The 45,015-nt window shown below is 72.6% G+C and carries 47 protein-coding genes; 17 read left to right on the forward strand and 30 right to left on the reverse strand.

Going from position 1 to position 45,015, the window contains the following annotated elements; genetic code table 11:
* Positions 1-8 precede the first annotated feature (8 nt).
* The 3 genes from OC439_RS28750 to OC439_RS28760 all read right to left on the reverse strand — a co-directional run bounded on the left by OC439_RS28750 (position 9) and on the right by OC439_RS28760 (position 2,501).
* A complete protein-coding gene (locus tag OC439_RS28750) occupies positions 9-935 on the reverse strand; it encodes a diacylglycerol kinase family protein (RefSeq protein WP_262016161.1) in 927 nt (308 codons plus the stop codon).
* 107 nt (positions 936-1,042) lie between these two features.
* Positions 1,043-1,693, reverse strand: coding sequence for a fasciclin domain-containing protein (locus OC439_RS28755; protein ID WP_410054970.1), 651 nt, complete (start codon positions 1,691-1,693; stop codon positions 1,043-1,045).
* 109 nt (positions 1,694-1,802) lie between these two features.
* Positions 1,803-2,501 carry a hypothetical protein gene (locus OC439_RS28760; protein ID WP_064446096.1) on the reverse strand — a complete coding sequence of 233 codons (699 nt, stop codon included), beginning with the start codon at positions 2,499-2,501 and terminating at the stop codon, positions 1,803-1,805.
* A 187-nt stretch (positions 2,502-2,688) separates the two neighbouring features.
* Between OC439_RS28760 and OC439_RS28765 the strand changes: the two genes are divergently transcribed.
* Complete coding sequence (locus tag OC439_RS28765) at positions 2,689-3,573, forward strand: ABC transporter substrate-binding protein (protein ID WP_262016163.1); 885 nt, start codon at positions 2,689-2,691, stop codon at positions 3,571-3,573.
* A gap of 230 nt (positions 3,574-3,803) precedes the next feature.
* Here OC439_RS28765 and tatC read toward each other — a convergent pair whose 3' ends face one another.
* From tatC to OC439_RS28790, 5 genes are all read right to left on the reverse strand, one after another.
* Positions 3,804-4,757, reverse strand: a complete 954-nt coding sequence (gene tatC, locus OC439_RS28770; protein WP_262016164.1) for a twin-arginine translocase subunit TatC — start codon at positions 4,755-4,757, stop codon at positions 3,804-3,806.
* A 21-nt stretch (positions 4,758-4,778) separates the two neighbouring features.
* Positions 4,779-5,105, reverse strand: coding sequence for a Sec-independent protein translocase subunit TatA (gene tatA, locus OC439_RS28775; RefSeq protein WP_194801580.1), 327 nt, complete (start codon positions 5,103-5,105; stop codon positions 4,779-4,781).
* A gap of 217 nt (positions 5,106-5,322) precedes the next feature.
* Complete coding sequence (locus OC439_RS28780) at positions 5,323-5,571, reverse strand: hypothetical protein (RefSeq protein ID WP_135239965.1); 249 nt, start codon at positions 5,569-5,571, stop codon at positions 5,323-5,325.
* A gap of 10 nt (positions 5,572-5,581) precedes the next feature.
* The gene (locus OC439_RS28785; RefSeq protein ID WP_135239964.1) at positions 5,582-6,589 is read right to left on the reverse strand and encodes a helix-turn-helix transcriptional regulator; all 1,008 of its coding nucleotides are present in this window, start codon (positions 6,587-6,589) and stop codon (positions 5,582-5,584) included.
* On the reverse strand, positions 6,586-7,584 hold the full coding sequence (locus OC439_RS28790; protein WP_013286115.1) for a helix-turn-helix transcriptional regulator: 999 nt from the start codon (positions 7,582-7,584) through the stop codon (positions 6,586-6,588). Before OC439_RS28790 ends, OC439_RS28785 begins: the two co-directional genes overlap by 4 nt.
* A gap of 105 nt (positions 7,585-7,689) precedes the next feature.
* On the opposite strand from OC439_RS28790, the gene OC439_RS28795 reads away from it, so the two are divergent.
* Together OC439_RS28795 and OC439_RS28800 are read left to right on the forward strand one after the other, a co-directional pair.
* Positions 7,690-8,682: a cation diffusion facilitator family transporter gene (locus tag OC439_RS28795; RefSeq protein ID WP_262016165.1), complete on the forward strand. Its 993-nt coding sequence runs from the start codon at positions 7,690-7,692 to the stop codon at positions 8,680-8,682.
* 44 nt (positions 8,683-8,726) lie between these two features.
* On the forward strand, positions 8,727-9,812 hold the full coding sequence (locus tag OC439_RS28800; protein WP_262016166.1) for a DUF3866 family protein: 1,086 nt from the start codon (positions 8,727-8,729) through the stop codon (positions 9,810-9,812).
* An 87-nt stretch (positions 9,813-9,899) separates the two neighbouring features.
* Here the strand turns inward: OC439_RS28800 and OC439_RS28805 are convergent, their stop codons facing one another.
* The 8 genes from OC439_RS28805 to arc form a co-directional block, all read right to left on the reverse strand.
* Positions 9,900-10,118, reverse strand: coding sequence for a hypothetical protein (locus OC439_RS28805; protein ID WP_262016167.1), 219 nt, complete (start codon positions 10,116-10,118; stop codon positions 9,900-9,902).
* 59 nt (positions 10,119-10,177) lie between these two features.
* Positions 10,178-11,536, reverse strand: a complete 1,359-nt coding sequence (gene pafA / locus OC439_RS28810) for a Pup--protein ligase (RefSeq protein WP_013286109.1) — start codon at positions 11,534-11,536, stop codon at positions 10,178-10,180.
* Positions 11,537-11,684: 148 nt separating this feature from the next.
* Positions 11,685-12,518, reverse strand: a complete 834-nt coding sequence (prcA, locus tag OC439_RS28815; protein WP_262016168.1) for a proteasome subunit alpha — start codon at positions 12,516-12,518, stop codon at positions 11,685-11,687.
* A gap of 55 nt (positions 12,519-12,573) precedes the next feature.
* Positions 12,574-13,413, reverse strand: a complete 840-nt coding sequence (gene prcB, locus OC439_RS28820; protein WP_315985957.1) for a proteasome subunit beta — start codon at positions 13,411-13,413, stop codon at positions 12,574-12,576.
* A complete protein-coding gene (locus OC439_RS30410; RefSeq protein ID WP_357208756.1) occupies positions 13,332-13,514 on the reverse strand; it encodes an endonuclease domain-containing protein in 183 nt (60 codons plus the stop codon). The genes prcB and OC439_RS30410 overlap by 82 nt, the downstream gene beginning before the upstream one ends.
* 75 nt (positions 13,515-13,589) lie before the next feature.
* Complete coding sequence (locus tag OC439_RS28825) at positions 13,590-13,796, reverse strand: ubiquitin-like protein Pup (protein ID WP_013286106.1); 207 nt, start codon at positions 13,794-13,796, stop codon at positions 13,590-13,592.
* Between the two features lie 107 nt (positions 13,797-13,903).
* On the reverse strand, positions 13,904-15,421 hold the full coding sequence (gene dop / locus OC439_RS28830; protein ID WP_355512578.1) for a depupylase/deamidase Dop: 1,518 nt from the start codon (positions 15,419-15,421) through the stop codon (positions 13,904-13,906).
* Between the two features lie 167 nt (positions 15,422-15,588).
* On the reverse strand, positions 15,589-17,370 hold the full coding sequence (gene arc / locus OC439_RS28835; RefSeq protein ID WP_018784497.1) for a proteasome ATPase: 1,782 nt from the start codon (positions 17,368-17,370) through the stop codon (positions 15,589-15,591).
* Between the two features lie 177 nt (positions 17,371-17,547).
* On the opposite strand from arc, the gene OC439_RS28840 reads away from it, so the two are divergent.
* A complete protein-coding gene (locus OC439_RS28840; RefSeq protein ID WP_043324386.1) occupies positions 17,548-17,841 on the forward strand; it encodes a ferredoxin in 294 nt (97 codons plus the stop codon).
* A 57-nt stretch (positions 17,842-17,898) separates the two neighbouring features.
* On the opposite strand, the gene OC439_RS28845 is transcribed toward OC439_RS28840, so the two are convergent.
* The 3 genes from OC439_RS28845 to OC439_RS28855 all read right to left on the reverse strand — a co-directional run bounded on the left by OC439_RS28845 (position 17,899) and on the right by OC439_RS28855 (position 20,679).
* Positions 17,899-18,471: a hypothetical protein gene (locus OC439_RS28845; protein ID WP_013476950.1), complete on the reverse strand. Its 573-nt coding sequence runs from the start codon at positions 18,469-18,471 to the stop codon at positions 17,899-17,901.
* A 175-nt stretch (positions 18,472-18,646) separates the two neighbouring features.
* The gene (locus tag OC439_RS28850; RefSeq protein WP_135239956.1) at positions 18,647-19,591 is read right to left on the reverse strand and encodes a tRNA (adenine-N1)-methyltransferase; all 945 of its coding nucleotides are present in this window, start codon (positions 19,589-19,591) and stop codon (positions 18,647-18,649) included.
* Positions 19,588-20,679 carry a M50 family metallopeptidase gene (locus tag OC439_RS28855; protein WP_410054971.1) on the reverse strand — a complete coding sequence of 364 codons (1,092 nt, stop codon included), beginning with the start codon at positions 20,677-20,679 and terminating at the stop codon, positions 19,588-19,590. The genes OC439_RS28850 and OC439_RS28855 overlap by 4 nt, the downstream gene beginning before the upstream one ends.
* A gap of 181 nt (positions 20,680-20,860) precedes the next feature.
* On the opposite strand from OC439_RS28855, the gene OC439_RS28860 reads away from it, so the two are divergent.
* The 4 genes from OC439_RS28860 (at position 20,861) to OC439_RS28875 (ending at position 26,707) form a co-directional block, all read left to right on the forward strand.
* A complete protein-coding gene (locus OC439_RS28860; RefSeq protein WP_135239954.1) occupies positions 20,861-21,778 on the forward strand; it encodes a RecB family exonuclease in 918 nt (305 codons plus the stop codon).
* 670 nt (positions 21,779-22,448) lie between these two features.
* A complete protein-coding gene (locus OC439_RS28865) occupies positions 22,449-23,132 on the forward strand; it encodes a response regulator (protein WP_135239953.1) in 684 nt (227 codons plus the stop codon).
* Positions 23,133-23,393: 261 nt separating this feature from the next.
* Positions 23,394-24,158 carry an ABC transporter ATP-binding protein gene (locus OC439_RS28870; RefSeq protein WP_135239952.1) on the forward strand — a complete coding sequence of 255 codons (765 nt, stop codon included), beginning with the start codon at positions 23,394-23,396 and terminating at the stop codon, positions 24,156-24,158.
* Positions 24,158-26,707, forward strand: a complete 2,550-nt coding sequence (locus tag OC439_RS28875; protein WP_262016169.1) for an ABC transporter permease — start codon at positions 24,158-24,160, stop codon at positions 26,705-26,707. Before OC439_RS28870 ends, OC439_RS28875 begins: the two co-directional genes overlap by 1 nt.
* A gap of 52 nt (positions 26,708-26,759) precedes the next feature.
* Here OC439_RS28875 and OC439_RS28880 read toward each other — a convergent pair whose 3' ends face one another.
* Entirely contained in the window at positions 26,760-27,398 is a 639-nt protein-coding gene (locus tag OC439_RS28880; protein ID WP_262016170.1) for an HAD family hydrolase, read from the reverse strand.
* 115 nt (positions 27,399-27,513) lie between these two features.
* The gene (locus OC439_RS28885; RefSeq protein WP_262016189.1) at positions 27,514-28,254 is read right to left on the reverse strand and encodes a neutral zinc metallopeptidase; all 741 of its coding nucleotides are present in this window, start codon (positions 28,252-28,254) and stop codon (positions 27,514-27,516) included.
* 104 nt (positions 28,255-28,358) lie between these two features.
* Between OC439_RS28885 and OC439_RS28890 the strand changes: the two genes are divergently transcribed.
* Positions 28,359-28,745, forward strand: a complete 387-nt coding sequence (locus OC439_RS28890) for a hypothetical protein (protein WP_262016171.1) — start codon at positions 28,359-28,361, stop codon at positions 28,743-28,745.
* An 11-nt stretch (positions 28,746-28,756) separates the two neighbouring features.
* Here the strand turns inward: OC439_RS28890 and OC439_RS28895 are convergent, their stop codons facing one another.
* Positions 28,757-28,936, reverse strand: a complete 180-nt coding sequence (locus OC439_RS28895) for a hypothetical protein (RefSeq protein WP_262016172.1) — start codon at positions 28,934-28,936, stop codon at positions 28,757-28,759.
* 179 nt (positions 28,937-29,115) lie between these two features.
* Complete coding sequence (locus tag OC439_RS28900) at positions 29,116-29,781, reverse strand: cation transporter (RefSeq protein ID WP_262016173.1); 666 nt, start codon at positions 29,779-29,781, stop codon at positions 29,116-29,118.
* 101 nt (positions 29,782-29,882) lie between these two features.
* On the opposite strand from OC439_RS28900, the gene OC439_RS28905 reads away from it, so the two are divergent.
* The 6 genes from OC439_RS28905 to OC439_RS28930 all read left to right on the forward strand — a co-directional run bounded on the left by OC439_RS28905 (position 29,883) and on the right by OC439_RS28930 (position 33,627).
* A complete protein-coding gene (locus OC439_RS28905; RefSeq protein WP_262016174.1) occupies positions 29,883-30,212 on the forward strand; it encodes a hypothetical protein in 330 nt (109 codons plus the stop codon).
* Positions 30,212-30,469, forward strand: a complete 258-nt coding sequence (locus OC439_RS28910) for a MerR family DNA-binding transcriptional regulator (protein WP_262016175.1) — start codon at positions 30,212-30,214, stop codon at positions 30,467-30,469. Before OC439_RS28905 ends, OC439_RS28910 begins: the two co-directional genes overlap by 1 nt.
* A 3-nt stretch (positions 30,470-30,472) precedes the next feature.
* Positions 30,473-30,808 (forward strand): YnfA family protein, encoded by a 336-nt coding sequence (locus OC439_RS28915; protein WP_116510707.1) that lies wholly within the window; start codon positions 30,473-30,475, stop codon positions 30,806-30,808.
* 86 nt (positions 30,809-30,894) lie between these two features.
* On the forward strand, positions 30,895-31,893 hold the full coding sequence (locus tag OC439_RS28920; RefSeq protein ID WP_262016176.1) for an RNA polymerase subunit sigma-70: 999 nt from the start codon (positions 30,895-30,897) through the stop codon (positions 31,891-31,893).
* Positions 31,893-32,585 (forward strand): DUF6069 family protein, encoded by a 693-nt coding sequence (locus tag OC439_RS28925; protein ID WP_262016177.1) that lies wholly within the window; start codon positions 31,893-31,895, stop codon positions 32,583-32,585. The genes OC439_RS28920 and OC439_RS28925 overlap by 1 nt, the downstream gene beginning before the upstream one ends.
* A 640-nt stretch (positions 32,586-33,225) precedes the next feature.
* Positions 33,226-33,627, forward strand: a complete 402-nt coding sequence (locus OC439_RS28930; RefSeq protein WP_262016178.1) for a hypothetical protein — start codon at positions 33,226-33,228, stop codon at positions 33,625-33,627.
* Positions 33,628-33,731: 104 nt separating this feature from the next.
* Here the strand turns inward: OC439_RS28930 and OC439_RS28935 are convergent, their stop codons facing one another.
* From OC439_RS28935 to metH, 3 genes are all read right to left on the reverse strand, one after another.
* The gene (locus OC439_RS28935) at positions 33,732-33,899 is read right to left on the reverse strand and encodes a hypothetical protein (protein ID WP_262016179.1); all 168 of its coding nucleotides are present in this window, start codon (positions 33,897-33,899) and stop codon (positions 33,732-33,734) included.
* Positions 33,896-34,636, reverse strand: coding sequence for a hypothetical protein (locus tag OC439_RS28940; RefSeq protein WP_262016180.1), 741 nt, complete (start codon positions 34,634-34,636; stop codon positions 33,896-33,898). Before OC439_RS28940 ends, OC439_RS28935 begins: the two co-directional genes overlap by 4 nt.
* A 62-nt stretch (positions 34,637-34,698) precedes the next feature.
* On the reverse strand, positions 34,699-38,214 hold the full coding sequence (gene metH, locus OC439_RS28945; protein ID WP_262016181.1) for a methionine synthase: 3,516 nt from the start codon (positions 38,212-38,214) through the stop codon (positions 34,699-34,701).
* 241 nt (positions 38,215-38,455) lie between these two features.
* Here metH and OC439_RS28950 point away from each other — a divergent pair, with 241 nt between their 5' ends.
* Positions 38,456-39,325: a PAC2 family protein gene (locus OC439_RS28950; RefSeq protein WP_013286081.1), complete on the forward strand. Its 870-nt coding sequence runs from the start codon at positions 38,456-38,458 to the stop codon at positions 39,323-39,325.
* A 117-nt stretch (positions 39,326-39,442) separates the two neighbouring features.
* A complete protein-coding gene (locus OC439_RS28955; protein WP_262016182.1) occupies positions 39,443-40,234 on the forward strand; it encodes a GntR family transcriptional regulator in 792 nt (263 codons plus the stop codon).
* Positions 40,235-40,642: 408 nt separating this feature from the next.
* Here the strand turns inward: OC439_RS28955 and mshC are convergent, their stop codons facing one another.
* The 4 genes from mshC to OC439_RS28975 all read right to left on the reverse strand — a co-directional run bounded on the left by mshC (position 40,643) and on the right by OC439_RS28975 (position 44,146).
* A complete protein-coding gene (gene mshC / locus OC439_RS28960; protein WP_262016183.1) occupies positions 40,643-41,881 on the reverse strand; it encodes a cysteine--1-D-myo-inosityl 2-amino-2-deoxy-alpha-D-glucopyranoside ligase in 1,239 nt (412 codons plus the stop codon).
* Positions 41,882-41,948: 67 nt separating this feature from the next.
* On the reverse strand, positions 41,949-42,767 hold the full coding sequence (locus OC439_RS28965; RefSeq protein ID WP_262016184.1) for an SCO1664 family protein: 819 nt from the start codon (positions 42,765-42,767) through the stop codon (positions 41,949-41,951).
* Positions 42,764-43,345, reverse strand: a complete 582-nt coding sequence (locus OC439_RS28970; RefSeq protein ID WP_013286077.1) for a DUF3090 domain-containing protein — start codon at positions 43,343-43,345, stop codon at positions 42,764-42,766. Before OC439_RS28970 ends, OC439_RS28965 begins: the two co-directional genes overlap by 4 nt.
* A gap of 87 nt (positions 43,346-43,432) precedes the next feature.
* Positions 43,433-44,146: a histidine phosphatase family protein gene (locus tag OC439_RS28975; RefSeq protein WP_262016185.1), complete on the reverse strand. Its 714-nt coding sequence runs from the start codon at positions 44,144-44,146 to the stop codon at positions 43,433-43,435.
* Positions 44,147-45,015 lie beyond the last annotated feature (869 nt).

Here is a 45,015-nt window from a genome sequence, read left to right on the forward strand (position 1 = left end):
GGCGGGGGTCAGCGCAGCAGCCGCAGCGCCGCCGGCGCGGCGGTGACGGTCACCGGCAGGTCGAGGGAGCGTTCCCCGTCGGCGTACGTGGTGATGCCCTCGGCGGCCAGCTCCACCGTCCGCGCCCGGTAGACGCGCGCCAGCGGGTGCGTGACGTGGGTGCCCTGGTAGATCTGCGGCTTGACCCGCATCAGCGTGCGCCTGTCGAACCGGCCGCCCACCACCACGTCCAGCAGGCCGTCGTGCGGGTCCGCGTCCGGGCAGATCCGCATGCCCCCGCCGTAGCTGGCCGTGTTCCCCACCGCGACGAGCACCGCGTCGACCTCCTGCGCCACCCCGTCGAGGACCAGCCGGTAGCGGCGCGGCCGCAGCCGGGCCAGCTCCACCACGATCGCCAGGTCGTACCGGCGCGGGCCGCGCGGCCAGCGCATCCGGTTCGCGCGTTCGTTGACGATCGCGTCGAAGCCGGCCGCGAGCACCGCGCCGAACCAGCGGCCGGCCTCACCGGGCCGGGACAGCCGCGCCAGATCCACCGGCCGGGAGCGGCCGGCGGCGAGCGCCGCGGTGATCACCTCGACCGCGGCCGCCGGGTCGGCCGGGAAGCCGGTCTCCACCGCGAAGTCGTTGCCGGTGCCCGCCGGGACCGGCCCGAACGGCACATCGGTGCCGGCGACCGCCTGCATCGCCCGGTGCACGGTGCCGTCGCCGCCCACTGCGACGAGCGCCCCGGCGCCGCCGGCGACCGCGGCGTGGCACGCCGCCTCCGCCTCCTCGGGGGTACGCGCGCGCAGCAGCTCGACCGGGCGGCCCGCTCCGGCGAGGCGCTCCAGGATCCCGGGCAGCAGACCGCGGTGCCGCCCCCGGCCCGCGGTCGGGTTGGCGAGCACGGCGACGGGGCCGGGCAGGACATGATCGTGCGCGGTCACGGCGAGCACCGTACGGCACAGCTCGCGCCGCCCACCAGACCCAGGTCACACGGCGGGTGGGCGGCACACGCCGACGGCGCCCGGCAGGGGGTGCCGGGCGCCGTGGCGGGGGTGGTTCAGGGGAGGTCGATCGGGCGCAGCACCCGGTCCACCGCGTGCGCGATCTGCTTGTTGCCCTTGTTGATGTCGTACCGCACCACCTTCGCGTTGCGGTCGCTGGTGTCGGCGTCGACCAGGCGCACCTCGCGGCCGTACCAGCAGCGCTTCACGTCCACCTCGACGGTGGCGCCGAGCGCGGTGGTCAGGTCCGCGCCGTCGGCCTTCAGCGCCGCCTTCCGGTCGATCGTCGCGCCGGGCACGACGTGGTAGAGCAGGACGTCCTCCACGGTGTCCACGCCCAGGCCGGCGACCGCGTCGAACGCGGCCTTCTCGCCGGGCAGCTTCTTCGCGGCGGTGATGTCCCGCACCAGCTCGCGGAACGCGTAGTCGTTCGGCACGAACGCGGTCAGCGCGACGGTGCCGTCGGTGAGCACCTTCACCGGCGAGTCCGGCTTGGCCTGCAGCACCGTCAGGACCGCCTTGGTGAGGACGTCGAAGTCCCGCGAGTTGCGGTCGAAGCCACTCTTGTCGGCGGTGAGCACGGCGGCCAGCGACCGCGTACCCGGCTGCTTGGTGCCGGCCTGGGCGGGCACGGCGACGGCGGTGGTGGCCACCGCCGCCGCGGTGGCGCCCACGGCCAGCCGGGCGGCGAGACGAGCGATGTTCATCGGGGAGCCTTTCGTCGAAGCGACCAGGTCCGTGACTGTCGTCACGACCATTGCTTCGCCCCGACCCTCCCCGGTGGATGCACCCGGATCGACGGTTTTCGCGGCCGCCTCAGCGCACCACCAGCCGCTTGCTCACCGACGGCACGCCGTCGCCCTTGACCTTCAGCGACCAGTCCCCCGCCGCACCAAGCGTCACCACCGTCTCGGCGGTGCCGTTGGCCTCGGCCTTCATCTCGGCGACCCGCTTGCCGTCGGGGTTGAGCACGTACAGCGTCCGGGCCCCGGCGGTCTTGTTCGTCACCTTGAACGCGAGCTTCTCGCCCGGCTCCGCGATCAGGGCGTCCACACCGGTCATCGCGTCGTCGGTCAGCTCGATCGTCACCGACCGGTCGTAGGCCACCTCGGCCGCGGCGCTGGCCAGGTTGCCGTCGTCCGACACCGTGATCTTCGTACGCACGCCGTCGCCCTGCCGGCCCGGCTTGCAGGCCACCTCGTACGTGCCGGTCTGCAGCGACGCGCGCAGGTCACCGGTGCGGCCCGCCGGCACGTCCGCGACCTCGGCGATCACCTTGGTGAAGGCGTCGCCCTCCCGGCCGTAGACGTAGACCCCGGTGGCCTGCTGACCCCGGTTGGTCACGGTGAAGGTGACGGTGCCCGGGGTGAACAGCGTGGTGGTGACCTCGCAGCTGGTGTCGGTGGCGGTCACCGGCACCTGCTGGCCCTTCGGCGCGGGCTCGTCGTCACCGCAGGCGGTGAGCGCGGTGGCCGCGCAGAGGACGGTCAGGACGGCGGCGGTACGGCTCTTCATCGGGTTCTCCGGTGCACAGGTCAGACGGGCTGACCGGAACGGGGCGCCGACGCACCCCGGCACACCGCCCGGGGGGCTCGGCGGAGTCAGCAGAGTCTAAGCGCGTACGGCGTCCCGGCAAGGCCCGAGGGCGACCGAAGTCCGGCCCCGGCCGGCGGTGGTCCGCGCGCGGGGCATGATGGCGGGCATGCGCCTGGTCTCCCTGCTCCCCTCCGCCACCGAGATCGTGTACGCGCTCGGCCTCGGCGACGACCTGGTCGGCGTCACGTTCGAGTGCGAGGTGCCCGCGTCGTACCGGTCGGGCACCACAGTGGTCGTCGGCGGCCGGGACACCCGCGGCATGAGTCCCGGCGACATCGACGCGTACGTCCGGGCGCAGGTGGCGGCCGGCGCCGACCTCTACACGCTGCACGCCGGTGCGCTGGCCGGGCTGGACCCGGACCTGATCCTCACCCAGGACCTGTGCCGCGTCTGCGCGCTGCCCTCGGGCCGGGTCGCCGACGCCGTGGACCACCTGGGGTGCCGGGCCGACGTGCTGTCACTCGACCCGTACACCCTCGACGACGTGCTGGCGTCGATCCGCGCGGTCGGCACGGCGGCCCGGGTGCCGGAACGCGCGGAGGCCCTCGTCGACGGTCTGCGGGCCCGGCTCGCGGCGGTCCGCGCGGCGGTGGCGGGCCGGCCCCGGCCACGGGTCGCGGTGGTCGAGTGGGTCGACCCGCCGTTCGGCGCCGGGCACTGGATCCCCGACCTGGTCGACGTCGCCGGCGGCGAGCCGGTCGCCACCCATCGCGGCGCCCGGTCCACGCCCACCACCTGGGCGGCGCTACGGTCCGCCCGTCCCGAGGTGGTGCTGGTGGCGCCCTGCGGGTTCCGTCTCGGCGGCGCGGCCGAGCAGGCCGCCGCGGTGGCCGGTCACTTCCCGGACGCGCAGGTGTGGGCGCTGGACGCGGACGGGCTGATCGTGCGCGCCGGGCCGCGCCTGGTCGACGGCGCCGAGACCATAGCCGCCATCCTGCACCCGGATTCCGTCCCCCCACCCCACCCCACAGCAGCCCGCCGCCTCACCTGACCGCCCCGCCCCGCCCCGCCCCGCCCCGCCCCGCCCCGCCCCGCCCCGCCCCGGCGATCTTGCAGTTTCGGCCCGGGCAAAGAGTGGATATCGGGCACTGGGCGGGCACAAAGTCCAAGATCGACGTGGGATGGGGTGGGGCGCGCCGGGAGGGCTCGGAAAGGCTGCCGGGGAGACGCGGACGCCGTCCCCGTGAGGTGGGGACGGCGTCCGGCGGTGAGCGGGGTCGGTCAGGTCATGTCGTCGTAGCGGCGCTCGATCGGCTTCGGGGCGACGATCGGCTCGGGTGCGCCGATCGGCTCGGACGCCGCGATCCGGCCGCCGGTGGGCACCGGCTCGTCCGACAGGTCCAGCGGTGACACCTCGTCGTCGGCGATGCCGGCGTAGGCCTCACGGCCGCGGCCGCGCCGCCTGTCGTTGAGGAACGCCACCCCCACCGCGGCGAAGTAGAGCGCGCAGAGGCAGATCGCCAGCGCGGTCATGCCGAACGGGTCGGGCGTCGGCGTCACCACGGCGGAGAACGCGAAGAACACGAACACCGCCACCCGCCACCAGCTCAGCAGTCGCTTGGCGCTGGCCAGGCCGACGAAGTTGAGCATCAGCACGATCAGCGGGAACTCGAACGCCACACCGAACAGCAGGATCAGGTTCGTGACGAACGATATGTAGCGGGTCACCTCGAGATTGGTCGCGATGTCGTCGCCGGAGACGTCGAGCAGGAACTCGAGCCCCTTGGTGGTGACGAAGAACGCCAGCACCGCGCCGGCCGCGAACAGCGGGGCCGCCAGGGCGGTGAAGACGTACGCGTACCGCCGCTCGTGGCGGTGCAGGCCGGGTGCGATGAACGCCCAGAGCTGGTAGAGCCAGATCGGCGCGGCGATGATCAGGCCCACCCAGAGGCCGATCTTGAGGTTCAGCAGGAAGACGTCGGCGACACCGAGCTGCACGAACTTGCACTTGCCGGTCGCCGGGTCGAACGACTGCGGCAGGTCGCAGTAGGGCTTCGACAGCAGCACCCGGACCGGCTCGGCCAGCCAGATGCCGAAGCCGAAGCCGACCAGGATCGCCAGCGACGCCCGGAACAGCCGGTTACGCAGCTCACGGATGTGCTCGATGAGCGTCATCGAGCCGTCGGCGGCCCGCGCGAAGTTGCTCGGGCCGCGCTTCTTCAACCCGAAGGCCACGGTGATTGAGGCCCTCTCGGATCAGTTCTCGCGGACGCGCTGCACCGGGTCGGCCGGCGGGGCCACGGGCTGCTGCGGCTGCGGCGCGTACGGCTGCTGCGTGTACTGCTGCTGGGCGTACGGCTGCCCCTGCACGGGCTGCTGCGGCTGGAGCGGCTGGTAGCCGGCCTGCGCGTCGGCCTTCTCGGCGAGATCGCGGTCGTCGTCGTGCAGGCTCTTGGTCTCGGCCTTGATGATCCGCAGCGAGCGGCCCAGCGAGCGGGCCGCGTCGGGGAGCCGCTTCGCGCCGAACAGCAGGATCAGCACGACCACGAGTACGGCGATGTGCCACGGCTTGAGGGCACCCATGGGAAGCTCCAGTCGCTCTGTGTCGGTGAGGGGTGGGTCGTCGCCCATCGTACGTGTGTCGCAGCGGCTTGCCACCCCCGCGGGCCTGCCGGTGCGGGCCCGATCGGTGAAGTTTCGACCAACCCGAAGTGTCCCGTCAACCGTCCAGGTCCGCGCATTCCTGCGCGTAACCACCCGGGAACGCGCAGACGACGCTCACCGGGCCGACAGCCGTCGATCAGTCGCCGCGCTTGGCCTTGATCAACGTGATCCGCTCCTGCGCGAGCGCCGCCCGCTCCTGGAGCGACTCGGCCCGCGCCTGCAACTGCTCGGCGGCCGACCGCAGCGACTCCGCCTCGCCCGCCCGGCGCTGCAACGCCAGCGCGGAACGGCGCAGCCCAGGCAGGCGGCTCACCACCGGACGGATCGCCAGGGCCAGTACGACCAGCGCGAACACCACGACCCCGAGCACGATCCACGTCACCACGGCGGTCAGCCTATCGGGTGACGCCGGCCGCCGCCGGGTCGGCGCTGCCGGCCGGGGTGGCGTACGCGTCGAGCGCGGCCACGGCCTGGGCGCGTACCTGCTCGGCCAGCTCGGCCGGGGCCACCACGGTCACCTCCGGGCCGAGCCCGAGCACGAACCGCCGGGCCCACCCGAGGTCGGTGACGCGCAGCGACACCACCCACTGCTCGCCGTCGGCCTCGACCCGCTCGCACGGATAGTATTCGGTGATCCACCGCTCGCCCCGGCCGATCCGCAGCGTGATCAGCGGCAGGTCGGCCGACGGGCGGAACACCCCGTCGCTCAGATCGTGCGGGCGGGCCTGCGGCGGCACGACCGCCTGCTCCGGCAGCTCGGTCACCGCGTCGATCCGGTCCGCCCGGAACAGCCGCACCGCCTCGGCGCGGCGGCACCACGCCTCCACGTACGCCCGGCCGCCGACCATCAGCATCCGCAGCGGGTCGATGGTGCGTTCGGTGGTCTCGTCCCGGGCCGCCGTGTAGTAGGTGATCCGCAGCGCCCGGCCACGCTCGACGGCGGCGCGCAGCTCGCGTACCCGGGCGCTGTCACCTGGCAGACGGACCTCGACCGGCGCTCCGGCCAGGTCACCGGCGGCGTTCTCGATCTTGGCGAGTGCCCGCTCGACCGCCTCCCGGTTGGCCACGCCCGGCGTCTCGGCGATCATCCGCAGCGCCACCACCAGCGCCAGGGCCTCGTCCGGGGTGAGCCGCAGCGGCCGGTCGATACCGGCGTCGTAGGTGATCGTCACCCGGTCGCCGTCGAACGCCATGTCGATCAGGTCACCGGGGCCGTAGCCGGGCAGCCCGCACACCCAGAGCAGTTCCAGGTCCTCCCGGAGCTGCTTCTCGGTCACGCCGAGGTCGTGCGCCGCCTCGGCGATCTCGATGCCGGGCCGGGCCAGCAGGTAGGGCACCAGGTTGAGCAGCCGCGCCAGCCGGTCGGCGGAGGCACGGCCCGCGCGGGCCGCCGGGCGGGTCACCGGGCACCCCCGGTCACTGCCAGCTCGTCGTGGCGGGCGGCGACCTCCTTGAGGCGCTGGATGACCGCCTCCCGCACCTCCGGTGGCTCCAGCACGCGGACGTCCGGGCCGTACCCGACGATCTGACCGGCCAGGTAGTCGGCGTCGGCGTACGGCAGCACCAGCCGGTCGCCGTCCGGACCGGCCTGGCACTCCACCGCCCAGCGGCGCAGCCCGGCGGCGCGCCCCGGTGTGGCCAGCACGGTGGCCCGGCCGGTGCGCTCCACCGGCCCGGACCAGCGGGCCACGTGGCTGATCAGGTCGACACCGGCGGGCGGCTCGTAGGCGCCCGGCTCGCCGGTCGCCCGGACCGTGCCGACCACCCGGGACAGCCGGAAGCAGCGGGTCGCCGCGCGGTCCAGGTCGTGGCCGACCACGTACCACCGGCCGCGCCAGCACACCACGCCCCACGGCTGCACCCGGCGGCGGGTGGGCGCGTCCCGGTCCGGCACCCGGTAGTCGAAGCTCACCTCGCGGCGGTCCCGCGCGGCGGCGGTGAGCGGCGCGAACGCCGGGTCGACAGTCACCATCGGCTCCAGGCCCAGCGTGGCCTGCGGGTCGACGTCGATGCCGGCGGCGCGCAGCTTCGCCAGCCCGGACGACGCGGCAGCGGCCAGGCCGGCGTGCTGCCACAGCCGAGCGGCGATGCCCACCGCGGCGGCCTCGTCCGGTTCGAGCGGGATGTCGGGCAACGCGTACGCGCGCGGCGCGATCCGGTAACCCGGCTCGGCGTCGAAGACGCTCGCCGTGCCGGTCTCCAGCGGCACCCCCAGCTCACGCAGCTCGGCCTTGTCGCGCTCGAACTTGCGCTGGAACGCCTCGTGGTCCTTGGCGTCGTCCGGGTCGTGCTCGTAGCCGGGCACGGTCGCGGCGATCTGCGCGGCGGTCAGGAAGCGTCGCGTCGACAGCAGGCAGATCACCAGGTTGACCAGGCGTTCGGTACGGGTCCGGGACACGGCCCAAACGCTAGCAGCCCGCACGTCGGGCGCGGGCACCCGCGCGGCGCGGCGCGGGGGTCTTCCCGCCCGGCGGCGGACATCGACCGGTCATAGGGTGATCGCATGGCGGAACCGGAGGTCAAGACCGAGAGCGTCGGCACCGTCGTGGTGGCCGGCGCGGCGAACCTCGCCATCGCCGTCGCCAAGCTGGTCGCGGGCCTGATCTCCGGCTCGGCGGCGATGCTCTCCGAGGCCGCCCACTCGCTCGCCGACACCACCACCGAGGTACTGCTCTACCTGGCACTGCGCCGCGGCGCGCGGCCCGCCGACACCCGGCACCCCTTCGGGTACGGCAAGGAGAGCTACGTCTGGGCGTTCCTCGCCGCGCTGTTCACCTTCGTCGCCGGGGCGGGCTTCGCCATCACGCACGGCGTCACCACCATCCTGGTGCACGAGCACAGCGGCGAATACCTCGTCGCGTACGTGGTGCTGGCGGTCTCCTTCGCGATCGAGTCGGTGTCGCTGGCCCGGGCGGTCCGGCAGGTGCGCGGCGAGTCCCGCCGCTGGGGCACCACCCCGCGCCGCTACCTGCGCCTGACCGCCGACACCACCGTCAAGGCGGTCTTCCTGGAGGACAGCGCCGCGCTGATCGGCCTGCTGATCGCCGCCGGCGGGCTCACCCTGTCGCACCTGACCGGCGACGAGTTGTACGACGGCATCGCCTCGATCCTCATCGGCGTGCTGCTGCTCGTGGTCGCCGCCGTCCTGGCGCGCAGCAACATCTCGCTGCTTGTGGGCCGCTCGGTGTCGGACCGGCTGCACCGGCGCATCGAACGGGAACTGGCCGACGTGCCGACGGTGGACCGGGTCGACACGCTGATGACCATGTTCCTCGGCCCGGACGACATCCTCGTCGCCGCCAAGGTCGACTTCCGCGACGACGCCACCGGCGCCGACATCGAGGCCGCGGCCGACGAGGCCGAACGCCGGCTCACCGGGCACTTCCCGGAGATCGCGTACGTCTTCCTCGACCCCACCCGGTCCCGCTCGGCCGGCCGGACTGCCCGCACCACCCAGGACGAGGCGGGCCGCCCGGTCGACGACCCGGACGCCTGACCCGCCCGGCGCCCGTCCCGGTGGCGGCCGATACCGTGCACCGCATGGTGCGATGGCGGTCCGGCACGGTGACGACGGTACGGCGACGGTGGACCGGCGCCGTCGAACTCGACGTCGACCTGCCCGACGGCACCAGGATGCGCGCCCTGGCCTACCCGGCCCTGGTCGGCGAGCCGGAACCCGGCGACCGGGTGCTGCTCAACGCCGGGGCGCTGCTGATGGGCCTCGGCACCGGCGGCTACGCGCTGGTCGTCGCGCTGCCCGACCGGCTGCCCCCGGACCCGCCGCAGGCCGGCGACAGCCGCGACGCCGGACACCTGGTCAAGGCCCGCTACACGCCACTGCAACCGATCCTGCTCGGCGTGGACGAGGAAGCGTCACCGCACCACGACCGGCTCGCCGCCGCCGACACCGTCGGCGGCATGCCGGTGGTCACCGCCGACCTGCACTCCGCGCTGCCGGCGATCCTGGCCGGGGTACGCGCCGACGCGCCCGACGCCCGGGTCGCGTACGTGCTGACCGACGGCGGGGCGCTGCCGGCCTGGTTCTCCCGCACCCTGGCCGGGCTGGCCGGGCACCTCGTGGGGACGGTGAGCGTGGGCCAGGCGTTCGGCGGCGACCTGGAGGCGAGCACGCTGCACAGCGGCCTGCTCGCCGCCCGGCACGTGCTCGACGCCGACCTGACGATCGTCGCCCAGGGGCCGGGCAACCTCGGCACCGGCACCCGGTGGGGCTTCTCCGGCGTCGCCGTCGGCGAGGCGGTGAACGCGATCGCCACGCTGGGCGGACGCCCGGTCGGCTCGCTGCGCATCTCCGACGCCGACGCCCGGCCCCGGCACCGTGGCGTCTCCCACCACAGCCTGACCGCGTACGGCCGGGTGGCGCTGGCCCCCGCGGAGCTGGTCGTGCCGGATGGTCTCGACCCCGGCCTGGCCGCGGAGGTCGCCGCCGCGCTGACGCCGCTGGCCGACCGGCACCGGATCGTCACCGTGCCGACGGACGGCCTGGACGCGGCGCTGCGGGCAAGTCCGGTAGGCCTGTCCACGATGGGCCGGGGCCTGAACGCCGACCACGCCTACTTCCTGGCCGCGGCCGCCGCCGGCCGGTACGCGGCGGGCCTGCTGAACTGACCGGCGCGGCCCGCTACCGGACCGCGGTGGCCGGCGTCGCGGGACAGGCGCGGCCGGCGTCGCGGACTCGGCTGACCGGCGCGGCGCTCAGCCGAGGAAGAGGATCAGCCCGAGCCAGGCGCCCACGATCAGCGCCAGCGCCACCGCCAGCACCCACGTCGGCACCGTGTAGTCGCCGCGCCTGTTGCGTTCGATCTCGGCGCGGATCTTCTCCCGCCGGCGGTCGATCCAGTTGAGCTTCTCGGTGCCGTCACGGTCGGAGGACGTCTCGCGGCCGGGCCCACCGGCGGATTCGGAAGTGTTCATCGCGACGCCAGCGTACCCGTGGACGGGCGGCCGGTGCCGGGCACCGGCCGCCCGCACGATCACATGCTGGCGATCAGCCGTTCGACCCGCTCGTCGTAGGCCCGGAACGGGTCCTTGCACAGCACCGTGCGCTGCGCCTGGTCGTTCAGCTTCAGGTGCACCCAGTCCACGGTGAAGTCGCGCCGCTTCTCCTGCGCGTGCCGGATGAACTCGCCGCGCAGCCGCGCCCGGGTCGTCTGCGGCGGCGTCTCCTTCGCCTCGAAGATCTCCGGGTCGGTCGCCACCCGGTCCACCTCGCGGCGGCGCTCCAGCAGCCCGTACAGGCCGCGCCCGCGCCGCAGGTCGTGGTAGGCCAGGTCCATCTGCGCCACCCGCGGGTGCGACAGCGGCAGGTCGTGCTTGCGCTGGTAGCGCTCGATCAGCTTCAGCTTGGTGACCCAGTCGATCTCCCGGGCCACCGGGTCCAGGTCGCCGGTCTCGACCGCGCGCAGCACCCGGCCCCACAGGTCGACCACTCGCTTCGCGGTCTGGTCGCCGCCCCGGCGCTCCACGAACTCCGTCGCCTTGGCCAGGTATTCCTGCTGGATCTCGAGCGCCGAGACCTCCTTGCCGGAGGCCAGCCGCACCTTGCGCCGGCCGGTGATGTCGTGCGACACCTCGCGGATGGCCCGGATCGGGTTCTCCAGCGTCAGGTCGCGCATCACCACGCCGGCCTCGATCATCCGCAGCACGATGTCGGCGGTGCCGACCTTCAGCAGCGTGGTGACCTCGTTCATGTTCGAGTCGCCGACGATCACGTGCAGCCGGCGGTAGCGCTCCGCGTCCGCGTGCGGCTCGTCCCGGGTGTTGATGATCGGCCGGCTGCGGGTCGTCGCCGACGAGACGCCCTCCCAGATGTGCTCGGCCCGCTGGGACAGGCAGTAGACCGCGCCGCGCGGCGTCTGCAGCACCTTGCCCGCACCGCAGATCAACTGCCGGGTGACCAGGAACGGGATGAGCACGTCGGCCAGCCGGCCGAACTCGCCGTGCCGGGACACCAGGTAGTTCTCGTGGCAGCCGTACGAGTTGCCGGCCGAGTCGGTGTTGTTCTTGAACAGGTAGATCTCGCCCGCGATGCCCTCGTCGTGCAGCCGCTTCTCCGCGTCGACGAGCAGCCCCTCCAGGATCCGCTCACCGGCCCGGTCGTGTGCCACCAGGTCGGTCACCGAGTCGCACTCCGGAGTCGCGTACTCCGGGTGCGAACCGACGTCGAGATAGAGGCGGGCGCCGTTGCGGAGGAACACGTTGCTCGACCGGCCCCACGACACCACCCGCCGGAACAGGTACCGCGCGACCTCGTCGGGGGACAGTCGGCGTTGCCCGCGATAGGTGCAGGTGACGCCGTACTCGGTTTCGAGGCCGAAGATTCGCCGCTCCATGATGAGACACTAGCCGCCCGGAGCCTCCGATGGGCAGCGCCGACGCTCGCCGCTTGCGATCTCCCCCACCGGATCGGGGAGGTGGCGGGCTCCGTACACGAAAGACCCCGCCACCTCGGCGAGGTGGCGGGGTCCGCGAGCGCGGATCTCACTCGGCGGGCTTGTCCTCCGCGTTGCCCTCCAGATCGGCCGAACCCGCCGACGTGGTCGGCTTCTTCGCCTCCTCCGTCGGCACCGTCGGCGTCTTCGCCCGGCCCGGCGCCGGCGCGACGTCCCCCTCGGCCTCGCCGTTCAGCAGCGCGGTCAGCGCCGCGCCGGTGATCCGCCGGAACGTACGCCCCACCCGGCGCCGGTCCAGGACCGCCACCTCGAGCTGGTTCGCGGCGATCGTGCGGGCCGCACCACCCTCGCCGCCGACGCTGCTCAGCGCCTTCATGGCGGCGCGGACCGCCTCCGACAGCGACATCTCCGGCCGGTGCTCGTTCTTCAGCACCCCGCTGATCGCCTCGGCCTGGCCACCCATCGCCATCCGGCCCGGCTCGTCGTTCACCGAGCCGTCGTAGGTCACCCGGTAGAGGGAGTCGTCCTCGGCGCTGGCGCCCACCTCGGCCACGCAGATCTCCACCTCGAACGGCTTCGACTGCTCGGTGAAGATCGCGCCGAGCGTCTGCGCGTACGCGTTCGCCAGGGCCAGGCCGGTCACGTCGCGGCGGTCGTAGCTGAGCCCGTTGAGGTCGGCCATCCGCACGCCCGCGCGGCGCAGGTTCTCGAACTCGTTGTACCGGCCGACAGCGGCGAAGCCGATCCGGTCGTAGATCTCGCTGACCTTGTGCAGCGTGCTGGACAGGTTCTCGGCGACGAAGAGCACCCCGCCCGCGTAGCTCAGGACCACCGCGCTGCGGCCCCGGGCGATGCCCTTGCGGGCCAGCTCGGAGCGGTCGCGCATGATCTGCTCGGGCGAGGCGTAGAACTGCATGGCCACGGCGGCGGTTCTCCTTCTGCGGGACTGCTGACTCGGTGGACGGTGCGGGGCGGCATCAGCCGCCGGGGTTCTCCATCCGGCCGGACACCACGCTCTCCGCGATCGCCGCCGTCTCGGCGTCGGTGAGCCGGTGGGTGCCCTCGGCGGTAGCGGTCATCACGACCGGGTAGATCCGCCGGGTCAGGTCGGGGCCGCCGGTGGCGGTGTCGTCGTCCGCCGCGTCGTAGAGCGCCTCGACCGCCAGCCGCGTCGCGTCCTCGACCGACAGGCCGGCCCGGAACCGCTTCTTCAGCGCGGACTTGGCGAACAGCGAACCGGAGCCGATCGCGTCGTAACCGGTCTCCTCGTACGGGCCACCGGTCACGTCGAAGCTGAAGATCCGCCCGGCCCGCGCCGGGTCGCTCGCGGCCAGGTCGAAGCCGGCGAACAGCGGGACCACCGCGAGGCCCTGCATGGCCGCGCCCAGGTTGCCGCGGATCATCGACGCCAGCCGGTTGGCCTTGCCGTCGAGCGAGAGCATCGCGCCCTCGATCTTCTCGTAGTGCTCCAGCTCCACCTGGAACAGTCGCATCAGCTCGATGCCGATGCCGGCGGTGCCCGCGATGCCGACGAGCGAGTACGCGTCGGCCGGGTGCACCTTCTCGATGTCGCGCTGGGCGATCAGGTTGCCCATCGTGGCGCGCCGGTCGCCGGCCATGACCACACCACCGGCGGCCGAGATCGCCACGATGGTGGTCGCGTGCGGCGCCATGTCGGCGGCCATGCCGGGCGGCAGCGGCCGACGGCCGGGCAGCATCTCGGGGGCCACCTTGCTCAGGAACGCTGTGAAGGAGGACGTCCCCGCGTTGGTGAACACATCTGGAAGACGCCCGGATGGATCAAAACCCGCTGCCACGTGGTTCCTCTCAGGTACGTGATCGCCCCGGCCGGCCCCACGGGACTGTCCCGGGACCGGCCAAGACCACCGTTGCAGTTGAAGCAGATTATCCCGCGCACCCGTCCGGCGCGATCATCGTGGTGCCGGCGGTTGACGGCCCGCCCGTCGCCCTACGGACGAAACGGACATATGCCCTATTGACCGCCCTTTTGTACGTAGCCCCTCACGAACTCCTCGGCGTTCTCCTCCAGGACGGAGTCGATCTCGTCGAGCAGGTCGTCCACGTCCTCGGTGATCTCGGCGTGCCGCTCGGCCACCTCGGGGTTGGCCTCAGCGGTGACCTCCTCGACCTCCTCGCGGGACTTGCCGGACTGGGTCTGCCCACCCTCTTGCGTAGCCATGGTGGTGCCTCCTCCACGATCGCCTGCGATCAACTTACCTCGCGGGAGCGACGAAAGGCCCGTCGCGTGCCCGTTTCCGGCACCCGGCGGGCCTTCCGGCATCGGGGTCACCCGCCGGTGAGCGTCTCCAGCAGATCCTTGGCGCTCTCGCAGCGGTCGAACAGCTCACCGACGTGCGCGCGGGTGCCCCGCTCGGGCTCCATCATCGGCACCCGGACCAGCGACTCCCGGCCCACGTCGAAGATGACCGAGTCCCAGCTCGCGGCGACCACCTCGGAGGCGTACCGGTCCAGGCAGCGGCCCCGGAAGTAGGCCCGGGTGTCCTCCGGCGGCTCGGTCATCGCGGTGCGCGTCTGCTCGTCGGTGAGCAGCGTCTTCATCGAGCCGCGCTGCACCAGCCGGTGGTAGAGGCCCTTCTCCGGCCGCACGTCGGAGTACTGCAGGTCGACCAGTTGCAGCTTGTGCGAGCCCCAGGCGAGCTTCTCCCGCTCCCGGTAACCCTCCAGCAGCCGCAGCTTGGCCACCCAGTCCAGCTCGTCGGCGCACTCGAAGGCGTCCCGGCCGAGCCGGTCCAGCACGCTCTCCCAGCGGCGCAGCACGTCGGCGGTCTGCGCGTCGACGTCCTTGCCGTAGCGGTCGTCCACGAAGGAGGACACCCGCTCCAGGTACGCCCACTGCACGTCCAGCGCGGTGAGCTTGCGGCCGTCGCGCATCCGCATCAGGTGCTTGAGCGACGGGTCGTGGCTGACCGCGCGCAGTTCGGCCACCGGGTCGGCGATGCCCAGGTCCGCGCCGAGCGCCTTCTCCTCGATCATGGCGAGAATCAGCGAGGTGGTGCCGACCTTGAGGAACGTGGAGATCTCGGAGAGGTTGGCGTCGCCGATGATGACGTGCAGCCGGCGGTACTTGTCGGCGTCGGCGTGCGGCTCGTCCCGGGTGTTGATGATGGGCCGCTTGAGCGTCGTCTCCAGTCCCACCTCGACCTCGAAGAAGTCGGCCCGCTGGGAGATCTGGAAGCCGGCCTGGCCGCCGTCCTGGCCGATGCCGACCCGCCCGGCGCCGCAGACGATCTGCCGGGTGACGAAGAACGGCGTCAGGTACGCCACGATGTCGGCGAACGGCGTCTGCCGGCGCATCAGGTAGTTCTCGTGCGCGCCGTAGCTGGCGCCCTTGTTGTCGGTGTTGTTCTTGTACAGGTGGATCGGGTGGGTGCCCGGGATGGTCGCGGCGCGGCGGGCCGCCTCGGCCATCACCCGCTCCCCCGCCTTGTCCCACCGCACCACGTCGAGGGGGTTCGTCACCTCGGGCGTGGAGTACTCCGGGTGCGCGTGGTCGACGTAGAGGCGGGCGCCGTTGGTGAGTATGACGTTTGCCAGCCCGAGGTCCTCGTCGGCGAGCGCCTCGGCCGGGTCGTACGCGGCGCCGGAGTAGGTGAACCCGCGGGCGTCGCGCAGTGGCGACTCCTCCTCGTAGTCCCAGCGGGCCCGGCCGCCCCGGTTGAGTTCCGGCCGCGCCCCGTAGGCGTTCACCACCTGGGAGGAGGTGACCATCGGGTTGGCTCCGGCCTGACCGGGCACGGAGATGCCGTACTCGACCTCGGTGCCCATGATCCGTCTAACGCTCATCGACCTGCCCGCTCCCGCTCGCCGTCCCGGTCCCCGTCACGTCGAGCGTAGTCGGCGTGACGCGCGCAGGGGGCGTGGCGGCAGCGCCGGGTCCGGTGTGGCGGCTTCCCCCGGGTAAGCGCGAAGGCCCGTGGCGTACGCGCCACGGGCCTTCGTCGAGGGTCGGACTACAGGTATTGACCGGTGTTGCTGGCGGTCTCGATGGACCGTCCGGCCTCGGCGCCCTTGCCGCCGGAGACGAGCGTGCGGATGTAGACGATCCGCTCGCCCTTCTTGCCGGAGATGCGCGCCCAGTCGTCGGGGTTGGTGGTGTTGGGCAGGTCCTCGTTCTCGCGGAACTCGTCGACGCAGGCGTCGAGCAGGTGCTGCAGCCGCAGACCCTTGCGGCCTGAGGTGAGGAACTCCTTGATGGCCATCTTCTTGCCCCGGTCGACGATGTTCTGGATCATCGCGCCGGAGTTGAAGTCCTTGAAGTAGAGGACTTCCTTGTCGCCGTTGGCGTAGGTGACCTCGAGGAAGCGGTTCTCCTCGGTCTCGGAGTACATCCGCAGGACCACCGCGTCGATCATCGCCGCGACGGTGGCCTGGGCGTCGCCGCCGTGTTCGGCCAGGTCGTCGGCGTGCAGCGGCAGGCCGGCGAGGATGTACTTGGAGAAGATGTCCTTCGCCGCCTCGGCGTCCGGCCGCTCGATCTTGATCTTCACGTCGAGCCGGCCGGGGCGCAGGATCGCCGGGTCGATCATGTCTTCCCGGTTGGAGGCGCCGATGACGATGACGTTCTCCAGGCCCTCGACGCCGTCGATCTCGCTGAGCAGCTGCGGGACGATGGTGTTCTCCACGTCGGAGGAGACGCCGGAGCCGCGGGTGCGGAACACGGAGTCCATCTCGTCGAAGAACACGATCACGGGGGTGCCCTCGCCGGCCTTCTCCCGCGCCCGCTGGAAGATCAGCCGGATGTGCCGCTCGGTCTCGCCGACGTACTTGTTGAGCAGCTCAGGGCCCTTGATGTTGAGGAAGAAGCTGGTGTGCCGCTCCTTGCCCTCCCGCTCGGCGATCTTCTTGGCCAGCGAGTTAGCCACCGCCTTGGCGATGAGCGTCTTGCCGCAGCCGGGCGGGCCGTAGAGCAGGATGCCCTTCGGCGGCCGGAGCTGGTGCTCGCGGAACAGGTCGGAGTGCAGGAAGGGCAGTTCCACCGCGTCGCGGATCTGCTCGATCTGCGCCTGGAGGCCGCCGATGTCCTCGTAGTTGACGTCGGGCACCTCCTCCAGGACCAGTTCCTCGACCTCGCTCTTCGGGATCCGCTCGTACGCGTACGCCGAGCGGGGCTCGATCATGAGCGAGTCGCCGGCCCGGATCGCACTGCCGATCAGGGTCTCGGCGAGGTGCACGATGCGCTCCTCGTCGGAGTGCGAGACCACGAGCGCCCGGTCACCCGGAGCGCCCTCGGGGCCCGCCAGGATCTCCTTGAGCATCACCACCTCGCCGACCCGCTCGTAGCCGAACGCGTCGACGATGTTGAGCGCGTCGTTGAGCAGGACCTCCTGGCCACGGCGCAGCTCGTCGACCTCCAGCGAGGGCGAGACGGCCACCCGGAGCTTGCGCCCGCCGGTGAACACGTCCACCGTGCCGTCGTCGTGCTTGGCCAGGAAGACGCCGTAGCCACTCGGCGGCTGGGCGAGACGGTCGATCTCCTCCTTGAGCGTCACGATCTGCGCGCGAGCCTCCTTGAGGGTGCTCACGAGCCGTTCGTTGTTCTCGGTCAGCCGCGCCAACTGTGCCTGGGTGGCCGCCAGCCGCTCTTCGAGCTGCCGGACGTGTCGGGGGCTTTCGGTCAACTTGCGCCGCACCAGAGCGAGTTCCTCTTGCAGGAACGCGACCTGCGTGGAGAGATCGTGGGCTTCCTTTTCCCACCGTGCGGCGCGCGAGTCCGCGTCGTCGCTGCGTGCCACGTCCCACCTCCCCGGGGGGCTTGAACGTTCTGACCTAACACTAGCCGCTATGAGCCCGATTCGGTCCACAGCAACGCGCTCGTCACCGAAGCTTGATCGCGAAGGGCTGGTCGCGGGGCGGGTACGGGCGTTCGGGTACCGTCGGAGTGTGGGACGGGAGAACATGGGGGGTGCTTCGTGACCGACGTCGCGACCGACCAGTTGCAGGTCTGGGTGGATCAGGACCTCTGCACCGGTGACGGGCTCTGCGTGCAGTACGCGCCGGAGGTCTTCGAGTTCGACGTCGACGGCCTGGCGTACGTCAAGGGCCCGGACGGCGAGCTGCGGCAGGCCCCGGGCGCCCGGGTGGACGTGCCGGAGCACCTGCGCCTCGAGGTGATCGACTCGGCGAAGGAGTGCCCGGGCGAGTGCATCCACGTGGTGCGCGGCAGCGACGGCGTGGAGGTGGCCGGCCCGGAGGCCGACGACTGACCGTAGACGGACACGACGGGCCGGGGACACACGTCCCCGGCCCGTCGTGCGTCCGCCTCAGAGCAGGGGCCGGCCGACCACCGAGGCGACCAGCCGGGCGAACTCCTCCAGCCGGGCGATCTGCCCGGCCCCGCCGTCGTCCAGCGTCTTGCCGAAGCGCAGCGCGTCGTGCCGGGGCGCGCCGATCGCCTCGTCGCTGGGTGGCGCCTCGTCCAGCGAGCTGAGCAGCAGGTACACGTCGATGCTGTCGACCCGTACGGTGCCGTTGTCGGCGCGCATGAGCCGCCGCCGGCAGCCGACCTCGGTGACGGTGGACAGCGGCACCACCCGCAGCGACGAGGTCATCGCGCCGGGCGGCCCCTCCCCCGGCGGCACGTCCTCGCCGTGCCAGAGCACCAGCCGGCTGCCGTCGCAGACGACGACCTCCTGCCACACCCCGTTCACCTCGTTGACGAAGCGTTCCAGCGTGAAGCCGAGCACGGAGGCGCCGCGCAGCACGCCGTCGAGCGCCTCCAGCGCGATGTCCGGGTCGCGCAGGTACGCCCGCGCGGCCGACTCCAGGTCCGTGTAGGGCGACCAGTCCGGGAAGACGGCCGGCAGGTCGCCGTTGCCGTAGCCGGGGTTGCTCACGCCGCCTCCCGCCGGCCCGCGCCGCGGCGCCGCCATCGGTTCCGGTCACCGGCACGGGCGCGCCGCCCGACGCGCGCCCCGATCCGCTCGCTCATGCCACCGTCTCCACCCGCTCAGGTGTCGTCCCCACCGGCACACATGATCCGCCCGTGCGCGCGCGCCCTCGCGGCGGGGGTCAGGACTCCTGCGGCTCCTCCGCCGCGCGGGCCGCGGCGGCCGCGCGCAGGGCGTCGCGGCGCTGCGCGTACGCCTCGGCGCCCTTGCTGGGCTTGCGCCGGCGCGGCGGCGCGGTGACCCCGGGGGCGAGCTTGCGCGCGGACACCAGGAACGCGGTGTGGGCGATCATCCGGTGGTCCGGGCGGACCGCGAGCCCCTCGGCGTGCCAGTCGCGCACGAGCGACTCCCAGGCGCGCGGCTCGGTCCAGCCGCCGCGCTCGCGCAGCGCCTCGACCAGCTCGGACAGCTGCGGGGTGGTGGCCACGTAGCCGATCAGCACGCCGCCGGGCACGAGCGCCCGCTCGACCATGTCGAGCATCTCCCACGGGGTGAGCATGTCCAGGATGATCCGGTCGAATCCGGTCTCGGCGCAGTCGGCGACGTCGCCGACGTGCAGGTTCCAGGCCGGGTGCGGGCCGTTGAAGAACGCCTCGACGTTGCGGCGGGCGATCTGCGCGAAGTCGTCGCGCACCTCGAACGAGTGCAGCTCGCCCTCGGTGCCGACGGCCCGCAGCAGCGAGCAGGACAGCGCGCCGGATCCGGCGCCGGCCTCCAGCACCTTGGCGCCGGGGAAGACGTCGCCCATGGCGACGATCTGCGCCGAGTCCTTCGGGTAGATCACCTGGGCGCCGCGCGGCATGGACAGCACGTAGTCCGACAGCAGCGGCCGCAGCGCCAGGAACGCCGTACCGCCGCCGGCGGTGGTGACCACGCTGCCGTCGGGCAGGCCGATCAGGGTGTCGTGCTTGAGGATCCCGCGGTGGGTGTGGAACTCCTTGCCGGGCTCCAGCGTCACGGTGTGCATCCGGCCCTTCGGGTCGGTCAGCTGGACCCGGTCGCCGGGCCGGAACGGCCCACGGTGCACCGGGGGCAACGCCGGGACGGTGGAGATCTCTGCGGTCACGTGTTCGTCTTCCGTTCGGGTTCCAGGAGCTGGGCGAGATCCGCGATGTGCAGCACGCCGACCACATCTTCGCCTGCCGTCACGACGTACTGCGCGCCCGGGTGGGTGCGCACCGTCTCCAGCACCCGCTCGCCGTCGGTCCCGAGCGGCAGGGCCGGCACGGCGGCCAGGTCGCGGGCCACCTCGTCCACCGCGACCCACGGCCTCCGTTCCGGGGGTACGCGGGCGGCGCGCGCCGGGTCGACCAGGGCGACGGTACGGCCGGCCGAGTCGGCCACGCCGAGCGCCGCGTCGGGGGTGCCCGCCTCGTCGCGGCGGCGCTGCGCCTCGGCCAGCGGGGTACCGGCGGGCACCGGCAGCACCGGGCGGGCCAGCCGGGCGAGGTCGACCAGGTGCAGCCGGCGGCCGATGCGGGCCAGCCGGATCGACTGGCCGGCGCCGCGCCACAGCGTCAGCGCGACGAGCAGGAGCAGCGGCAGGGCCAGCGGGGCCAGTGCCCGGCGCATGGTGAGCACCACGACCAGCGCCAGCGTGCCCAGCGCGACGGCCCGGCCCACCCAGCCGGCCACCTCGGTGCCGCGGTGCCGGTCGCGGGTGAGCGCCCACACGGCGGCGCGCAGTGCCCGGCCGCCGTCCAGCGGCAGCCCGGGCAGGCTGTTGAAGATCGCCACCACCACGTTGCTGACCGCGAGCTGGAAGGCGAGCTGGTGGCCGAGCGTGCCGGCGGGCAGGGCGAGGGTGGCGGCGACCGCGCCGGCGCCGAGCACCGCGGAGACGGCCGGCCCGGCCAGCGAGATCAGCAGCTCGACCCGAGGGCTGGGGGCGTCGCGGTCCATCTCGGTGTACCCGCCGAGCAGTTCCAGCGTGATCCCCCGCACACCGATGCCGTACCGGCGGGCGGTCAGCGCGTGCCCCAGCTCGTGCAGCAGCACGGAGCCGAGCAGCGAGATCACGAACCCGAGGCCGACCAGGTAGCCGCCGAGCGGGCCGAGGTCGAGCTGGCGGCGGGCCAGCGCCGCGTACAGCACGGTGACCACGACCGTGAGCAGCAGCATCGAGGCGTCGACGCGCAGCGGCACCCCGAGCACCCGGCCGAGGCTGAGCCCCGGCCGGCGGGGTTCTCGGCTCCGCTGCTGCACCGGCCCGATGCTACGTGAGCTGAGCTTCGGCGAGCCCCGCAGCCGTGGACGACCGAGGGCGCCACGATCCCGATCATGCTTCGGTGCGGCGAGGCCGGCCCTGTCACACGCGTGCCCTAACCTTCCGGGCATGACGGCGGAACCGATGATCGACAGTCCCGGCGACCAGACGGCGGCAGCGGCGCCGGTCACCGTGCGGGCCTCGTTGTCGCCGTCGCGGGCGGCCGACTTCAAGACCTGCCCGCTGCTCTACCGGTTCCGCAGCATCGACCGGCTGCCCGAGCGGCCGACCGTCGAGCAGGCCCGGGGCACGCTCGTGCACGCCGTGCTGGAGCGGCTGTTCGACCTGCCCGCCGCCGCGCGCACCCCGGAGTCGGCCGGTGACCTGGTCGCCCCGCAGTGGGACCGGCTGCTCACCGAGGAGCCGGAGCTGGCCACGCTGTTCGCCGACGGCGACGCGGTCGGGCCGCAGGAGTTCCTCCGGTCGGCGACGGCACTGCTGGACGGCTACTTCGCGGTGGAGGACCCGCGCCGGCTGGAGCCCGCCGAGCGCGAGGCGCTGATCTCCGCGGTGGTGGACGACGAGCTGCTCATCCGGGGTTACCTCGACCGGCTCGACGTCGCGCCGGACGGCGCGCTGCGGGTGGTCGACTACAAGACCGGCGGGGCGCCGCGCGAGGCGTTCGAGGCGCGGGCGCTGTTCCAGCTCAAGTTCTACGCCCTGGTGCTGTGGCGCACCCGGGGCGTGGTGCCGCGGGTGCTGCGCCTGCTCTACCTCAAGGACGCCGAGGTCTGCGACTACGCGCCGGACGCCGACGAGCTGGTGCGCTTCGAGCGCACCGTGGTGGCGCTGTGGCGGGCGATCGAGCAGGCCACCGCCCGGCAGGACTTCCGTCCCCGGCCGAGCCGCCTGTGCGACTGGTGCAACCACCAGGCGCTGTGCCCGAGCTACGGCGGGACGCCGCCGCCGTTCCCGGTGGCCGCCGCCGCGCCCGATCCGCTCGTGGACGCCCGCTCCCGCCCGGTGGCGCCCGGCGCCGACGAGTGACCTCCGCTCCCGCCGGAGGGTGCCCGGGCTGACGCCTGGCCGGACGGCCCCGGATCGGCGGGCGATCCCGCGCAGGACCAGCACGCAAAGACGCCCGCGTTCCCGCTGGGTAACCACCCCCGCCTGACCGCCCGCTTCCCGCCGCCTGGGGGCATGCGGGCCACTTCGGGGAGGTGGCGGGATCGACTGGGGCGGGACGCGCCACCTCGGGGAGGTGGCGGGGTCGATGGGGGGTGGGATGCAGCCACCTCGGCGAAGTGGAGTCGATCATCAGTGCGGGGCGCGCACCACCGGCCGGGACGGGCTCGCCGAGCCGGCGCGCGGCGCTCCCCGAGCCGGGCGAGTCCCGTGTCAGGTCACCGCGGGGCGAATCGGGTGCCGGGTCACCCTCGGACTAATGCGGCGCCTGGTCACCGTGGGGCCCCGCGATCCCGCGCGGCCCCGGCGCACAGACCGCCCACCATCTCGCGCAGAGCGCTTGCGATCCCGCGCGGGCCGGGCGCGCAGAGCCCGGCCAACCTGCGGGATCGGGGCGGCCTGATCGGCGACCGGGCGGCCGTCGCCCTCTACGGTGGTCGCGGCGGCCCGGTTCCACGCCGGGGTGCTCGCGGGCGCGTACCGGTGCCGACGGGCCCCGGCCGGACCGCCGCCCGGACGACGAGGGGGACGCATGACCGAGGGCGCCGTGTCCCGGCCGGTGCGGGTTCTGCTCGCCGACGACCAGCCGCTGCTGCGTACCGGATTCCGGATGGTGCTCGGCGCGGAGGACGACCTCGACGTGGTGGGTGAGGCCGGCGACGGCGCGGAGGCGGTGGACCTGTCCCGGCGGCTGCTGCCCGACGTGGTGCTGATGGACGTCCGGATGCCGCGCCTGGACGGGGTGGCCGCGACCCGGGCGATCGTGTCGGCCCGGCTGCCGGTGCGGGTGCTCGTGCTCACCACGTTCGAGCAGGACGAACACGTCGTCGGGTCACTGCGGGCCGGGGCGAGCGGCTTCCTCACCAAGGACGTGCCGGCCGAGGACCTCGTCGCGGCGATCCGCACGGTGGCCGCCGGGGGCGCGGTGATGTCCCCGCGCGTCCTGCGCCGGCTGCTGGACCGCTTCGCCCAGGTGCTGCCGGACCCGGCCGCCGCTCCGGCGCGGGCGCTGGCGCCGCTGACCGACCGGGAGCGCGAGGTGCTCACCCACATGGCGCGCGGACTGTCCAACGCGGAGATCGCCCGGGTGCTGTCGGTCAGCGAGACGACTGTGAAAACCCATGTCGGCCATGTGCTGACGAAGCTACGGTTGCGCGACCGGGTCCAGGCGGTCGTGCTGGCGTACGAGACGGGCCTGGTCCGTCCCGGCGGCTGAGGTGGCACGGCTCACCTACCGTGACCAGCGGTGGGGCCGATGTGTTGACCATCACGCCAGGTAAGGGCCTAACGTCGGCGTCGCCGACCGGTCAGGGGTCACCCTGAGCCCGGATGGGGGGCGACCCTCACCGGAAGATCGGCGCGGATTCCACCCCAGGTCGGAGGGTTTTCGGCCTCGCGGCCCCGAGGATGGATTCCGCCGCACCGGCCAGCGGGGGCGGTGCGGCATGAGAACGACCATACGGAAGAGGTAGATGACGTGACCGCGACGGTAGGCCGAGAGCAGGCCGCGGCCCGGGCGAACGATGTGTGGAAGGTGTACGGCAGCGGCGAGGCGCAGGTCGCCGCGCTGCGGGGCGTGACGGCCGAGTTCGAACGCGGCCGGTTCACCGCGATCATGGGGCCGTCGGGCTCCGGGAAGTCCACACTGATGCACTGCCTCGCCGGTCTGGACACGGTGACGAAGGGCACCGTGATGATCGGCGACACCACGGTGACCGGTCTCAACGACGCGGGTCTGACGAAGCTGCGCCGGGACAAGGTGGGCTTCATCTTCCAGCAGTTCAACCTGCTGCCGACGCTCACCGCGCAGGAGAACATCCTGCTGCCCCTGTCGATCGCCGGGCGTAGGCCCGACCCGGCCTGGTACGACACGGTGATCGACACGGTCGGCCTGCGGGAGCGGCTCGGGCACCGCCCGGCGCAGCTATCCGGCGGCCAGCAGCAGCGCGTGGCGTGCGCCCGGGCGCTCGTGGCCCGCCCCGAGGTGATCTTCGCGGACGAGCCGACCGGCAACCTGGACTCCCGCTCCGGCGCCGAGGTGCTGAAGTTCCTGCGCAACTCGGTCCGCGAGCACGGCCAGACCATCGTCATGGTCACGCACGACCCGACCGCCGCCGCGTACGCCGACCGGGTGGTCTTCCTCGCCGACGGGCAGATCGTCTCGGAGCTGATCGAGCCGACCGCCGAGACGGTGCTGGACACGATGAAGAAGCTGGACGCCCCGGTCGAGGTGGGCAACTGATGCTGCGGGCAACGCTCAAGAGCCTGCTGGCGCGCAAGCTGCGCCTGCTGTTGTCCGGCCTGGCGGTGGTGCTCGGCGTCATGTTCGTCTCCGGCGCGTTCGTGCTCACCGACACGCTCGGGCGGTCCTTCGACGCGGTCTTCGCCGACGCGTACGCCGAGGTCGACGTCAGCGTCGAGGCGAAGCCGAAGATCGACGTCTCCACCGCGGAGGGCATGCCGCTGAGCACCCCGATGCCGGCGTCGGTGCTCGAGCGCATCAAGGCGGTGCCCGGCGTCGCCGACGCCAAGGGCGTGGTGGCCGCCGACGGCGCCCGCATGATCGGCAGCAACGGCAAGGTGGTCACCTCGTTCGGCCCGCCGCAGCTGGGCCAGAACTGGCTCGGTGAGAGCGACCTGGTGGAGATCCGCGAGGGCCGCGCGCCGCAGGCCGACGACGAGATCGTGATCAACACCGCGCTGGCCGAGGCGGGCAAGGTCAAGGTCGGCGACCGGGTCGGCGTGCTGACCCTCGCCCCGAAGAAGGAGTTCACGCTCGTCGGCGTGTTCGGCTACAGCGGCGGCCGGGACTCGATCGGTGGTGCCAACGAGGTCTACTTCACCACCCCGGTGGCGCAGCAGCTGATGCTGGGCAAGCCGGACGTGTTCAGCAACGTCAGCGTCCAGGCCGCCGACGGCACCACGCCGGCCGCGCTGCGCGACGAGGTGGCCCGCACGCTGGGTGCCGACTACCAGGTCAAGACCGGCGAACAACTCGCCGCCGACGCCTCGGCCGGCCTCAAGGAGGGGTTGTCGTTCTTCAACAAGATCCTCCTCGGGTTCGCCGCGGTGGCGCTGCTGGTCGGCACGTTCCTGATCCTCAACACGTTCTCGATCATCGTGGCCCAGCGCACCCGTGAGCTGGCCCTGATGCGGGCGATCGGGGCCAGCGGCAAGCAGGTCATCGGCTCGGTGGTGCTGGAGGCGCTCGCTGTCGGCCTGATCGCCTCGGTGCTGGGGCTCGCCGCCGGCATCGGTGTGGGCGCGCTGCTGGCGTACCTGTTCGGTCAGCTCGCCGGGGGTCTGACCCTGGCCGGGCTGGGCGTGCCGGCCTCGGCGGTGATCGGCGCGTTCGCGGTCGGCATGCTGATCACGGTGATCGCCGCGCTGCTGCCGGCGCTGCGTGCCTCGCGCATCCCGCCGATCGCGGCGATGCAGGACGTGGCCACGCCGGACCGGCCACTGACGAAGGTCACCATCGGCGGCGCCGTGGTGACCGGCATCGGCGCGGTGCTGCTGTTCCTCGGTCTCGGCGGGCACGCCGGCGACAGCACCCTGGCGACCATCCTCGGCGGCGTGCTGTTCGCGTTCATCGGGGTGGCGCTGCTGACGCCGATCATCAGCCGGCCGGTGGTCGCGCTGCTCGGCGCGATGTTCTCCTGGTCGGTGCCGGGCAAGCTGGGCCGGCTCAACTCGGGCCGCAACCCGCGCCGTACCGCGATCACGGCCGCCGCGCTGATGGTGGGCATCGCCCTGGTCACCGGCGTGACGGTGATCCTGGACTCGGCCAAGGGCAGCATCGGCAAGCTGGCCGAGGACAACATCAAGGCGGAGCTGGTGATCTCCGGCTCCACGTCGGGGCCGCGTCCGGCGAGCTTCGACCCGGCGGTGCTGGAGAAGGCCGCCGCGATCCCGGGTGTGCGGATGGTCGACGGCGAGTACGGCGACATGGCAGTGGTCGGCGGCGAGCGGACCTGGGTGGCCGTGTCGAGCAACGTGGCCGCCCTGCAGCAGATCTTCGGGGCGAAGGCCACCGCCGGTGACATCAGCAAGCTAACACCGGACCAGATGCTGGTCAGCTCGGACACCGCGAAGGCACGCAACCTCACCGTCGGTTCGACGGTGCCGGTGCAGCTGTCCCGCGGCGACGCCCGCACCTACACGGTCAGCGGCGTCTACGAGAGCTCGCAGCTGACCAACCCGGTGACGCTGCCGCCGCAGGCCGCCGCGGACTTCGCCATCCCGCAGCCGATCCAGGGTTTCCTGCAGCTCGCCCCCGGCACGTCGGTGGACGCGGTGCAGCCGCAGGTCGAGCGGCTGCTGGCGGACAGCCCCGAGGTGTCGGTGGCCGACCGGGCCGCGTTCATCGAGCAGCAGACCGGTCAGCTGGACTCCCTGCTCCAGATGATCCAGATCCTGCTGGCGCTGGCCATCGTCATCGCGGTGCTGGGCATCATCAACACGCTCGCGCTGTCGGTGCTGGAACGGACCCGGGAGCTGGGTCTGCTGCGGGCGATCGGCCTGCGCCGTGGCCAGACCATGCGCATGATCACGGTCGAGGCGGTGGTGATCTCCATCTTCGGCGCGCTGCTCGGCGTGGTGGTCGGCACCGGTCTCGGCGCGGCGGTGGTCGAGGCGCTCAAGGACGAGGGCATCACCGACCTGGTCCTGCCCTGGGGTCAGATGGTGACGTTCCTGATCCTGGCCGCGATCATCGGCGTGGTCGCCGCGGTGCTGCCGGCGATCCGCGCCGCGCGGATCAACGTCCTGGGCGCCATCGCCCACGACTGACGTGAAAGGAAGGGCCCCTTCTTAACGCCTCGTGCATAAGAAGGGGCCCTTCCTAACGGTTGAGCAGGGCCGCGAGCAACTCCAGGTCCGCCCCGAGCAGGCTCTCCATCTGGTGTACGCCGTCGGCGGGCGCCAGCGGCACCTCGGCCGGTACGGCCAGCACCGCCGCCCCGGCGGCGAGCGCGCTGGCCACCCCGGTCGGTGAGTCCTCGATCGCCACGCACCGCTCGACCGGCACGTCCAGCAGACGCGCGGCGGTCAGGTACGGCTCCGGGTGCGGCTTCGCCGCGTCCACCTCGTCGCCGCAGACCACCGCGTCGAAGCTGTCCCGGCCCAGCGTGTCCAGGGCCACCTCGACCAGGGACCGGCCGCTGGAGGTGACCAGCGCGGTGGGGATGCCGGCGTCGCGTACCGCCCGCAGCAGCGCCAGCGCGCCCGGACGCCATTGCAGCCCGGTGCGGAACAGGTCCAGGATCCGGGCGCTGATCCAGTCGGCGCTTTCCTGCACGTCCCGCTCCGGCTGGCCCAGGTCGTCGTGCACGATCCGCATCGCGTCGGCCATCCCGGTGCCGACGATCGCGCGGCGGGCGTCATCGGACAGGACACCGCCGTACACGGCGGCCAGTTCCTGCAACGCGACGTCCCACAGTTTCTCGCTGTCGACCAGGGTGCCGTCCATGTCGAAGAGCACGGCGGCGGGGTGCTTGCTGCTCAGCGGGGGCCTCCTTCGGTACGCGTACCCCGCCGATCCTGCCAGCCGCGTCCGGTGCGCCAGTCACCGTCCCCGATCGGGGTGACCCGCGGCATCACCGGAGGCCGCAGGCGCCGAGCGACTTCTCGTACCCCCGGAAGAACGACTCGCTGCGCTGCTCGGCGGTGCCGTGCGAGCCCTCGGCGAACCACGGCTGGTCCGGGTCGTCGCCGACCGCCAGCAGCCCTTCCCGGAACTCCTCCAGGTCACCGTCCGCCAGCTCCAGGGCCCCGGACCGCACGCTGTCCCCGAGGTACGCCCCGGCCATGCAGTCGGCCTGCAGTTCCTGCTGGATGGTGAAGTTGTAGCGGATGCCCAGCCGCACCTGCATGCCGTGGGCGTACTCGTGGCCGAGCAGGTAGAACAGGAACGCGTCGCCGATCTGCCGGAACGCCGCCACCGACCAGTTCACGTCGTACGCGATGAAGTCGCCGGCCGAGCAGTACACCGCGTTGTTGCGCGGCAGGCCCTGCCCGGCGCAGGCCACCTCGCCCTCGCGGCTGTAGGCCACCACCCGCCGGATCGGGGTGAACCGCTGACCCGAGGCGCGGAACTGCTCCGCCCAGTAGCGTTCGGCCAGCCGGACCGCGTCCTGGATGTCCTGCTTGAACTCGGCCACGCTCGTCGTGCCGTCCGCGCGGGTGGTCTGCGACTCGGGCTGCGTGCTGCGCGGGGGTGCGGGCTGCTGCGGCTCGCCCTGGTCGTAGCCGCCGGCCATGCAACCGGCCGCGACCAGCGCGGCCACCACCAGTCCGGCGATCGGCCCGCGCCCCTGACGTCCCGCCCTGTCCCCCACCATGACCTCCCGGCTGTTCGTTCCCGTGTCCCGCAGCAGTACCCCCGGCGGCCGCCGGTGATGCTCACCGGCTCTCACGCACCGCCGTCGCGAATCGTTCACCGGTGCGCGGGAACGGTACGGTCGGCGTCGTGGGCCGGTCGTACGCGGGAATCGTCTGGTGGCGACGCAGCCTCTGGAACGGCATGCGGTGCGTACCGTTGCTGCTGACGCTCGACGAGGGCCGGCTGCGCGCCCGCGACCGGCGCGGCGCGGAGGTGTTCGCCGCGCCCGCCGGGCAGGTCGAGGCCCGGGGAACGATCGTCGGCACGATGCTGCTCACCGTCGGCGGCAACCGGTACGCCCTGGTCGGCGTGGGCGCCACCGTCTCACCGGCGCCGAGCGTGGAGCAGCGGCGGCGGTTGGAGGAGTACACGGCTCGCGCCGAGCCGGTCCCCGACCTCGCGTCCTGGTGGGAGGTGCTGGCGCGGGCCGGCGTGACGGTGCGCTGACCGGGCGGCGGTCAGTCCAGGCCGCGCATGATGTGCGGCTCGCCGTCGTCGTCGCCGAAGCAGCGGTGCAACACCTGGGCACGCGCCCACAGGTCCAGGCTGCTCGGCGGTCCGACCGGTCCCGTGCCGGCGGGTCGGGTCAGCACGGGAGCCGGTTCCGGCGGGACCTGCGACGTCACCTCGTCGGTCATGTCCGCCCCTTTCGTCGTACCCATGCTCGTCTGCGGGCGTTTCCGCCACGTCAACGCCGACGGCGGGGGCGTGGACGCGGCGCGCCTGACCCACGCCGGCCCGTACTCCGGTGACGGTAGCCCGCCAGGCCGCCGAGCACAGCCGTATTCCCGACGTCGCCGCAGGTCGCGGCCGGTGATCACGCCTGCGGGCCGCCCGGGCCGCAGGTGGCGCAGCAGGTGTCGCCGCGCCAGGCGTCGCGGCCCTCGCGGACCGCGACCACGGCGATCACCAGGGCGGCGACCGGGTCGGCCCAGGACCACCCGAACAGGCCGTTGAGGGCCAGCCCGACGAGCAGAACCACCGAGAGGTACGTGCACAGCAACGTCTGCTTCGAGTCGGCCACCGCCGACCGGGAGCCCAGTTCACGCCCGGCGCGCCGCTGCGCTGCCGACAGCACCGGCATCACGATCACCGAGAGCCCGGCGAGCACCAGCCCGGCCGGTGAGTGTGCGGCCTCGGTGCCGCCGAGCAGCGCCCGGACCGCCTCGACGGAGACGTACGCGGCGAGCGCGAAGAACGACACCGCGATGACGCGCAGCGCGACACGTTCCCGGGCCTGCGGGTCCGGACCGGCGAACTGCCACGCCACCGCTGCCGCGGAGGCCACCTCGATGACCGAGTCCAGACCGAAGCCGATCAGGGCGGTCGAGGACGCGACGGTACCGGCGCTGATCGCCACCACCGCCTCGATCACGTTGTAGGTGATGGTCGCGGCGACCAGCAGGCGTACCCGGCGGGTGAGCAGCGCGCGGCGGTCCGGCGTCGGACCGGCGGGCGTGACCGGGATCAGCGGCAGGCTCATCAGCAGCCCCCAGGCGTCCGCATGCCGCGACCATACAACGCGTGCTTCTTCCTGGCGACGGGCTCGCATCCGGTACCCCGGTACGGGCTTACCGTCGAGAGGTGACCGACGATTCCTGGGTGCCCGACACCTGCACGCTGCCGACCACCGAACGGCCGCTGCGGCTGGCCGAGTTCGACGGGCTGTTCCACGACGCGCTGCGCGGCGCCGACCGGCCGGCCGCCGGGCATCTGCGGCTGCACCTCGACGGCGGCGCCGAAGCGCTCGCCCGGGACCTGATCGCCCGCGAGTCCGCCTGCTGCTCCTTCTTCACCTTCGATCTCGCCCGCCCGGACGGCGACACGCTGACGCTCGACATCCGCGTTCCGGCGACCCGTGTCGCCGTACTCGATGCCCTGGCCCTGCGGGCCACGGCCGCGCGGGGCCGGTGATGGGCGAGCCGGAGCTGCGCAGCGGCCGGCTCGCCGACGCAGCCGGGGTCAACGTGCAGACGCTGCGCTACCACGAACGGCGCGGGCTGCTGCCCGCGCCCCGGCGGTCGCCGGGCGGGCATCGCCTCTACCCGGCCGAGACGGTCACCCTGCTGCGGGTGGTGAAGGCCGCGCAACGCCTGCTGCCCCCTGCCGTTCGCCGGGCCCGCCGACCGGGCCGCCCGGCCGGTCCCCGGCCCGGTGTCGCTACGGTCTGACGCATGACGGTCGTGCGGTCCATCCTGCTTTTCCTGCTCGCCGCGCTCGCCGAGATCGGCGGCGCCTGGCTGGTGTGGCAGGGCTGGCGGGAGAACCGCGGGCTGCTCTGGATCGCCGCCGGGGTGATCGCGCTCGGCGCCTACGGGTTCGTGGCCACGTTCCAGCCGGACGCGAACTTCGGCCGCATCCTCGCCGCCTACGGCGGCGTCTTCGTCGCCGGGTCGCTCGCCTGGGGCATGGTCGTCGACAAGTTCCGGCCCGACCGCTACGACCTCGTCGGCGCGGCCATCTGCCTGGTCGGCGTCGCGGTCATCATGTACGCCCCGCGCACGGGCTGACGGCGGCGCCGAGCGCGGGTGATGAGTTTTCCCGCCCGTCCCCGTCTCACAGACGACGGCACACGACGAAGCGGGAGGATGACGTGATGGGTGCGGAGACGCAACCGGCGGAACCGGGCGTACGGGATCTGGCTGGGGTCGACGAACCGGCGTTCACCGGGCTGGCGCAGCGGCACCGGCGGGAGTTGCACGTGCACTGCTACCGGATGCTCGGCTCGTTCGAGGACGCCGAGGACACCGTCCAGGAGACGTTCCTGCGGGCCTGGCGGCGGCGGGAGACGTTCGCGGGTCGGTCGACGTTCCGGGCCTGGCTGTACCGGATCGCCACCAACGCCTGCCTGGACCTGCTCGCCAAGTGCCGGCCCGAGCCGGCGACCGGCGGTGAGGTGCGGTGGCTCCAGCCGTACCCGGACCGGCTGCTCGACGAGTTGCCCGCCGCCGGCGCCGACGAGCCGGAGACGGTAGCTGTCGCGCGGGAGACGATCGAGCTGGCATACCTGGTCGCGGTGCAGCACCTGGCGCCGCGCCCACGCGCCGTGCTGATCCTGCGGGACGTGCTCGGCTGGCCCGCCAGGGACGTCGCGGAGCTGCTCGGGGACTCGGTCAACTCGGTGAACAGCGCGTTGCAGCGCGCCCGCGCGGGCATGCGGGAACACCTGCCCGCCCAGCGGCAGGACTGGACCGGCGACGAGACGGACACCCGGACCCGCGAGCTGGTACGCCGCTTCACCGACGCCGCCGTCGCCAAGGACGTCGGCGCGCTCGCCGCCATGCTGCGCGACGACGTGCGCTGCTCGATGCCGCCCACCCCGGGGCTGCAGATCGGCCGCGACGCGGTGGTGAGCGACTGGATCGCGGACGGCTTCGAGAGCCTGGGCAGCCTGCGAGCAGTGCCCACCGCGGTGAACCGGCAGCCCGCCGTCGCGTTCTACCTCTGGCAGGACAGCGACGGCGCGTACCTGCCGCTCACCGTCGACGCCCTGCGCGTCACCGGCGGGGCGATCACCGAGATCGTCACGTTCCACGCCGATCAGTTCCCGCGGCTCGGGCTGCCCGAGCGCCTGCCCGCCGACCGTACGCCGTAGTGCCCGCGCGGACGCTCGCGCTGCCCGGCGGCGCGCGCGTTCCGGTGATCGCGGCCCAGTGGCATCACGCGTACGGCGTGGTGACGCGCGGCCGGGTGCAGCTGGAGCTGCGCGACGGCACCCCCGGGCCGGTCCTCGGCCGCGACGCCGGCTTCTGGCTGCGCGGCACCGGCGTACGCGCGCTGCGCAACCCCGGCCGTCGCACCGCGACGGTACGGATCCTCACCCCTCATGAAGACGTTCGGAGGAACGACATGATCAGCAGCACCGACACCGGCGTCGTCTCTCGCCGTGCGCACGGCTTCCGGCGGCTCGCCGTCACCGGTCTGGTCGCCACGCTCGCGGCGGCGGTGATCACCACGCTCGCGGCGGCGCTCGCCCGCGCCGGCGGTGTGGACTTCGAGATCCCCGACGGCGGCGGCGAGACGATCCCGTCGGGCGGGTTCGCCGTGGTGACCGGATTCTTCTCGCTCGTCGGCGTCGTCATCGCCGCCGCGCTGCTGCGGTTCAGCGCGCGTCCCGCGCGGCGGTTCGTGTGGACGGCGGTGTCGCTGACCGCGCTGTCGATGGTCCCGCCGTTGATCGCCGGAGGCGACGCCGCCACGACGATCGCGCTGGTCGGGCTGCACCTGGTCGCGGCGGCGGTGATGATCCCCGCCCTGACGTGGGGCCTGCGCGCGAGGACCGGCTGACGCTCCGCCTCCGGCGGCGAATCGCGGCTACGGGGCACCTGCTGCCTCCGGCCGGAGGCACGGTGGTCCGCGAGCCTCCCACCACGCGACGGCTTCGATTGAACGCCTACCATCCCCACCCGTGGAGGGTCTGTTCTGGATGCCCGCCGTAGCGCTGTGCGGCCTGTTGGGCTGTCTGCTCCCGTGCGCCGTCCTGGCGGCGCTGGCCACGTGGCCGAGGAAGGGCGACCGGGGGTAGCTGCACCCTCGACATGTACCCGTGGTCGGGCGGACCATCCGGCTACTCGGCCGTGGCTCCGCGACGGCGGAGGGCCACCTTGGTGCCGCCGCAAGCGATCACGATCAGCCAAAGCGTCGCACCGGGGTCGAGAGCCGGGGCCGCCAACGGTGGCGGGCCGGCTCCGACCGCGTGGACGACAGCGGAGAGGGCGGAGTTCACCACTTCGGACTCCTCGCGCCGGGACGCTCGCACGCCGTCGGGATCGATCCCTCAGTTTGACGGATCGGAGCTGTGGACCCGCTCCGGGATTTCCTGCGATCTACAGGGTTCGATCAGAAACACTCGGGCACTTCGATACGGACCATACGCCGGGCGCCGCCAGTCGGCGCCCGGCGCCACGTACGACCGAGAGGTGACACCATGACCTTCCGCGCCAGGCTCGTCGGAGCCGCACTCGTAGGGACGCTCGCCGCCGGTGGATCGGCACTGGCCACGGCCTCCACGGCAAGCGCGCAGGCCGAACCCTGCGTGCAGCGCATCGCCGTGGTGAACAACGCCGCCTTCGTGATGTCCTTCAGTGTTCAGGCGGGCAACGGTCTGGAGACGGCGAACACCGACACCTACCCGATCAACCAGTCGCGGACGATCGATCTCACCACCACCGCACTTCCGGTCGGGTCCGATGTCCGGCCGGTGGTCGACGCGGTGGCCGGAGCGCAGCGGACTCCGAGCAGCTTCGTGTCGTACTGCGAGAACGGGCAGACCGCGACGTACTCGGTGACCGGGACGACGTACGACTACTCGGTCACGCTGATCGGCTGATCGACGCGTCGACCTTCGGGGCGTCCGCCATCCCGGCGGGCGCCCCGCGGTCGTCAGTGGCTACACGAGTAGCCGACGGGCGCCAGCGGTGGACGAGTCGTCAATCACGCGTCAATCGATCGGGTCACCGAACGCCAGGCGTCGAAGGCCCATGCGAGGTCGGCCGTGTTCGCACCGGTGAAGACCGTTTCCAGGTACGCGCCGTCAACGAAGTTGAAGCCGTAGAGGGTGAATTCGATATCGTCGTCACGACGGTTGTAAGTCGCTGTCACCCGGTTCGGTCCGACTGGGCGAGGTAGCGCAGGCCGCGTTTGAGAAAGCTGCGCGGATTGGTGTCGACGTACCTCGCCCATCCCGGGTCCGCCTCGCCGCGCAGCCACCCGTACCGGGCCAACGCATAGCCGTACATGGGCTCGGTCAGGTAGCCGAGCTGGTTGGTACGGGCGTAGACATAGTCACCCCGGGCTTCTCGCGAGTACTCGAACGCGGCGTTGGCGCTGAAGATGCCAAGGCCGAAGAACACGGTCAACAGGTCCGTGAGTGCTTCCTGATCCCGCTGCTGCGCCGAGATCCGGCCGTCGCCCAGCAGCAAGACATGGCCCAACTCGTGAGCGATGGTCGCCACCAGCGCCATCGGACGAGCCGCCTGATCGTCGCGGATCCCGATGACGGAACGGCCATCGCGGATGCGGTGATGCCCGGCCGCGCCCTTCGACTGCGCGTGGATCGGGACGTGCGCGGACAACTCCGGGTTGTCGTCGGCCGCGTCGTGCTCGAGTTCCACTCGGGCGGGGTCGATGCCCATGTGAGCGCAGAGCCGATTCAGCACTGATCGGATGTCGTCGCGGGTGCCCCGGTAGACGCCGGGGAAATAGTGGTCGGTCGGCATCACAACCTCGCCGTGCAGCCGGTCGGTGCCGAACTGCGCCACGAACCAGTCCATCGACCGTTCGATCCAGTCCTGTTCGATCGGCCGTACCGGGCACTCCACCCGCCGCCACCACACCATGGCCTGGATTGTGAGGCATCATCACAAGCCGCGGGGAGCTCGTAGCCGCCCACACAACTGCGTCACTTGGCGTTGAAGTAGTTCGCCTCCGGGTGGTGCACGACGATCGCGTCGGTGGCCTGTTCCGGCACCAACTGGAACTCCTCGGACAACTGCACCCCGATCCGCTCCGCGCCCAGCAGCTCCACGATCTTCGCCCGGTCCTCCAGGTCCGGGCAGGCCGGATAGCCGAACGCGTACCGGCAGCCCCGGTAGTCGGTGCGGAGCAGGCCGGCCAGGTCGGCCGGGTCGTCGTCGGCCACCGTGCCGCCGCCGGGCAGCACCAGCTCGGCCCGGATCCGCCGGTGCCAGTACTCCGCGAGGGCCTCGGTGAGCTGCACGGACAGGCCGTGCACCTCCAGGTAGTCGCGGTACTCGTTGCCGGCGAACATCTTCGCCGTGTACTCGCTGATCGGCTGCCCGACGGTGACCAGCTGCAGCGCCACCACGTCGAGCTGGTCGCCCTTGGGCCGGAAGAAGTCGGCCAGGCACAGCCGCCGCTCCTGGCGCTGCCGGGGGAAGGAGAACCGGGCCCGCTCGCTGTGCCCGTTCTCGTCCAGCACCACCAGGTCGTTGCCCTCGGAGTACGCGGGGAAGTAGCCGTACACCACGGCCGCCTCCAGCACCTGGTCGGAGATCAGGCGGTCCAGCCAGTACCGCAGCCGGGGCCGGCCCTCGGTCTCGACCAGTTCCTCGTAGGACGGGCCCTTGCCGCCGCGTGCGCCGCGCAGCCCCCACTGGCCCAGGAACGTGGCCCGCTCGTCGAGCAGCGCCGCGTAGTCGGCCAGCGGCACGCCCTTGACGACGCGGGTGCCGAAGAACGGCGGCTTCGGCACCGTCACGTCCACCGCCACATCGGAGCGGACCGACGCGTCGTCCAGTTCGGGCAGTGCCTCGCGGACCTGCGTCCGCTGCCGCTCGCGGCGCTCCCGGCGGGCCGCCAGTGCCGCCTCCCGCTCCGGGTCGACCACGGGCGCACCGCCGCGCTTGGCCGCCATCACGCGGTCCATCAGGGACAGCCCTTCGAACGCGTCGCGGGCGTAGTGCACCTGGCCCGGGTAGATCGACCGCAGGTCGTCCTCGACGTACGCGCGGGTCAGCGCCGCGCCGCCGAGCAGCACCGGCCAACGCTCGGCCACGCCGCGGGAGGCCATCTCGGCCAGGTTCTCCTTCATGATGACTGTGCTCTTGACGAGCAGGCCGGACATGCCGATCGCGTCGGCCCGGTGCTCCTCGGCCGCGTCGAGGATCGCGTTGATCGGCTGCTTGATGCCGATGTTCACCACGTCGTAGCCGTTGTTGGACAGGATGATGTCGACCAGGTTCTTGCCGATGTCGTGCACGTCCCCCTTGACCGTGGCGAGCACGATGCGGCCCTTGCCGTCGTCATCGGTCTTCTCCATGTGCGGCTCCAGGTAGGCCACCGCGGTTTTCATCACCTCGGCGGACTGGAGTACGAACGGCAACTGCATCTGGCCGGAGCCGAACAGCTCGCCGACCACCTTCATGCCGTCCAGCAGCAGGTCGTTGATGATGGACAGCGGCGTACGCCCCTGCGCCATCGCGGTGTCCAGGTCGGCCTCCAGGCCGTTGCGCTCGCCGTCGATGATCCGTCGCTTGAGCCGCTCGTCCAGCGGCAGCGCGGCCAGTTCCTCGGCCCGGGTGGCACGCGCCGAGGCGGCGTCCACGCCCTCGAAGGCCTCGATGAACCGCTGCACCGGGTCGTAGCCCTCGCGACGCCGGTCGTAGACCAGGTCGAGCGCCACCTCGCGCTGCTCGTCCGGGATCCGCGACATCGGCAGGATCTTGCTGGCGTGCACGATCGCCGAGGTCAGCCCGGCCTGGGCGCACTCGTGCAGGAACACCGAGTTGAGCACCTGCCGGGCCGCCGGATTGAGGCCGAACGAGACGTTCGAGATGCCCGCGGTGAAGTTGACGCCCGGGTAGCGCGCGGCGATCTCCCGGATCGCCTCGATCGTCTCGATGCCGTCGCGGCGGGTCTCCTCCTGCCCGGTGGCGATCGGGAACGTCAGCGCGTCGATGAGGATGTCCTCCCGGCGCATCCCCCACCGGCCGGTCAGGTCGTCGATCAGCCGGCAGGCCACCCGTACCTTCCACTCGCGGGTGCGGGCCTGGCCCTCCTCGTCGATGAGCAGCGCCACGACGGCGGCGCCGTGCTCCCGGACCACCGGCATGATGCGCGCGTAGCGGGACTCGGGGCCGTCGCCGTCCTCGAAGTTGACCGAGTTGACCACGCACCGGCCGCCGAGCATCTCCAGCCCGGCCTCGATCACGGCCGGTTCGGTGGAGTCCAGCACGATCGGCAGCGTCGAGGCGGTGGCGAACCGGCCGGCCAGCTCCCGCATGTCCTGCGTACCGTCGCGGCCGACGTAGTCGACGCAGAGGTCGAGCAGGTGCGAGCCGTCGCGGGCCTGGCTGCGCGCGACCTCCACGCAGGCCTGCCAGTCACCGGCGAGCATGGACTCGCGGAACGCCTTCGAGCCGTTGGCGTTGGTCCGCTCCCCCACCATCAGGATGCTGGCGTCCTGGGCGAACGGCACGTGGTGGTAGATCGAGGAGACCCCGGCCTCCGGCTTCGGCTCCCGCGCCACCGGCGCCCGTCCGCCCAGCCGCTCCACCAGCACCCGGATGTGCTCCGGGGTGGTGCCGCAGCAGCCGCCGATCAGGGCCACGCCGTAGTCGGTGACGAACTGCTCCAGCGCGTCGGCCAGCTCGTCCGGGCTGAGCGGGAAGTACGCCCCGTCGGCGGTCAGCACCGGCAGGCCCGCGTTCGGCATCACCGAGATCGGGATACGCGCGTGCTGCGCCAGGTAGCGCAGGTGCTCGCCCATCTCCGCCGGGCCGGTGGAGCAGTTCAGCCCGATCAGGTCGACGCCGAGCGGCTCGATCGCGGTCAGCGCGGCGCCGATCTCACTGCCCAGCAGCATGGTGCCGGTCGTCTCCACGGCGACCTGGCAGATGATCGGGACGTCCCGGCCGGCCTCGGCGCGCGCCCGCTTCGACCCGACCACCGCCGCCTTGACCTGGAGGAGGTCCTGGCAGGTCTCGATGATCAGCGCGTCCGCGCCGCCGGCGATCAGGCCGGCGGCGTTCTCCTGGTACGCGTCACGCAGCGAGGCGTAGCTCGCGTGCCCGAGGGTCGGCAGCTTGGTGCCCGGGCCCATCGAACCGAGCACGAACCGGGGGTGCTCCGGCGTCGCGTACGCGTCGGCTGCCTCCCGCGCGATCCGCGCGCCCGCCTCGGACAGTTCCCGGATGCGGCCGGGGATGCCGTACTCGGCGAGGTTGGGCAGGTTGGCGCCGAACGTGTTGGTCTCCACGCAGTCCGCGCCGGCGGCCAGGTAGGCGTCGTGCACACCGCGAACCACGTCCGGCCGGGTCACGTTGAGGATCTCGTTGCAGCCTTCGAGGCCGTCGAAGTCGTCGAGGGTGAGATCGGCAGCCTGGAGCATCGTCCCCATCGCGCCGTCCGCGATCAGGATCCGATCCGCCAGCAGGTCACGCAACGAGATAGACACATGCTCCAGGGTAGTGCGCCCGAGTGCGGCAGAGTCACCCGAACCGGGCCATCCCACATTCTGCCCACCGGGCCGTCGTACCCCTTTCCGCCGGTTCGCCCGGGTGGTCCGGCCCGGCGACCGGCGCGGCCGACGGGCCGGCCCTCGCGGGGGCACGTAGGCTGACGGACGTGAAGGACAACAGGGGTGCGACAGTGCGACGGGGCGGCGCCGCGCCCGACGAGCAGGGTGAGGTGACGGCGTGACCGAGTTCGACGGGCTGCCGGTGCTGCGCTCGCCGGTCGCCATCGCGGCCTTCGAGGGCTGGAACGACGCCGCCGACGCCTCCACCGCCGCCGTGGAACACCTGGAGCAGGTCTGGCAGGCCCGGGAGGTGACCGAGCTGGACCCGGAGGACTTCTACGACTTCCAGGTGAGCCGGCCGACGATCACCATGGCCGACGGGGAGACCCGGCGCGTCGAGTGGCCCACCACGCGGTTCATGGTGGCCAGTCCGGAGGGCACCGAGCGGGACGTGGTGCTGATCCGCGGCATCGAGCCGAGCATGCGCTGGCGGACGTTCTGCGAGCAGGTGCTGGAGATCTGCCACAGCCTGGAGGTCGAGCGGGTGGTGCTGCTCGGCGCCTTGCTGGCCGACGTGCCGTACACCCGGCCGCTGCCGATCAGCGGCAGCGCGTCGGACGCCGACGCGGCCAAGCGCTACCAGCTCACCCCCACCCGGTACGACGGGCCGACCGGCATCGTCGGCGTGCTGCACGACGCCTGCACCCGGGCCGAGGTCGACGCGGTGTCGTTCTGGGTGCACGTGCCGCACTACGCCAACAACCCGCCCTGCCCGAAGGCCACCCTCGCGCTGCTGCACCGGGTCGAGGAGGTGCTCGACCTGCCGGTGCCGATGGCCGACCTGGCCGAGGAGGCAGCCGAGTGGGAGCAGCGGGTGCGCAGCGCCGCCGAGCAGGACGCGGAACTCGGCGAGTACGTGCGTGAGCTGGAGGAACGGGTCGGTGACGCCGGCATCACCCCGTTGACCGGGGACGAGATCGCCCAGGAGTTCGAGAAGTACCTGCGTCGCCGCGGCGGTTCCGCCGGACCGACAGCGGGTTCCTGGTAGTTCTCCCGCTTCGCTGAAGCCGGGCCTCGGATCGGGGCCCGGCTTCTTCGTGTCCGGGGTGGCGCCGTCACACCCTCTAGGGCATCCTAGGAACCTAGCTGTTCTGAGGAGGCCTGCATGCAGATCAACCCGGGCGCGGCCGAGTTCCCGCACCGGCAGATCGCCGCGCAGCTCAAGGCCCAGGTGCGCCGCGGCGACTGGGGTCCGGGCGAGCGGCTGCCGTCCATCCCGGCCATCGCCGAGATGTTCGGCGTCGCGAAGCAGACCGTGCAGCGCGCCGTCGACCAGCTGCGGGTCGAGGGCATCCTGATCACCAAACCCGGCTCCGGTACGTACGTCCGGGGCACCCGGCGCCGCCTCAACCGCCTGTCCCGGGGCCGGTACGGCGGCTTCCGCGGCTACCACACCGACCTGGCCGCCCGGTACCGCCAGCAGCTCGTCTCGGTCGGCCGCTCCCCCGCCCCGGCCGAGGTGGCCGACGCGTTCGGCGTCACCGACGGCACCGAACTGCTCTGCCGCCGGCACCTGGTACGCACCGACGACTCCCCGGTCGAGGTCGGCGCGTCGTGGTTCCTGCCCGCCGACACCGCCGGCACGTCACTGGAGCGGGCCGAGGCGTTCGGCCGGCCGCTCTACCAGGAGGCCGAGGAGGTCACCGGCCGGCGGTACGTCACCGCCACCGACACGATCAGCGCGCGTCAGCCCAGCCGGGAGGAGGCGGAGATCCTCCAGATCCGCCCGGACACGCCGGTGCTGCACCTGCTGCACGTCGCGTACGACGAGCGGCACAAGCCGATCGAGGTCGCGCAGGCCACCTGGCCCGGCCCGATGACCACGCTCACCGAGGAGTACAAGATCCCCGCCCCCACCCCCGACCAGGACCCCGACCCCGGCCTAGTCCTGGGCTGACCGCCCGCACCCCGGCCCCGGCCCCGGCCCGCCTCGGCCCGCCTCGGCCCGCCTCGGCGATCTTGCACTCTCTGCCCCGACAGACGGGGCATTCACGACACTCCGAGGGCCACAAGTGCAAGATCGCGAGGTGGGCCGGCGCAAGATGTCGAGGCGGGCCGCAGGGTCGGCTCGCACGGGTACAGACTCCCGGAAGCCACGCCCGGACAGGGCTCCCCGGGCCGGACCACACCGGGCGGAACGCCATGGGTGTCAAATCGCCTCCGACACACCCATCACGTTCCACCCGCCACCGGACGGCGCGATCTTGCGGTTGTGGCCCCCGCGAACCGGGCATATAGGGCGGAATGCGGGCCGTAAGTGCAAGATCGACGCGCGTGAGGGCGGGACGGCGCTGCGGAAGGGTGGCTAGAGGGCGATGCCGAGGAGGGCGTCCACCGTGTCTCGGAAGAGGGCCGGAGCGGTCTCGTCCTCGGTCACGTCGTTCAGGGTGGCTTCGGCCCAGCGGTCGGCTGCCGCCAGGGCACCCGGCGTGTCCAGGTCGTCGGCCAGGCGCTCGCGTACCTCGGCCAGCAACGCCGCCCCCGACGGCCCGGCCGGCGCGGCGGCGGCCCGCCGCCAGCGGCCCAGCCGCTCCTGCGCCTCGGTGAGCAGCTCGTCGGTCCAGGAGCGGTCGCTGCGGTAGTGCCCGCTCATCAGCGCCAGCCGGACCGCCATCGGGTCGACCTTGTCGGCCCGCAGCCGGGACACGAAGACCAGGTTGCCCTGGGACTTCGACATCTTCTCGCCGTCCAGGCCGATCATGCCGGCGTGCACGTAGTGGTCGGCGAACGGCGCCTCGCCGGTCAGCCGCTCGGCGTGCGCGGCGGAGCACTCGTGGTGCGGGAAGATCAGGTCGTTGCCGCCGCCCTGCACGTCGATCCGGTCGCCGAGCAGGTTCAGCGCGATGACAGTGCACTCGATGTGCCAGCCGGGACGGCCCGCGCCCAGTTCGCCACCGGGCCAGGACGGCTCGCCCTCGCGGGCGCCGCGCCACAGCAGCGGGTCGAGCGGGTCGCGCTTGCCGGCGCGTTCGGGGTCGCCGCCGCGCTCGGCGAACAGTTCGATCATCTGCTCACGGGACAGGTTGGACTCGTAGCCGAAGCGAGGCGCGGCGGAGATGTCGAAGTAGACGTCGCCGGTGCCGTCGTCGAGCCGGTACGCCGCACCGTCCTTGAGCAGCACCAGCACCTTCTCGGCGATGTCCGGGATCGACTCGACGGCGCCGACGTAGTGCGCCGGCGGGATCATCCGCAGCGCCTCCATGTCCTCGCGGAACAGCGCGGTCTCCCGCATGGCCAGGACCTTCCAGTCCTCGCCGTCGCGCTCGGCGCGCTCCAGCAGCGGGTCGTCGATGTCGGTGACGTTCTGCACGTACCGCACGTCCAGACCGGCGTCACGCCACATCCGCTGCACCAGGTCGAACGTGATCATGGTGGCGGCGTGCCCGAGGTGCGTCGCGTCGTACGGGGTGATGCCGCAGACGTACATCGAGGCCGCGCCCTCGGGCCGGCTGGGATGGGCGCCCTGCCGCGCCGAGTCGTACAACCTCAGCGACACGCCCTCGCCGGGCAGCCGTGGCACGTCATGTCCCGCCCAAGACTCCATGACCGCCAGCCTAACGATCCGTCAGACGCTCGGGTGCCGCCCTACGGGTGATCAACGCGACAACGGCTCACATCGGCGGCCAGGGCATCGCCGGCCACTCCTGCGGCGGCAGCGGGAACCGGCCGCTCTCGCCCAGCCGCTCGACCCGTTCCGCCAGCGCGGCCAGCTCACCGATCGTCAGGTGCTCGGCCAGCTCCTCGCCGAGCGACCCGCGCAGCTGCCCGGCCAGGCCGTCCAGCATCTCCACCGCGTCCGGCGGCAGCTCGCGGCCGGCCCAGCCCCACAGCACCGTACGCAGCTTCTCCTCGACGTGGAAGCTCACGCCGTGGTCGACGCCGTAGATCCGGTCGTCCGGGCCGACGAGCACGTGCCCGCCCTTGCGGTCGGCGTTGTTGATGATCGCGTCGAGCACGACGAGCCGGGCCAGGCGGGGGTCGTCGGCGTGCGCCAGCGCGTACGCCGCCCCGTCGTCGTCGCGGGCCGCGGCGACCGGGAACCAGCGCGGCGGGATCTCCCGCGCCGGCACGAACCCGACGAGCGGCTCGGCGTCGTCCCGCTCGTCGATCCAGAGCTGGCACGAACCGGGACCGAACGGCCCGTCGCGCAGCACGGTCGGGGGCACCAGGTCCCAGCCGGTGGCCCGGGACACCAGGTAGGCGGACACCTCCCGGCCGGCGAGCGTGCCGTCCGGGAAGTCCCAGAGCGGGCGCTCGCCGCGTACCGGCTTGTAGACGCAGTGCGCGGTCACGTCGCCGAGGGCGATGACCCCGCGCAGCGTCGCGTTGGAGGCGTCGACGAGCCGCCCCTGGAGGGTCAGCTCACCGTCGGCGAGCAGCCGCAGCGCCTCGGCGCCGTCCTGTCGGGGCTGCAGTTCCGACGAGGTCACCGGTGATAGCCGTTGTGCCGGGGGCAGAGGTGACCGGCCGGGTCGAGCGGCTGGCCGCACAGCGGGCAGGGAGGCCGGCCGGCGTTCACGACGCGCTTGGCCCGTTCGATGAACTCGCGGGTCGCCTCCGGGGTCAGCCGCACCCGCAGGCGGTCGAGGTCGTCGTCCGGCTCGTCCGGGTCCTCGTCGGCGTCGTCGTCCGCGTCGCCCAGCTCGACCTCGACCTCCGCCTCACCGACGGCGATCGCCTCGATCACCACGGTGGCGGTGTCCACGTCGAAGGCCAGGCCCAGCGTGCCGACCCGGAACTCCTCGTCCACGGGCGTGTCGAGCGGCTCGTTGTCGCCGGTCACGGTGGTGACCGGCTCCGGCAGCTTCACGCCGAAGCGGCGCTGCGCCTCGGCGAGCAGCTCTTCCAGCTTCTCGGCGAGCAACGACACCTGGACCTTCTCCAGCGACACGCTGACCAGCCGGCCGCCGCCGCGCGCCTGGAGGAAGAACGTGCGCTCCCCCGGCGGGCCGACCGTACCGGCGACGAACCGCTCCGGCGGCTCGAAGGCGTGCACCTGGTGCGTCATACCCACGACCCTATCCGGCGTCCGGAAGCACCGCGCAGCCCACCGACGCCGAATCCGCCCAGAGCGAACGCGCCGCGTACGCCGGTCTCACCCGGCCGCGCCCGCGCCTCCGCCGACCGCCGCATCGGACTCGGCCGGCCGCGCCGGGCGCCGGCGCCGCTTGCGCGGCGGCGGGACCAGCGCCGACAGGTCACCGCCGGTGTCGTTGAGCCGGACCAGGAACGGCCGCAACGGGGTGTAGCGGATCGCCGTCACCGACGCCGGGTCGGCCACGATCCGCTGGAAAAGATCAAGGTGTACGCCGAGCGCGTCCGCCACGATCGCCTTGATCACGTCGCCGTGGCTGCACGCCAGCCAGACGGCCTCCGGCCCGTGCTCGGCGGTGACCCGCGCGTCCCAGGCCCGGACCGCCGCCACGGCGCGCGCGGACATCGCCGCCATCGACTCGCCCTGCGGGAACGCGGCGGCGCTCGGGTGCTGCTGCACCACCGGCCAGAGCGGCTCCTTCGCCAGCTTCTTCAGCGACTGCCCCTCCCAGTCGCCGTACCCGCACTCGATCAGCCCGTCGTCGACGACCGGCTCGGTGCCGGGAAGGGCCAGGTCGAGGGTCTGCCGACAGCGGATGAGCGGGCTGGTCACCACCGCCGCGAGCGGCAGCCCGGCGAGACGCGCGCCGACCGCCGTGGCCTGCGCCCGGCCGGTGTCGTCCAGCTCGACCGGTTGCCGCCCGGCCAGGCCGCCGTCGGCGTTCGCGGTGGTCCGGCCGTGTCGCAGAAGCAGAAGGGTCGCCACGCAGACCACCCTAGGCGGTACGCCCCTCGGATGATCGTCCCGCCACGACCCCCACCGCCTCCCGCCCCCGCACGCCGGTCCCCGAACCTCCACCCGTCGGCGCCGATCATGAAGTTGGGCCGGACCAACCCCGGCCAACCTCATCGTCAACACCCAGCAGCCCGAGGCAGCGGCGACCCGTACCACCCAGGGGACGCGTTCGGCGGCAGGCGGAGATCTTGGAAGGAAGGGGCCCCCACGAGGGCCGTTTCCTTCCAAGATCTCCCGTGGTGTCCGTGCGCCGGGGCCCGCTAGCCTGCGCTGGCTCTCTGCCGCCGCCGGATGGAGATCTTGGTACGTTCCCGCCCTTACAGGGGCCGTTCCGTACCAAGATCTCTCGCAAGCCCTTTGAGACCGCCGTCGGCGGCTCGACCTTCCGAATGATCATGAAGTTGACGGTCACAAACCGGACGCGAGGTGCCGTCAACTTCATGATCGACGCTTGTGGGCACGGTCGGGGGCGTGGGTGGTCCGGGAGGCGGTGTGAGCGCTGCGTCGGGTGTCCGGTTTCGGGGTGGTCGGGGACACCCGGGCGGCGGAATCGGGGACGGTGGCGGGGCGTTATACCTGGTGAACGACCGCAGCAGCGCCCCCGCAGCACGCGGGCGGCAGCGTCCGGGAAGATCCCGGGCCGGCGGTCGTTGGACATGTCTCCGGCGCGACCAGTGCGCCCCGCACGCCACCCCCGGGCGTCCGCGGGCCGCGTCAGCAGGCCGCCGGAGATCCCCCGAAGACTTCTTGAGCGCCTGACGGTGCTCGCACCCGCACCGAACCCCCCTCGGCGCGGGCGTCGACCCCCGAACGGAGCCCACCATGAACACGATCCTGCGTAAGAGCAT

This window comes from Micromonospora sp. Mcm103 (assembly GCF_024519755.1).
Lineage (GTDB): Bacteria > Actinomycetota > Actinomycetes > Mycobacteriales > Micromonosporaceae > Micromonospora > Micromonospora aurantiaca.

What these genes read in the sequence shown, in the direction of transcription:
- OC439_RS28755 (WP_410054970.1), bottom strand. Translation starts at nt 1,693, where the DNA reads ATGAACATCGCTCGTCTCGCCGCCCGGCTGGCCGTGGGCGCCACCGCG.
- OC439_RS28760 (WP_064446096.1), bottom strand. Translation starts at nt 2,501, where the DNA reads ATGAAGAGCCGTACCGCCGCCGTCCTGACCGTCCTCTGCGCGGCCACC.
- OC439_RS28765 (WP_262016163.1), top strand. Translation starts at nt 2,689, where the DNA reads ATGCGCCTGGTCTCCCTGCTCCCCTCCGCCACCGAGATCGTGTACGCG.
- tatA (WP_194801580.1), bottom strand. Translation starts at nt 5,105, where the DNA reads ATGGGTGCCCTCAAGCCGTGGCACATCGCCGTACTCGTGGTCGTGCTG.
- OC439_RS28795 (WP_262016165.1), top strand. Translation starts at nt 7,690, where the DNA reads ATGGCGGAACCGGAGGTCAAGACCGAGAGCGTCGGCACCGTCGTGGTG.
- OC439_RS28800 (WP_262016166.1), top strand. Translation starts at nt 8,727, where the DNA reads ATGGTGCGATGGCGGTCCGGCACGGTGACGACGGTACGGCGACGGTGG.
- OC439_RS28805 (WP_262016167.1), bottom strand. Translation starts at nt 10,118, where the DNA reads ATGAACACTTCCGAATCCGCCGGTGGGCCCGGCCGCGAGACGTCCTCC.
- pafA (WP_013286109.1), bottom strand. Translation starts at nt 11,536, where the DNA reads ATGGAGCGGCGAATCTTCGGCCTCGAAACCGAGTACGGCGTCACCTGC.
- OC439_RS28825 (WP_013286106.1), bottom strand. Translation starts at nt 13,796, where the DNA reads ATGGCTACGCAAGAGGGTGGGCAGACCCAGTCCGGCAAGTCCCGCGAG.
- dop (WP_355512578.1), bottom strand. Translation starts at nt 15,421, where the DNA reads ATGAGCGTTAGACGGATCATGGGCACCGAGGTCGAGTACGGCATCTCC.
- OC439_RS28860 (WP_135239954.1), top strand. Translation starts at nt 20,861, where the DNA reads ATGACGGCGGAACCGATGATCGACAGTCCCGGCGACCAGACGGCGGCA.
- OC439_RS28865 (WP_135239953.1), top strand. Translation starts at nt 22,449, where the DNA reads ATGACCGAGGGCGCCGTGTCCCGGCCGGTGCGGGTTCTGCTCGCCGAC.
- OC439_RS28875 (WP_262016169.1), top strand. Translation starts at nt 24,158, where the DNA reads ATGCTGCGGGCAACGCTCAAGAGCCTGCTGGCGCGCAAGCTGCGCCTG.
- OC439_RS28895 (WP_262016172.1), bottom strand. Translation starts at nt 28,936, where the DNA reads ATGACCGACGAGGTGACGTCGCAGGTCCCGCCGGAACCGGCTCCCGTG.
- OC439_RS28900 (WP_262016173.1), bottom strand. Translation starts at nt 29,781, where the DNA reads ATGAGCCTGCCGCTGATCCCGGTCACGCCCGCCGGTCCGACGCCGGAC.
- OC439_RS28910 (WP_262016175.1), top strand. Translation starts at nt 30,212, where the DNA reads ATGGGCGAGCCGGAGCTGCGCAGCGGCCGGCTCGCCGACGCAGCCGGG.
- OC439_RS28915 (WP_116510707.1), top strand. Translation starts at nt 30,473, where the DNA reads ATGACGGTCGTGCGGTCCATCCTGCTTTTCCTGCTCGCCGCGCTCGCC.
- OC439_RS28920 (WP_262016176.1), top strand. Translation starts at nt 30,895, where the DNA reads ATGGGTGCGGAGACGCAACCGGCGGAACCGGGCGTACGGGATCTGGCT.
- OC439_RS28930 (WP_262016178.1), top strand. Translation starts at nt 33,226, where the DNA reads ATGACCTTCCGCGCCAGGCTCGTCGGAGCCGCACTCGTAGGGACGCTC.
- OC439_RS28940 (WP_262016180.1), bottom strand. Translation starts at nt 34,636, where the DNA reads ATGGTGTGGTGGCGGCGGGTGGAGTGCCCGGTACGGCCGATCGAACAG.
- OC439_RS28955 (WP_262016182.1), top strand. Translation starts at nt 39,443, where the DNA reads ATGCAGATCAACCCGGGCGCGGCCGAGTTCCCGCACCGGCAGATCGCC.
- mshC (WP_262016183.1), bottom strand. Translation starts at nt 41,881, where the DNA reads ATGGAGTCTTGGGCGGGACATGACGTGCCACGGCTGCCCGGCGAGGGC.
- OC439_RS28970 (WP_013286077.1), bottom strand. Translation starts at nt 43,345, where the DNA reads ATGACGCACCAGGTGCACGCCTTCGAGCCGCCGGAGCGGTTCGTCGCC.